At 31.0% G+C, this 52,623-nt stretch carries 43 protein-coding genes and 4 pseudogenes; 13 read left to right on the top strand and 34 right to left on the bottom strand.

All coding sequences use genetic code 11. The features are described from left to right. The 18 genes from ACHZDT_RS05455 to ACHZDT_RS05370 form a co-directional block, all read right to left on the bottom strand. Positions 1 to 1,091 (bottom strand): type VI secretion system contractile sheath protein TssC (locus tag ACHZDT_RS05455; protein ID WP_394773629.1); only part of this gene is annotated, 1,091 nt, incomplete at its 3' end. 19 nt (positions 1,092 to 1,110) lie between these two features. Beyond that, positions 1,111 to 1,560, bottom strand: a complete 450-nt coding sequence (locus ACHZDT_RS05450; protein WP_394773628.1) for a hypothetical protein — start codon at positions 1,558 to 1,560, stop codon at positions 1,111 to 1,113. Between the two features lie 51 nt (positions 1,561 to 1,611). Further along, positions 1,612 to 2,124, bottom strand: a complete 513-nt coding sequence (tssO, locus tag ACHZDT_RS05445; protein WP_394773627.1) for a type VI secretion system TssO — start codon at positions 2,122 to 2,124, stop codon at positions 1,612 to 1,614. A gap of 20 nt (positions 2,125 to 2,144) precedes the next feature. Beyond that, a complete protein-coding gene (locus ACHZDT_RS05440) occupies positions 2,145 to 3,314 on the bottom strand; it encodes a hypothetical protein (RefSeq protein WP_394773626.1) in 1,170 nt (389 codons plus the stop codon). Between the two features lie 39 nt (positions 3,315 to 3,353). Then, a complete protein-coding gene (locus ACHZDT_RS05435) occupies positions 3,354 to 4,514 on the bottom strand; it encodes a tetratricopeptide repeat protein (protein WP_394773625.1) in 1,161 nt (386 codons plus the stop codon). A 412-nt stretch (positions 4,515 to 4,926) separates the two neighbouring features. Then, on the bottom strand, positions 4,927 to 6,249 hold the full coding sequence (locus tag ACHZDT_RS05430; protein WP_394773624.1) for an SH3 domain-containing protein: 1,323 nt from the start codon (positions 6,247 to 6,249) through the stop codon (positions 4,927 to 4,929). A gap of 460 nt (positions 6,250 to 6,709) precedes the next feature. After that, the gene (locus ACHZDT_RS05425; protein WP_394773623.1) at positions 6,710 to 7,339 is read right to left on the bottom strand and encodes a hypothetical protein; all 630 of its coding nucleotides are present in this window, start codon (positions 7,337 to 7,339) and stop codon (positions 6,710 to 6,712) included. A 371-nt stretch (positions 7,340 to 7,710) separates the two neighbouring features. After that, positions 7,711 to 8,028: a hypothetical protein gene (locus ACHZDT_RS05420; protein WP_394773622.1), complete on the bottom strand. Its 318-nt coding sequence runs from the start codon at positions 8,026 to 8,028 to the stop codon at positions 7,711 to 7,713. Positions 8,029 to 8,315: 287 nt separating this feature from the next. Beyond that, on the bottom strand, positions 8,316 to 9,062 hold the full coding sequence (locus ACHZDT_RS05415; RefSeq protein ID WP_394773621.1) for a hypothetical protein: 747 nt from the start codon (positions 9,060 to 9,062) through the stop codon (positions 8,316 to 8,318). A gap of 344 nt (positions 9,063 to 9,406) precedes the next feature. Further along, positions 9,407 to 10,315, bottom strand: coding sequence for a hypothetical protein (locus ACHZDT_RS05410; protein WP_394773620.1), 909 nt, complete (start codon positions 10,313 to 10,315; stop codon positions 9,407 to 9,409). A gap of 106 nt (positions 10,316 to 10,421) precedes the next feature. Then, positions 10,422 to 11,450: an SH3 domain-containing protein gene (locus tag ACHZDT_RS05405; protein WP_394773619.1), complete on the bottom strand. Its 1,029-nt coding sequence runs from the start codon at positions 11,448 to 11,450 to the stop codon at positions 10,422 to 10,424. A gap of 122 nt (positions 11,451 to 11,572) precedes the next feature. Beyond that, the gene (locus ACHZDT_RS05400) at positions 11,573 to 12,595 is read right to left on the bottom strand and encodes an XAC2610-related protein (protein WP_394773618.1); all 1,023 of its coding nucleotides are present in this window, start codon (positions 12,593 to 12,595) and stop codon (positions 11,573 to 11,575) included. A 4-nt stretch (positions 12,596 to 12,599) separates the two neighbouring features. Further along, positions 12,600 to 14,732: a glycoside hydrolase family 104 protein gene (locus tag ACHZDT_RS05395; RefSeq protein WP_394773617.1), complete on the bottom strand. Its 2,133-nt coding sequence runs from the start codon at positions 14,730 to 14,732 to the stop codon at positions 12,600 to 12,602. Positions 14,733 to 14,747: 15 nt separating this feature from the next. Then, a complete protein-coding gene (locus tag ACHZDT_RS05390; RefSeq protein WP_394773616.1) occupies positions 14,748 to 15,236 on the bottom strand; it encodes a DUF4280 domain-containing protein in 489 nt (162 codons plus the stop codon). 11 nt (positions 15,237 to 15,247) lie between these two features. Further along, a complete protein-coding gene (locus ACHZDT_RS05385) occupies positions 15,248 to 16,408 on the bottom strand; it encodes a LysM peptidoglycan-binding domain-containing protein (protein ID WP_394773615.1) in 1,161 nt (386 codons plus the stop codon). A gap of 12 nt (positions 16,409 to 16,420) precedes the next feature. Next, positions 16,421 to 17,410, bottom strand: coding sequence for a TssN family type VI secretion system protein (locus ACHZDT_RS05380; RefSeq protein ID WP_394773614.1), 990 nt, complete (start codon positions 17,408 to 17,410; stop codon positions 16,421 to 16,423). A 2-nt stretch (positions 17,411 to 17,412) separates the two neighbouring features. Further along, the gene (locus ACHZDT_RS05375) at positions 17,413 to 18,357 is read right to left on the bottom strand and encodes a type VI secretion system baseplate subunit TssG (protein ID WP_394773613.1); all 945 of its coding nucleotides are present in this window, start codon (positions 18,355 to 18,357) and stop codon (positions 17,413 to 17,415) included. Beyond that, positions 18,341 to 18,982, bottom strand: a complete 642-nt coding sequence (locus ACHZDT_RS05370) for a C40 family peptidase (protein ID WP_394773612.1) — start codon at positions 18,980 to 18,982, stop codon at positions 18,341 to 18,343. The genes ACHZDT_RS05375 and ACHZDT_RS05370 overlap by 17 nt, the downstream gene beginning before the upstream one ends. 348 nt (positions 18,983 to 19,330) lie before the next feature. Between ACHZDT_RS05370 and ACHZDT_RS05365 the strand changes: the two genes are divergently transcribed. Beyond that, positions 19,331 to 20,383, top strand: coding sequence for a PKD domain-containing protein (locus ACHZDT_RS05365; protein ID WP_394773611.1), 1,053 nt, complete (start codon positions 19,331 to 19,333; stop codon positions 20,381 to 20,383). Positions 20,384 to 20,388: 5 nt separating this feature from the next. Further along, positions 20,389 to 22,854, top strand: coding sequence for an AAA family ATPase (locus tag ACHZDT_RS05360; RefSeq protein ID WP_394773610.1), 2,466 nt, complete (start codon positions 20,389 to 20,391; stop codon positions 22,852 to 22,854). A gap of 109 nt (positions 22,855 to 22,963) precedes the next feature. Here the strand turns inward: ACHZDT_RS05360 and ACHZDT_RS05355 are convergent, their stop codons facing one another. From ACHZDT_RS05355 to ychF, 13 genes and pseudogenes are all read right to left on the bottom strand, one after another. Next, a complete protein-coding gene (locus ACHZDT_RS05355; RefSeq protein ID WP_394773609.1) occupies positions 22,964 to 23,293 on the bottom strand; it encodes a hypothetical protein in 330 nt (109 codons plus the stop codon). A 230-nt stretch (positions 23,294 to 23,523) separates the two neighbouring features. Further along, entirely contained in the window at positions 23,524 to 26,235 is a 2,712-nt protein-coding gene (locus ACHZDT_RS05350) for a DNA gyrase/topoisomerase IV subunit A (protein ID WP_394773608.1), read from the bottom strand. Between the two features lie 18 nt (positions 26,236 to 26,253). Beyond that, complete coding sequence (locus ACHZDT_RS05345) at positions 26,254 to 27,876, bottom strand: DUF262 domain-containing protein (RefSeq protein ID WP_394773607.1); 1,623 nt, start codon at positions 27,874 to 27,876, stop codon at positions 26,254 to 26,256. Beyond that, the gene (locus ACHZDT_RS05340; RefSeq protein ID WP_394773606.1) at positions 27,873 to 28,979 is read right to left on the bottom strand and encodes a hypothetical protein; all 1,107 of its coding nucleotides are present in this window, start codon (positions 28,977 to 28,979) and stop codon (positions 27,873 to 27,875) included. Before ACHZDT_RS05340 ends, ACHZDT_RS05345 begins: the two co-directional genes overlap by 4 nt. Then, positions 28,969 to 30,189, bottom strand: a complete 1,221-nt coding sequence (locus ACHZDT_RS05335) for a DUF3696 domain-containing protein (protein ID WP_394773605.1) — start codon at positions 30,187 to 30,189, stop codon at positions 28,969 to 28,971. The genes ACHZDT_RS05340 and ACHZDT_RS05335 overlap by 11 nt, the downstream gene beginning before the upstream one ends. Positions 30,190 to 30,346: 157 nt before the next feature. Continuing rightward, positions 30,347 to 32,218 carry a DNA topoisomerase IV subunit B gene (locus ACHZDT_RS05330; RefSeq protein ID WP_394773604.1) on the bottom strand — a complete coding sequence of 624 codons (1,872 nt, stop codon included), beginning with the start codon at positions 32,216 to 32,218 and terminating at the stop codon, positions 30,347 to 30,349. 162 nt (positions 32,219 to 32,380) lie between these two features. Next, entirely contained in the window at positions 32,381 to 33,556 is a 1,176-nt protein-coding gene (pncB, locus tag ACHZDT_RS05325; RefSeq protein WP_394773603.1) for a nicotinate phosphoribosyltransferase, read from the bottom strand. Positions 33,557 to 33,659: 103 nt separating this feature from the next. Continuing rightward, positions 33,660 to 34,640: a transglutaminase domain-containing protein gene (locus ACHZDT_RS05320; protein WP_394773602.1), complete on the bottom strand. Its 981-nt coding sequence runs from the start codon at positions 34,638 to 34,640 to the stop codon at positions 33,660 to 33,662. 3 nt (positions 34,641 to 34,643) lie between these two features. Continuing rightward, positions 34,644 to 35,167 (bottom strand): annotated as a pseudogene (locus ACHZDT_RS05315) (NADPH-dependent FMN reductase). Positions 35,168 to 35,315: 148 nt separating this feature from the next. Continuing rightward, entirely contained in the window at positions 35,316 to 36,233 is a 918-nt protein-coding gene (locus ACHZDT_RS05310) for a YihY/virulence factor BrkB family protein (protein WP_394773601.1), read from the bottom strand. 556 nt (positions 36,234 to 36,789) lie between these two features. Further along, positions 36,790 to 37,464 (bottom strand): hypothetical protein, encoded by a 675-nt coding sequence (locus tag ACHZDT_RS05305; protein WP_394773600.1) that lies wholly within the window; start codon positions 37,462 to 37,464, stop codon positions 36,790 to 36,792. A gap of 6 nt (positions 37,465 to 37,470) precedes the next feature. Next, complete coding sequence (locus tag ACHZDT_RS05300; protein WP_394773599.1) at positions 37,471 to 38,148, bottom strand: TIGR02117 family protein; 678 nt, start codon at positions 38,146 to 38,148, stop codon at positions 37,471 to 37,473. Positions 38,149 to 38,786: 638 nt separating this feature from the next. Further along, a complete protein-coding gene (ychF, locus tag ACHZDT_RS05295) occupies positions 38,787 to 39,881 on the bottom strand; it encodes a redox-regulated ATPase YchF (RefSeq protein WP_394773598.1) in 1,095 nt (364 codons plus the stop codon). A gap of 319 nt (positions 39,882 to 40,200) precedes the next feature. Between ychF and ACHZDT_RS05290 the strand changes: the two genes are divergently transcribed. Continuing rightward, positions 40,201 to 42,912 carry a TonB-dependent receptor domain-containing protein gene (locus tag ACHZDT_RS05290; protein WP_394773597.1) on the top strand — a complete coding sequence of 904 codons (2,712 nt, stop codon included), beginning with the start codon at positions 40,201 to 40,203 and terminating at the stop codon, positions 42,910 to 42,912. Between the two features lie 81 nt (positions 42,913 to 42,993). Further along, the gene (locus ACHZDT_RS05285) at positions 42,994 to 43,746 is read left to right on the top strand and encodes a class I SAM-dependent DNA methyltransferase (RefSeq protein WP_394773596.1); all 753 of its coding nucleotides are present in this window, start codon (positions 42,994 to 42,996) and stop codon (positions 43,744 to 43,746) included. Here ACHZDT_RS05285 and ACHZDT_RS05280 read toward each other — a convergent pair. Then, positions 43,736 to 44,899, bottom strand: a complete 1,164-nt coding sequence (locus ACHZDT_RS05280) for a hypothetical protein (RefSeq protein WP_394773595.1) — start codon at positions 44,897 to 44,899, stop codon at positions 43,736 to 43,738. The genes ACHZDT_RS05285 and ACHZDT_RS05280 overlap by 11 nt on opposite strands. 168 nt (positions 44,900 to 45,067) lie before the next feature. Further along, on the bottom strand, positions 45,068 to 45,418 hold the full coding sequence (locus ACHZDT_RS05275) for a 4Fe-4S dicluster domain-containing protein (RefSeq protein ID WP_394773594.1): 351 nt from the start codon (positions 45,416 to 45,418) through the stop codon (positions 45,068 to 45,070). 150 nt (positions 45,419 to 45,568) lie between these two features. Between ACHZDT_RS05275 and ACHZDT_RS05270 the strand changes: the two genes are divergently transcribed. The 6 genes from ACHZDT_RS05270 to ACHZDT_RS05245 all read left to right on the top strand — a co-directional run bounded on the left by ACHZDT_RS05270 (position 45,569) and on the right by ACHZDT_RS05245 (position 50,696). Then, positions 45,569 to 46,642: an acyl-CoA reductase gene (locus tag ACHZDT_RS05270; RefSeq protein ID WP_394773593.1), complete on the top strand. Its 1,074-nt coding sequence runs from the start codon at positions 45,569 to 45,571 to the stop codon at positions 46,640 to 46,642. Between the two features lie 93 nt (positions 46,643 to 46,735). Then, the gene (gene serC, locus ACHZDT_RS05265; protein ID WP_394773592.1) at positions 46,736 to 47,806 is read left to right on the top strand and encodes a 3-phosphoserine/phosphohydroxythreonine transaminase; all 1,071 of its coding nucleotides are present in this window, start codon (positions 46,736 to 46,738) and stop codon (positions 47,804 to 47,806) included. Between the two features lie 259 nt (positions 47,807 to 48,065). Further along, positions 48,066 to 49,016: a D-2-hydroxyacid dehydrogenase gene (locus tag ACHZDT_RS05260; protein ID WP_394773591.1), complete on the top strand. Its 951-nt coding sequence runs from the start codon at positions 48,066 to 48,068 to the stop codon at positions 49,014 to 49,016. Between the two features lie 101 nt (positions 49,017 to 49,117). Beyond that, positions 49,118 to 49,681: a hypothetical protein gene (locus tag ACHZDT_RS05255; protein WP_394773590.1), complete on the top strand. Its 564-nt coding sequence runs from the start codon at positions 49,118 to 49,120 to the stop codon at positions 49,679 to 49,681. Between the two features lie 239 nt (positions 49,682 to 49,920). Continuing rightward, positions 49,921 to 50,361, top strand: coding sequence for a DUF6146 family protein (locus tag ACHZDT_RS05250; RefSeq protein WP_394773589.1), 441 nt, complete (start codon positions 49,921 to 49,923; stop codon positions 50,359 to 50,361). A 32-nt stretch (positions 50,362 to 50,393) separates the two neighbouring features. Then, positions 50,394 to 50,696 (top strand): DUF6787 family protein, encoded by a 303-nt coding sequence (locus ACHZDT_RS05245; protein WP_394773588.1) that lies wholly within the window; start codon positions 50,394 to 50,396, stop codon positions 50,694 to 50,696. On the opposite strand, the gene ACHZDT_RS05240 is transcribed toward ACHZDT_RS05245, so the two are convergent. Then, positions 50,693 to 50,989 (bottom strand): hypothetical protein, encoded by a 297-nt coding sequence (locus ACHZDT_RS05240; protein ID WP_394773587.1) that lies wholly within the window; start codon positions 50,987 to 50,989, stop codon positions 50,693 to 50,695. The two genes, ACHZDT_RS05245 and ACHZDT_RS05240, sit on opposite strands and share 4 nt — an antisense overlap. 409 nt (positions 50,990 to 51,398) lie before the next feature. Here ACHZDT_RS05240 and ACHZDT_RS05235 point away from each other — a divergent pair. The 3 pseudogenes from ACHZDT_RS05235 to ACHZDT_RS05225 all read left to right on the top strand — a co-directional run. Beyond that, positions 51,399 to 51,620, top strand: a pseudogene (locus ACHZDT_RS05235) (ATP-binding cassette domain-containing protein); the annotation flags it as partial. 207 nt (positions 51,621 to 51,827) lie between these two features. Continuing rightward, positions 51,828 to 52,277 (top strand): annotated as a pseudogene (locus ACHZDT_RS05230) (ABC transporter ATP-binding protein); the annotation flags it as partial. 117 nt (positions 52,278 to 52,394) lie between these two features. Continuing rightward, positions 52,395 to 52,526, top strand: a pseudogene (locus tag ACHZDT_RS05225) (TIGR02757 family protein); the annotation flags it as partial. Between the last annotated feature and the right edge of the window lie 97 nt (positions 52,527 to 52,623).

The raw sequence follows: 52,623 nt of genomic DNA, 5'->3' as shown, positions 1-52,623 counted from the left end.
ATTAATACTTTAGTCACATAATCAAAAACACGCACTACAGAATAAGTTTGTAATCCTAAGTTATCTCCGCTAAACAATGTTTTTGCAGAAAAAGCCATTACTTTTCCGTACTCGTTTACCATAGGAACTAATCCTAAGTTTTCAAGATTTGCAATTTCACTTTTCTTAAGATCAAATTTTACGCCGTCAACTTCATTGATTCCACCAAACTTTTTACCTGCAGTAACCTGAGACATTAATGTTTTGTAAATTTTTCCTGCAAGTGCTGCAGACGGAGCTATGTGTAAATCTTCACTTTCACCAATTTGGTCAAATCTACCGCGGCCTACCAACCAGTTACAAGTCATGATTACGTTTGAACGATATACTTCACCACCAGTTAAAGCAGCAGCATCAAACATTTCCATTACATCATCCGGTTCATCAAGATGTTCGAAATCTGTAACTAACATTACTTTATTTTCATGTGCAATTTTGGCCCATTTTTCAATTACTTTATTTGAACCTAAATAACCAGGAATTACTAAAATACCGTAGTTGTTTTTAAGGTCTAAACGATCGTAATTATCAACTAATTCAGAGTGAATTGCATCGATAAAACGAGTATTATCAAGATCTTTTAATTGCTCTAAATCAGCATTTACGATCGTAACGTTTTTAACTTTATCCGTTTCAGTGTTTTTGAAAAACAAAGCGATTGTTCTGTAAGCAGCTTCGATTTCTCTTGTATCTTCAACAGCCTTAATCAAATTCTTTTTTAATAATGCTTCAGATTCTTTGCTTTTGTCTTCACTTTGCGCAACCATATCCGTCAAAGCCTCATTGCTGCTTAAAACCGAAGTCCAAAGTTCTAATGTCTTTAAAAGTGTTTCTCTTTCTTTAGCTTTGTTGATTTCTCCAAGGAAAATTTTTCTTCTTGCTTTTCTCTCCGGATTTAGGTTTTGAATTCCTTCAATTGACATTTCCAATAAATCAAAACCACCGTATTTAGCCAGTTTCTCAACATTTTTTTCAATTGAACCTCCACTTACTTTACGTTCTAATACTGCTGTATCGACGTCACTGCTTTTATATGCTTCTTTATTTGACATATCTTATATTTTAAAATTCTTATTTGTTTTCTTTTAACTCTTTGATCAATGTTCCCAGGCTTTCTAACAAAGCTTGTTTTGCTTCACCATCTTCTAATGCAGCTTTCAAAATTTTATTCGATTTTAGCTGACGAATAATTTTTTGATATTGATCTTTTTCTGTCTCAAGATCAGATAAAAAACTACTCTGTGATGTAATTCCTTTGATACCAAAATCGCCCAGGTTTTTAAAGTTCAAAGCTTCAACTTTTGTAGCTCCGTCAACAGTTTCAAAATTTACTTTAACCTCTGGTTTAAAATGCTCAAATGCTTTTTCAACACTTGTAATTCCTTCAACCAATTCTGGTTTTACGGGTGCGTCAACAGTTAATTTTTGAGCAACAAGTGTTCTGTTTTGAGGGATTGCAGTGATTGCTTCATCTGCATCTAATTTTACTTCATTACCTCCAATTCCATAATTTGATAACATAATTTTAATTTTTTAATGATTATTTTATTGATTTTGTACTATTATTTATATCTATTGATTTTGATAAATCTGACGGCAGACATCTAAATCCCTGCTTACTTTTTCAAGTTCTTCTTTATACGTTTTAGCCGACTGGTTTAAACTGTCTATTAAATGAGAATTATGAGTAAGGCTTCTGATTTGCTTTTTATAATCAATAATATTCTTGTATGCCAGAATAACATTGTTGTATAATTTTTTATTCTCAGTAGTATCTTTTGGTACTTTTTGATACATATTAGCAATCATAACATTTGCCAGACGCTGCTGAAAATCATTATCTACTTTTGGCGAATTAATCGAGTCAATTGTCATTCTAATACTATCAATTTTTACCGAAAAACTGGTTTGATAATCGTATTCTCTTTTCATCATTTCATTCTCTGCTTTCAGCATTTTATTTTCTGCTTTTGGCATATAAAAATTGAATGATATTGCAGTTATCATCACCACAAAAGTGAGGGAAAATGCAACCAGAAAAGCAAAAAATGCTTTCTGACGTTCTTGTTTGTTTAAAACTTCCATAACTTATTACTATTATATTTTTAATCTTTTATAAAAAAACCATGTCGTTTTGGGTTTTGTACAATATCTTTCTTGTCCGTTTCTGCAACGAATAGTTCGATATTTTCTCTTTTCTTCCCAATATAATCCAGCTTGTTTAGTGTTTCAAATAAGGTTTCAATTTTTGCCAGCGCATTCATCGTCAGTGTAGCAGTTTTATCAATATGTACATGGTCGTAACCGGCATTAATAAGTGAGGTAAATAATATTTCAAGATCTCCTTGTGAAAGATCACACCATTCAGCAAAATAATTCAGTAACTCTTCTTTTCCGGCACCGGATTTTGAATCGATAAAATTTTTCATCACTCTGGCAAAAGAAACCACTGTGCTTAACATCGCGGCAGGATGCTGATGCAGGGAAAACCAACGAAACTGCGTAAGATGTGTTCCTAAAAAATATCCGGTATTGTCTGCCAATTGCATTACCGTTTGTGGTAAAACCCCATTTTGATGTACCCGGTTAATTTTTTGAGAAATCTGTACTGAATAAATTTCAATCTGACCAAACGAACGTGCAATTTGCGCCTGCATGTCTACCAATTTTGGATGACAAGCCACTGTAACAGATGGCGGAATATAATTTTCGTCAAGAACCGTAGTATCGCCAATTAAAACTTTACCAATTGCCAGGTAAAAACCTCCGTATCCTATCCCTGTACGAAATTCTTCGGCTTTGATTAAGTGAAGTTTATATTCCGGTTGCGTGTAGGGATATCTTGGCGGAACTTCGTCCGGATCCGGCTCACCAAACGGAATCCTCTTTTTAGAATTAACAGATATACAGGCCAGTAAAACTAATTGTTCTCCTGCTTTGATCTCATAAGTATCTTCCGGATATGGAACCTGAAGATCTAAAGTATCTGTATTGCTTTTACTAATTTCAATTCTAGAACCGTTTGGAGTAATCGCATGACATTCTTCAACGCGTACACGAAGTAATTTATGATTATCGATTCCTAAAGTAATTTTTGTTGATTCCTTGTTTTGATTACCTGAATCCAGTAATCCATAACTCATAGGTGTTGTATGTATACCTATTGCATCGTTTACCAACTCAGACACATTATCCTGAATCGATAAAAAATGGCTCTTATTGATCTTCATCCCATCGATCCAGTTTACGGGAAAATGATTTAATTTTTCTATCATAATTCTAAATTTTTATTTTGAAATAAGATGTATTATTTCTTATCCTCTTATTTTATTTTCTACTCTAATTATCGCATTGTCATAAACTGTATTTTCCTTAAACTCTTTTGCAAGTTTGTAATAGTTTAATGCTTCCTCAAAATCATTGTCGTTCTCAAAAATCTTGGCAATATTGTAATATGCACTTGCTTTGGTCGTGTTAATTGAGTTACCGGCAGCGTACGTTATTGCTTTTCTGTTTGAATAAATGGCTTCTGCCTTGTAACCTTTTTTAATATACATCAACCCTAAATTTCCATACGCCTGACCAAATACAGGATTGTATTCAATAGCTTGTTTATAAAAATTTAAAGCTGCATCAACATCTTTGTCCTGATAGGCTAAATCTCCTTTTTTATTTAATAAAAGCGCTGTTTTCTTATCGTCATTAGATACATAAACCTCCTCCTGATTATCATCGTTTGATGATCCGCCAATACCAACTTCGTCTACTGTTTTTGAAATTATAGTGTTGATATCTATGATTTCTCCGTTTTCATTTATTTTAAATAAATTCCAGACATTTCCTTTCTTATTTTTTGGGATGTAATATGTTTTAACCAATGACTGGCCTACGTAAACAAATACTTTTGCCGCACTGGCAGATAATTTTGAAGAATTTAAATCCTCTTTATTCGAATAATCATGCACAAAATAATGATAGGTTTGTCCGAATTTTTTATTGTTAATCGTTATCGTTTCAGGACCATAACTATTTGTATCATCAACATCAAGATTAGAAGAACTTCCTTTTTTGTGATCAAAATAAATATGATTCCCCGGAAAACTCAAATGCGAATCCAGATCTTCTGGATATTTTCCCCAGTTTAAAACGATTCTCATTCCGTCCAGATTTTTCATTACTGGACTTAATGCGTATGTTAAATCGTTACAAGGACATTTTACAACCAAACTTGAATAATTTTCTTTTTTAATAATCAGTAAAGTATTCGAATCATCCTGAAAGCCGCCATTAATTGTTGCTCTACCGCTAGAATTGGTTACTCTTTTTGCTGATGATTCTCCATTTCTCTGAATCATCACTTCGGCATTAGCTAATACTTTATCTTTTTCTACAGCTGATAAAACTTGTATGGAAATATCCTGAGCCCTTACACTAAAGCCAAAAACAAGAAAGAGTACTAAAAAATTTATTTTCATTTTATTTATGTGTTTACAATATATTGATTTTTAACATTTACATTACTTTATAACAAGCTTTTTCGGGTTAAAACATAACAATAGCGTGCAATGAGACCATTTTAACTCTCAGGTTTCTTTCAAAATTAATTAACATTCTACAGCTATCTGAAACTATTTTTAGATTTAGATTTTATTAAAACAAACCCCCAATCTCCCGAATTATCAATTAAAAAGAGGTTACTATGTTAAATAATATGAAAATTAAGAATGTATTAATTGCTATTTTTTTTATCTTCATTATCTCTTTAATTATTTTAATCATTTTTCTTCATTTTAATTAGCCTAAAATTCCTCCAGCTAACAAGAGCATCCCGCTCTTGCCAGCTGAGGTTTTTCTTTCAATATGTCAAGGAGCTTTATTGTTTATTTACTACTCAGATTTAATTTTAGTTTTATATATATATCCTTTTTTTCCGGTTTTAGATTGTACTAATAACCAATCGTCTGAGTTATCTAATACTTCTACACTTTCTTCAGTTTTAATTTTTTCAAGTATAGTTGATGAGCTGCTCTTTTTCTCTCGTAAATTCGTATATCCATCTGAGTCATTTATTTTTGTATAATATTTTAAATATCTACCATAAAGATTATAATTGAAATCTTTTAAAGAAATTTTATCATGTACAATTATTTTTACTTTATATTCTAAATCCTCTGTTAAATTCGAATTTGTGATGAAAACATTATTTAATTTAAAATCACTACGATCATTTAAAAACTCGTATTTTATTTCAACAATTTTTGAATCAAGTATCTTCATTTGTTTAAAACTTAACGTATTCTCCTTATAAGATAAGTCACTATAAGAATCTTCTCCTCCTGTTCCTCCTGTACACTTTATGCAAGGAATAATATTAGGGTTTTTCAAATTCAAGACATATCCATTTTTACTATCATTTAACAAAATCATAAATAATCTTGATTCATTATTTTTGAATTCTTGTATATCTGCTAATACAATTATCTTATCTAATAATTTGTCTGTATTTATATAACCTGACAAACTATCTAACATAATATATCCTTTTGGTATAAAATCGTTTATTAATTTTAGTTTATTCGCTTTGTTTTCAGTAGTAATTTCAGAAACTAGATTTTGCTTTTGAATTAATTTGATTTGTCTTTCTAATGAAAAATACACTTTATCACAATCAATTTTTATTTTTTTTAAATAATCAGGGACTGAAGTTAAAGGCTGAGGAGAGTCCAAATAAAATAACCAAAAACTATCTATATCTTCAAGTTTTCTGTTTTTTAAAAGCTCACAACTTAAATTAGAATTTTTAATAAATAATTTTTCAATATTCATCTTGAAATAGCTAACACCATCTGCTTGATATTTTCCTCCTAAACCAATATCAACAATAAGAGTTAATGATTTTTTTGTTTTGTCTTTCGAAATTATTTCGAAAAATTTATCTATATATTTCGTACTATCTTTATACAAAGGATAAGCTTTATCTAAACTATCATTCCATCCAAAAACGGATTTAAAATTTTCAAAATTTTTAGGGAAATTTTGAATGAATTCCTTATCGTTTTTTTCTAAATATGCTTTTTTAAGTTTTGATAAATCAAAATTATCCTTTGCATTCATATTACAAGAAATCAATAATATGAAAATTAAGAATGTATTAATTGCTATTTTTTTTATCTTCATTATCTCTAAAAACATTTTAATTATTTTAATCATTTTCTTCATTTTAATTAGCCTAAAATTCCTCCAGCTAACAAGGGCATCCCGCTCTTGCCAGCTGGGGCTTTTCTTTTCAATATGTCAAGGAGCTTATAAAGTTTAATATTTACTTTACAAGAGAAAAAATTATTTAATCTTTTCTATTAAATAACCGTATTCTCAGGCTTAGTTATTATATCACTATCTATCCATTTTGACCGAATAAAATATTTGTTGTCAAATTCAACTAATATAAATTCAGGAATCATCTTTGATCCAAGATTATATCCACTTAAATTTTCTACATGATTAAGTAATAGCTTCCTATCACTCTCTTTAGCTGTTAACAAATCTTTAAATCCTATTTGATAACCTTCACCATTTGCCGTTATGCTTTCTTTTGTTATATCAATATCGAGTGCCCAACCCGCATTTTGATCACCAATTTTTCCATAGTTTAAATAAATAGAATATTTTCCTAACCACTTGTCAGAAATTTATTTACATCATTTTTACTGTTTGATTCAATAATAATTTTATCAATATAATTTCTTCTCCATTCATTTTCTTTTATATCATCTTTTTCATCTGAGACCTTAAAACTTTGAAGTTTGTCCCATTTATTTTTAGAGTTTAAATAAAACAAATCTGTTATTCGTGGAATTTTTAAATTATAAGATGAATCTAATCCAACATATTTGGTATATTTTTTATCTGTGAAAAACACCCAAATATTGAAATCTTTACTTGTAATTTTACTTTTTTTAACTTTCTCGATTAAAGCGTTATTAACTTCATAAATTTCTCCTTTTAGATTTTTACTTTGATAATCATACCATTTTTTTGCCCCTATCTTAGGTATAATAATAAAAAACAATGAAGATCCTTCTTTTGTGAATAGTTCGTCACAATTTTTAAAAACTCCATCATCTTCAACGCAGATATCTTGCAAATTTTTTAAAAAATCAATATTTTGATTTTCTTTTTCATTGTTAATAACAACACTATTTTCAGAGATATTTTTCTTATCCTCAAGCTTTCTAGAATTTTCTTGACAGCTAGATATTGCATAAATAACTAACGCAATTAGTAATATTCCTTTTTTCATTTTATAATTTTTTTATATAATTTTTTGGTCTATAATAACCGAATCATCCGTCATGTCCTTACAATGCCCACGCTCTTCGAAGTCTCCTGACTTCGTAATCGCTCCAACATAGTTTCAAATATTTTAAACGTATTTTTCCATCACTCTGCTAAAAAATGAAAGCATAAATTATTTTAAGAATTACAAAAAATAAAAAATAACCGATTACAATTATTAAAAATTCCTCCAGCTAACAAGAGCATCACGCTCTTGTTAGCTCAGGCTTTTCTTTCAATATATCAAGGAGCTTTATTGTTTATTTACTATTCAGATTTATCGCTCTTGCCAGCTGAGGCTTTCTTTTCAATATTTCAAGGAGCTTATTTCTTTAATTAATAATAAAGTTTGTTTTTTTCCATTTCAACATCTAAGGATTCATCAAGATAAAAAAGTGAATCTGTTTCAATCTTTCCGTTTTCCATTATTTTCTTTTTTTCATATATAATATAGCCTACAGATTTATCTACTGGAGAAGAAAAATACTTTAATTGCCAAATATTTTTTACTTTTAAATCTAAATAAGACAAACAGGTATAATTACTAGGCTCATATTTTAAGTCATCAACATTTCTATAAAATTCGATCGAATCTTTCTTTTCATTTTCAATTAATGTGTACAATACAATTCTATATTTTTTCTCTTTACTCAAAAATTGCTTTTCAAATTTAAATTTGATATTACTCCCATCAGGTTTAGAAATATCATAGTTTTTAAAATTTGAATATTTTTTTTGATATAAATCATTCTCTTTTTTTAATATGAAATATGCTTTTTTATTAGTTAAATTTTTAAACCAGTTTTTCGCAGCTAGAGTGGAATCCCCTAAAAAGTGTGTTGTATTTTAATCCTTAAATTTAACTGAATTGTCTTGTTTCCCGGTACAAAGCAATAAAACATGTTAATACGATAATTAATTTATTTTTCAACATAGAACAATTAGTAACAAAAGTTAAATTTAATCAACATACACGAACCCTTTTTCCATTTTATCCACGTTGTGAAATCTTTGTAATTCTCTACATATTCACAACTTGTTTTAATCGATTTTATTTTCATAGAATCTCCTTTAATTTGTAATGCTTGATACCAATAATTTTTCTCCTCAATACTTATGTTTTCTACATTTGGAGTCAATTCTATAAATGAAGATTTAATATATTTTTCCCACAACATAAATGTATATTTGATGTTTTTCTTATTTATAAGCTTTTTTTCTCGGTTCACATATACAATCACAAAATCTTTATCTGTTTCTGGAAATTCTGCATCAAAACTAAAAACTTGAATTTCTATATCAGGTATTATTTGTCTTACTATTGTTTTTTTTGGTAGATCAATTTTATATAAAGTTTCATCATCATTTTCTATTAAAGAAATATTACCAAATACCGTTTTATCTAGATTTAGAATCTCAACTTTTTGATTTATGGAAATAGAAAGAACTCCTTCACCTCTCAACTTATTTTCAGTATAAAACTTAATTCCATCATATTCACTAGTCTGCGACTCTAATGAGTCAATTGTACAATCATCCTGCAAATCTGCTGAATTATTAGTCTTTATTTGTGCTGTATGATTTTTTATATTTCTCACAACAACTTTAGATGAATCTTTAATATCATTTCGTTTTAAGCAAGAACTAAATAGAATAGTAAGTAATAATGTTATATAAAGTCTTTTCATAGTTTATTTTTTATAAAGTTCCTCCAGCTAACAAGAGCATCCCGCTTTTGCTAGCTGGGGCTTTTCTTTTCAATATGTCAAGGAGCTTTATTGTTATTTTTTATTTTATTATTTCTAGTCCTCTTTAGTGGTATTAGAACATTAAATATTTTATTCAGATTTAATTTTACTTTTAGAGACAAATCCTTTATTTCTAAATTTTATTAAAACAAACTGCCAATCTCCGGAATCATCAATTTCGTAAATTATTAAAAAGCTTTGTTTCCAGTATTTTAGTAATTGTCTTATTGATTTTAAGTTTTCCTTTCCTTAAATTAATTTAGAATAAATAATTGACTTTAAATCTAATTTGTTTTCTTTTTCAATAATTGCCAGTCAGGATTTATAAATCTTTTACTTTTTATATAAAATTGATTATTTTCCTTTTTAACAAGAAAAGTACTTTCGTCTTCATCTGAAGTACAAGTACCCTCACCTATATATTGCAATTTTAAAAATTCATTATTTTTCGTAATACTATAAGTTCCCTCACAATATGCTTCAAGTGAGTTTTTTGTCCCTATAGTTAAAATAGCTTGTTGAATTTCGAATTCAAAATAAAAATTAACCTCAATTGGGTCTCCTGTTTCAACACTTGATACTTTAGTTTTAATAAAATAATCACCTTTTAATTCTACTATTTTCTCCTCTCGTGATAACTGTTTACTAACTAAAAATTGAGCTTTCCAGTTATTATATTGTGAATCATTTTCTTTATTTATAGTTAGAGCAGTTATATTTTCCCATGCACCATCTTTCCATTTAAAAATCACTTGCTTGAAAGGATACTTTGGATAATATGGAACATCCATTTTATCATTATGAATTAAATATTTTTTATCTATAATCATTATATAGATATCAAAGTTTTCTTTTAAATTATTAATAGCCATTTTACCCACTTTGTCCTCTTCTCCTTCAACATCTATTCCTTCAACTAATCGTTCTCTAGGAACTAAATATATTTCTGCGTTTCCTAATGTATTTATTGCACTGGACTGATATATACACCCATAATCAGGCACAGTAAAATAACCATCCATATATGAATAATCACCACATTTTAAAAGATTATCTAGTAATTTTTCAGAATAGTCATTATTACTTAAAATCAAATTAGTACTTAATGTCTTTGGTTCCATAATCAAAGATTTTTCATTATTATTCTTACATGAAATAAGAATAATAATTAAAAGGCATATATATTTTTTCATTTCTATTTTTTTTATAAAATTCCTCCAACTAACAAGAGCATCCCGCTCTTGTCAGCTGAGGCTTTTCTTTTCAATATGTCAAGGAGCCTTATTGTTTTATTATTGACTATTCGGATTTAATTTTAGTTTTATATATATATCCTTTATTTTCAGACTTTGTTATTACAAACCACCACTCTCCAGAACCGTCAAGCACTTCAATTTTTTCTCCAGATTTAACTTTTTCAATTATTGTAGACGCACTATTCTTTTCCTTTCTTAAATTAGTATAACCATCTGAATCATGAATACTATAAATATGTATTATATAATTTTCAAATAATGAGCTGAATTCATCATCATAATATTTTTTCTCAATTTCATCTAGATTAGTTTTTATATTCCTCTCTAACGATGGTAAAATATTATATTCAATAATTGTTTTACTTTTCCATCCAGAAGCGATGGATGGTGAAAAATAAGCATTTACAAAAGGCTCTTTTTTTATCTGTTCTTTTAACTCTTTTATAGATAGTTTATCAACTGTTTCTTCATCAATCAAAAGACTGGTATTTTCTACATCACATTCTACTAAATTATCAACAAAATATTTTCGATTCGTTAGTAATGCTTCTGGTAATGATTTATTTATATAATTAACTAAGTCGTTCTTCTTATATAAACTAGCACCTTTAATGAAGAAATTTGGTTTATAAAGAAATAATTCAAATAGAGACAGCTCATAATCCTGTAAATGATAACTTAGCGAATTATCTTTAAATAATTCATTTAAAATATAATATAATTCTATATCGTTGGTTTGTTGTATTCTTACTAATAAGATTTTGATGAAAAATACTTGCTCATACTCACCGTTATCAAATTTTTTTTTATTTAAAAAATTAAAAAATTTCATACGGTACAAATTATCTTGTAATGAACTTATTTTAATATTTTCTATAAAATCATTTTCATATTTAAATTTGTGAAATTCAATATCCTTAATGAATGACTTAGACAGAGTTATACCATCCAAAAGTTTAGCATCATTTTTTACTTTATTAATACTGTTTTCATTATTTAAATTTTTACTTATATTTTCTTTACAATTTGTAAATACTAAAACTAAAAGTGTTATGCTTAAAAATCTTTTCATAGTTTATTTTTTATAAAATTCCTCCAACTAACAAGAGCATCCCGCTCTTGCTAGCTGAGGCTTTTCTTTTCAATATGTCAAGGAGCTTTATATCAATTATTATATTATTATTACTATTTATGCTATTTAATATCTTCTTGCTTTGATTTAATTAATTCCCACTTATTATTCTTTAACTGGTAAGTCATTTTATTTATTTTACAACACCCAATAGGATTTACAGTAGTTAGTGTTTTTTTTTCTATATTAATTTCAGAAGGAAAAACTCCATTTTGAAGAGGAAAACTCTTATCTTCAAAAAACTCTCCATTTTTGTTTTGAAAAAAATATGAAAATAAAGCCCCTCCATTACCGCCTATATCCCATATATAAGCAAAATCTTCCAATCCATCGAAGTTATAATCTGCTATTATAAAGTCATGATGATTTTCCAAACTTTCATTTATGCTTTTTTCTTTTTTAAAATACGAAATTGCATTACACGGTACATTATCAAAAGATATCCATGAACTAGGTTCAAAACGAATATCTTGAGTTAAAGAAGGATCACTTTTTTGAACAATTATTATTTTTGCAATTAAAGGGTTTAAATTCTTTTCCTTATTTTCAAAATCAGTTCCTATTACCTTAAAATTAAATTTGGATGAAAGGTTGCTAACCTCACATACAACACCTTTAATAGTTTCTTCCTGTTCACATTTGCTTTTTTTAACTTTATTTAACTTTAATTGATTTACATATATATCTCCTTGATAATTATCTAAAGTCCATTCAGAAATTCCTTTTTCTCTGTCTATCCATTTAAACCTGTAAGAAGAAAGCTCTTTTTTATCTAAATATAAATAAGTAATTCCATCTTTTTCTTTTACATGATCAATTGTAAAATCTGAATCCTCCATTGGAGTTTTTTCATGTATTACAGAATTATTAACTATAATTGATTTTGAAATATCGGTGCAATAAGTAAACTCGTTATTTTGTCTTTTTTCTACAAACAACCAAGTTCCAGTATATTGCTTAACATCTTCTGTTTTAATATTACTACTACTTTTTTCAACTATTGCATTATGCTTTTTATCTTGAGAATTACATGAACTTAAACTAAGTACAGATATTACAAAGAATAAAATTATTGAGCTTTTCATATTTTTAATTTTTTCTAATTTGTGTTACAGTATAAAAATTTCCATTATAAACAGTTTTCCCTTTAAGCGAATTGTCAGAAATGTCTAAATAAAGACGGTTACTGTCGCTAGCGCCTTTTTTTTCAAAACTAGTACCAACATCATAAAAAGAATAATAGATTTTCCCCTCATCACATCCCCTACCAATTATTACAATAAAGTGATCGGTTGAATGATCCGCATTATTATTAATTTTATAATTTAAATCATGATCTACACCTACTTGAACAGGATTTCCTTTCTCCAATTCACTATCTAAATACTCCACACCTTTTTTAGAAACCCCTGTATCTACAATTAATTTTGTATGTGCATCATTTTCAATTGCAGTTTGAAATAATCTTGAAAGTGAGGTAGCTTTTAGTCCATTTTTTATTAATATATCATCACAAGTTTTTTTACAAGCTTTATCTTGCGCCAATTTATTTCCCCACTTTGAATCATACTGACTTTGCCATTTAACTTTATCCGTAAGGTCGATATGTATCTTTTTACAAGATTTACAATTTGCGGAATCATCTGATTTGCTATCGCTACAACAATTATAACCGAACTCTTTAAGAAAACCTTTCTGTAGATATAAATTTGTCTTTCCAGCGAGTTCTTCTTTTAAGCATCTATCATATTCTTTTAATGCTCCATCCATTGTTTGAGTTGGTTGCCCATATCTTCCAGGAGGCAAACTTGCCCATTCATAACTTCCATATTTCTCAAGAGCTTCCTTGATTTCATTTTTAATTATTAGATCTATACTTCCTTTTCTTTTATGCTTTAAGATTATTAGACATAATTTATCTTGAGATTCATTTTTGAAATCTTTTATATTATATCTTTTTATATAATCATGATCTTTTTCATATACTCCAGCTTTTTTATTCTTACTGTTAAGCTTTTCACCATTTAACCAATAATAGGTATAGCCCATAATTTGATAAGCTCCTGCTGCAGATGAATAATAATTACCTGAATGTATTATTTCTTGTGGATGATTACTCATATCTGAGAAACTTCCACCTCCAAATTGTTTTGTATATCCGCTTTCTCCTTGAGTTCCCTCCCCTTTTCTTAACATTCTCATAAATGCTCTTACTCTAGCTTCACACTCACAAACAGAATTTTTCTCCCCTTTCTTCTCCTCCTTTTTATCAGGTGTAAAAAGTTTTGCAAGACTATTAACAATCTCTATAGGATCCGGTAAAATTGTGGGCATTGCTTTTAGCATTGATTCAGCCCAATCATAGATGGTTCCGCTATCAGTTTTTGGCACTCCCTTTTCCTCTTTTTTTGATTGTCCTTTTTTCGCGGCTGGTGGTGTTGGTTTTGCTGCAACAGGTTTTGTTACTGGTTTTTGAGGGGTTGCTTTTGCTTTTGTATCAGCAGTTTTATTATTAGGGTTGGTTACATTAATATTATTGCTGCTTTTTGTTTCTTGCCTGAATATTTCTGCTGTTACATAATATTCATGCGTTTTGCCTTCGCTTTTATCGCCTTTTGCCAATTGAGCATCTGCCATTTTTGCAAAATCAGGTGCGAGTTTAAATTTAACGTCTGCAATACCGTTTGATACCAGTTCTGACTTTGTTATCGCTTTATTATTTTTATTTATTTCATTATGTCCTGCGCCCGGAGCATCGTCTTCCCATAAGGTAACATGAACTGCACAATTATCAAGATTTAAGCAATGTACTCTTGCTAAAACAGTCTGACTGTATGCAAAAGGTTTGGTCTGCAAGTTTCCTAAGGCATCGCATAATTCTACTTTTACTATTTTGCGTTCGATAGTATCAAGAGGCTTAATATCTAATGTTGCTTTTTCATTACCCAAAAGGGCAACTATTCGTATACCTTTCCTTTTTAAACTTACTGCTGTAAAAGTATAGTTGGCAGTGGGTCCTGTTTTATTATTTTTTTCTTTTAAGATCCACTTTCCGTACTCTAATATATAGATAGACCACTTTACCTGTTCAGTAAACGGGTTAGTAGCGACAGGATTTATTTGTCCCGGCAAGCTTGCAGGAAAATTTGAAATACTTGTTTTGTAAATTATTTCTTTTCCTATTTCAGGATTTTCTGGACCTATTATTTTAAAATTTGACATACGCTATATTTATTTTCAAATAACTTCATTATCATCCATACCCGCCTGAAACATTGCCATATCTACCATTGGGTTAATTTGGCTATGTACTTCAGGATCTGCTTCTTTAAAATTTTGTTTTCCTGCTTCGGCTTTTTGTCCGTGTTTGTCTACTTCTATACAGTCAGGGCCTCCTATTGGGCATGTTCCTTTACTGTCTTCAACCAGTATTTTTCCTTTATTGCTTAACGTTATTTTTTCATAGAAACCTGTCCACTTTGTAATAGTGGCCTGACATGGCAAATAATCACCACTTCCGTTTGGCTGCATTTTGCATTTTCCAAAAGTGTTTTTTTCTAATGTCTGTCCAATTTCCTTATCAGTGGCAATGAGTTTTTTTTCAGCATCTTTATCATTAGAATAATGCTTCTTTTGCGATTTTACCTTTAATGTATCCGTTTTAGGCTCTACGCTAAACTTACATTTTAAGGTTGCTCCCTGTACAACCAGATGCTTTTCACTCATAACTTTATTTTTTAATAACGTTTAAAAAGTCCTTTAAAAAAACCGTCCTTTTTTTTCTCTTCAGCAATAAAAATAGATTGCCGGCTTGCTATTGCAACTTCTTTTTTCTCATTAAGATTTCTAATTTCTATAGTAACCTTTCTTGGAGAAGCAATATTTAGCGTACATTCTAATGCTATTTTTTCAATCGAATAATGATTTGGATTTAGTGAATATACTGCACTATAATAACCTGCAATTTCATCATCAATTAAATATTTTTCTTTCAAATCCTCATCTGTAAATTCTCCATTTTGCTTAATTACAATTAAATTGGATGCATCCAGATATTCTTCTATTTTTTGTTCAGCATCTGTATTTACAATTGCTTTTTTAGGCATGATTGAAAAACGGGTATCTTTTTCTATTACTAAATTTGATCCGTAACAAGTGTGAACTCCATTAAAAAACACTTTTAAAAACCAATCATCAGAAAGTGATTTCAGCAAACTTTCCTCATTTCTTAATGTATATTCTATAGCATCAATATATCTAAGAACCTGTTTTCCGTCATAATAATCAAGAACCTTGATTTTTTCATCTTCCCAACGTTCCTTGATTGTTTGGTAATTAAAAATATCGATCCAGTTTCCGTTTTGATCCACCACAACCTGCATTGGATATAAAATACTAGACGCCATTTCTGCCAATACATCTACTTTGGTATCAGCCTCACTTCCGTCAATTAACACTTTTGATAATCTGTCAATTTCAAAAAAGCAAATACCATTTTTGTCTGCACGCAGCCATTTTACACTTACGTCAAACTCTATTTTCTTTACTTTATCTCCTTTTTCAATAGCATATTTTACTTTATAACTATTATTAATATTTATAGGATAAAAAGGAATAGTAAAAGCTTTGCTGCCAAACACTACTCTTTTACGAACAGTTTCAACTGATGATGTTGTAACTTCGATATCTTCCGGAGCCAGAATCAATAATTCTAAATAACTTTTAAAATCAGCCTCAATCAAATCCGGAATATTGCAACGCATATTGTGATATCGCCTTAATTCCTGAGCCTCTACTCCAAGCTCACTGGCTACACTTTGCAATGTATCTCCCTTTCTTATCTTATAGGTGCGGTAATTGTCGTATGACGGCACCTCAGATTCATTTATATAATACATGCTTTCTAAATATTAAACTTGTTCTACTGCTACTTTTTCATCCTGCTTTACATCGGTGGGAGCCTTATGTTCGTAAACAAAGTCAGGATCTTTCAACTTATCTTTCTCCTTGACAGTAGCCTCTTTTTCCTTTTGTCTTTTACATATAATTACGGAGTTCTCTGTAATACCATTCATTCCTAAAGTATAGTTAGCATCAACATACTTGGCTGATTCATACCATTTAGGCTGAAGGAAAAACACCCAATTGCAATTTTCACCGTTATGGGTCAAATCTATCGTACTATCTGCATTGTGATCATTATATCCTGAAACAGTGTGATAAAATAAGTTTCCAAAATCAATTCGAACAGGACCTTTGGATCGTAAAGAAGTAAACTCCTCGCTATTTTCTTTTTTCTGAATCAGTAAAGAAATAAGCAATAAATCTTTCATTTCTATGCCTTCAACTACGGGAAAAGGATTATCTCCAGGTGGGATTTTCCAGGTAACAAATTCTTTTGGCGGGATTTGCATCATAAAATTAAATACGGCGTAAACTCCTGTTGGTACTATGAAAACCATAAAATGCGAACACATCAGGAAAGTCAAAGTAATTCCGTTTAGTGCTGTATAAATAATTATAAACAAAACACTTGAATACAATGTAATCACAAAAGAAAGCAGCAATTCAATACCAACATCTCCTCTTTTATAAAATTCCTCAAGATAAAATCGATACAGGTAAACATTTAGAATACCGAACAATAAAGAGGTTATTTGATAAAAAAGAAATTCATCAGACAGTTCTGTAAATAATTTGTTATATCCTAAAAAGGCTACCAAGGCATAAATAAGCACAAACGAAAAAACATAGATATAAAATTTTCTTTTATACTTGCTCACAAAATCCTTTACTTTATCGTTAAATACCATTGTAAGTATAAAACTTACTGCTATAATTATTACTAAAAATACAATAAGCCTAACGTCAATAAGTGCTCCTAAATGCTTTTTTATCATTACTAAATTCTTGTTGTATACCCTAAAACAGGTTGTTTACTAAAATTAAATTCTTCAGTTTCCTGATTCATCACCAAGACTATTTTTACCTCTACTTCCATCGGGAAGAAATGTTCGCAAAAACAATCTATAAATATTTTTATTTCTCCATCGTTGACATAATCCCCAAATGGTTTATTCTGTATGGGTCCAATTTCGATGGTAAGATTCATAGAATAATCCATATAATTATTTCCACTTATAAAATCTACGCCCAATCTATTTTCTCCTAACCTGATCTCCTCGCCCTCATCGCTAAATTCCTTAGAACTCGTTGATGTAAAACTAACTTTCTCTTCTATAATACTTGATAAACAGCGACAAGCCATATCAATATCTCCAACAATTTTATAAGCATATGGCAAAAGCTGAATGAACTTAGATACCAAAACTGCTGGATAAATATGCGGTAAACCCCAAAAATCATAGAAAAAATCCAGCGGCTTACTTCCGTTTAACTTGTATAAAAAATCTCTTTCAACGCTTTCTATTTTTGTTTTGTAATGAAAAATTTCATTTTCAAAAGGCATGAAAAAATTACGTGCTTCGGCTTCCTGTTTTTTCTGATGTTTATGTTCCCTGATCATCTGTTTTACAGACTTATCAGCATTATTTTCGGTTAAACTATGTACAAATCCCTCCGGAAGCGCATCATACATACTATCTCTGGACAATTGTATGTTAAGATATTCCTGCTTATCATAATTATCATCCTGAATTGTCGCTCCTAAAACATCGCTCCTGTACGCTCTTGAAAATTGTCCCTGATTTGAAATCGTAATTTCATCAGGCACTACCTCATTGCTCTCCAGAAGTTCATTTGCTATAACTTCGGCCCTGATATCATATGAAATACTTTCTATTTCATGCACCAGATCCTCAAGACTTTTTTTACTTTTTCTTTGCATCTTCGTTGATTCGTCCTGCGCCTATGTAACGTAATTGAAAATATTCGTCGTTGAAATTATATATAGCAAGCCCTTTATCAGTACAAGCCAAAATTCTGTCATTGTGCAGGTATAAACCAACATCAGAAATAGGATGATCTTTGTCGTATCTAAAAAATACAAGGTCACCTTCGGTCAAAAAACTTCTTCCCGTAAATATCTGAATGGATTTTGATTTCCACATTCCTGCCGGATCTTTCGGCAATGTGGTTTTGTAAACATCACTATACAAAGACTGTAAAAAATAGGAACAGTCAATTCCTTTTTTAGAAAAACTTTTCTCTTTATACGGCGTATTCAGCCACGGATCTATGTATGCGTATAATTTGTAGTTGGTAATTTTGTTAGGCATCACTGCCAGTACTATGGAGTATTTTTCCTTAAGTGCTAAAACATCATCACTTAAATTTTCTGAATTGTCATTTACAACTGATTTATTCTTTAATCCAACTTCTTTCATTTGGGATTGCTTTTTTAGCAGATCTAATGAATAATCGTATTTGAACGGAATCTGTGATATATATTTTTGAGCATGACATTCAATGCACAAATGCATCATCAGAAATAACAAAACTGCCTGCTTCATAAAATATATTATTTATTATTTTACCGCCATTTCAAATTTTGGTAACAATTAAATTCTAATTTTTAACCTTTGCAACTCCAGAAAATAAATTTATTTTATATTTTCGATTAGTTTAAAAAACTAAGAATTTTCCTTTTTATATGCTAACTTGCTTACAATTAAAATTTTACGAAAATATTTACTTTTTCGGATCATCAAAAACAAACGTACCAAATTATTTTGTAAGAATACAATTTTTTTTTGTAGAATTTATAGTAATAATATAAAGTTTTTTAAATATTTAAAAGCTACTTTTGTTTTCCTTTTGTTAAAAATAATCTGACGTTGTAAAAAAAATAAAATTTTAAAATGTTTAAAAAAAATATTGATATTAGAGTTGTGTTTTTCTTTGCCATCTTGCTGTTAATTGGAATTATTGTTTTTATTGTCCAGTTTTTCAATCATGTAGATTGTGAAAATGCTAAGTTTTATGTCTTCTCAGACAACTCGCAAACCGAGGAATCTATTGAGTTTTTTGACAAAACGCCTAATGCAAAATCATGGCAATGGAATTTTGGCGACGGCTCTGAAACTGATGTAAGAAAACATACTTTTCATATCTATAAAAAACCGGGAAAATACTTTGTAAGCCTAACGATAAATGGGGATTGCATGCACACAAAAGAAATTGATATTAAAGACAAATATGCTGTCGATAAATTAGGAACTCCTCAGATTATTATCCCCAAAATTATTACGGCGGGTCAACCCACATATTTCAAATCTGTATCTGCAGAAGCTAAAACCTGGGAATGGGCATTTGGTGAAAACAGAGGTATTGATGAAACTTCGCCGGACCCTGTTTATACTTTTGCAACTCCGGGTGAAAAAACAATTACTCTTGTTATAAACGGAAACTTTAGCACAGTTGCAAAAAGGGTTATTTATGTTCATCCGAGGGTGATAAAAAAGACAAATCCGCTAGATGTGACCTCTTATGTTTATGAAAAAAGTGCCGAAGCTTTTGCATTACCAAGAGGAACAGCAAAAAAAGATCCACTAGACGAAATGCTGCAATATGTTCCGGTTGCGCCAAAAAATAAAACAAAAAAAGATAGTGTTGAGGTCGTTAAAAAAGCGCCTAAAATATCTGAAGATCAGTTTGAAATTTTACTGAATAAAGTCGCTGAAGGAAGTAAAGTAAAAGATGATTTTGCCGAATATTTGTGTGATGATCTTGATATTCCAATTGTGAAAAATGATGCCGATCTGATTACTTTTTCTCAATTATGTGCAGCAATCAAAGGAAAAAAAATCAGGATAGAATCAATTCGCCTTAATAAAGACAAACAAAACAATTGTATTAAAGGATTAAATATCAGCTACAAGGTCAAAAAATACCTGATCTGGTCTAAAGATTAAATTTTATGGAAGAAGAAAAAAATGTTTTCAGCATAGAATTATTAAGCGCACTGGAAATTGCTAAAAAAATTGCTAAAGCCAATTTAAATAAGTATTACTCAGCATCTCATTTATTAAAAGCTGTTTTAAACCGGGATTTATCTCTTTTAAAACGTCTTGAAGCTATGGGCAAGGATGTTTATTATCTTGATGAATGGGCAGAAGTACGCATGGAAGAGGAACCGAAGACAACTAATGTTCTCGATGCCGAACCAAGTGATTTGATTGATGATATCATAAAAGAAGCAGAACAAGTGCGAATTGCATTAAATGAGGATGAAATTAGCCTTTATGCCATTATTGCAGCGATCAGTTCGCCTGGCGTAGGTTTTAATTTTGACCAAATGAAAACGTATCCTATTTCGAGAAATGAACTGCTCGAAGATCAGGTAATTATTCCACAAAATGAAAATAATACCAAACAGGAAGTAAAAAAAGGATTTTTAGGTAAATATGCTATCCATAAAAATATTGAGAAAAAAAAGAACCGAATACTTGCCATTGGTCGTGAAACGGAATTAAATACGATAAAAGAAATTCTTTGCCGATTCTCTAAACCCAATGTGCTTTTAATTGGTGACCGAGGAATTGGGAAATCGATATTGATTGATACTCTGGTTCAAAATGTAATCTCGAATCAGGTTCCGGATGCATTGAACAAAGTGCAGCTTTTTGAATTGGATTTATCGTCGTTAATTGCCGGAGCTTCCTATAAAGGCGAAATCGAAGATCGCTTAAAAAACTGTATTCAGGAATTGAAACAGTATCCAAAAGCAATTCTTATAATTGAAGAAATTCATACGCTACTAGATAAAAATGGAGGGGATTCCGGAGTTTCGAATGTATTAAAAGGTGAATTAGCAAAAGGTTTGAATATAATTGCTACTTCTACAATTGATGAATATTCAAAAAGAATTGAAAAAGAACAAGGTCTTTCGGGAATGTTTGAAATTGTAAAACTCGAAGAATCAGATGATGATACTTTATTCCGAATGATTCGTGAATCGATTAAAACCTATCAGGAACATCATAAAATACAAATTGATGATGAAACTATATCAGAATCAATACGGTTATCACGCCGATATTTAAAAGAGAAAAGCTTACCAGAATCTGCCATAAATCTTATCGATCACACGATGTCAGTTTTGAAAACTTCAGGTGAAACTTTTTTAAAGGAAAAACAATCTATTCTTGATAAACTTTCCAATTTAAAGCAAAATGATGCTGCTTTATCAGAAGATCAATTAGTTAAGGAAGCTAATTGGTTTTTGACAGATTTAATTCATAAAACAGCATTTTTAATGGATGTAGATGAGCAAAATGACGATAAAAATTTTGACAATTCTACATCGATAATCAATTATATTGAGAGTCTTATTAAAACTCTTGAAGAAAAAGCATTAGATAAACGTGTTCATATTGAAGCATTTGACTTATCGCTAATCATTGCTAAAAAAACCGGAATTCCTGCGGGGAAACTTAAAGAAGAAGAAAAACAGAAACTTAATAATATTGAAGAAGTTTTAAATAAAAGAGTTATTGGTCAGGATCATTGTATTGAAACAGTTGCAGGGTCAATTTTAGAATCAAGATCCGGATTGAGTAAAGCCGGACAACCTATTGCGTCGTTCTTTTTTTTAGGACCAACCGGAACGGGAAAAACAGAATTAGCAAAAAGTTTAGCCGAATTTCTTTTTCAGGATGAAAACGCCATAATCCGATTTGATATGTCGGAATTTAAAGAGGAACATTCAGCAGCGTTGCTTTATGGAGCGCCTCCCGGATATGTAGGTTATGAAGAAGGCGGATTATTAGTAAACAAGATCAGACAAAAACCATACTCCATTGTTTTATTTGATGAAATTGAAAAAGCGCATGCTTCTGTTTACGATGTCTTTCTTCAAATTATGGATGAAGGAAAATTACACGATCGATTAGGAAAAGAAGGTGATTTTTCAAATGCTATTATTCTTTTTACCTCAAATATTGGAGCTGATCATATTGTTGATACATTCAATAGTGGTAAAATTCCAACTTCAACTTCATTGATGGAGATTATGGGAAATTATTTCAGACCTGAATTTTTAGGACGATTGACTGAAATTGTACCTTTTGCGCCTATCAGTAAGGAAAATGCTTTGAAAATATTCGAAATCCATCTTAAAAAAGAATTCATGGATTTATTAAAGAATATCAATATCAAAGTCGAAATCCCGATGGAAGCTAAACTTTATCTTGCCGAAAATGGATACAATGCAAAATACGGAGCAAGACCTATTAAAAGTATTATAAGAAGTCATTTGCGACGACCATTGGCTAAAAAAATAATCTCCGGAGAAGTAAAAGATGGTGATACAATGACGGTTATTATTGAAAATAACGAAGTAAAATGGATTAAGCAAGAATTGATAAATATTTTAGAAAACTAATTCCAAGAAAAACAATTATATAAAAAACGCTAAGATAATCTTAGCGTTTTTTTTATTCTATTCACCAAATCTATTGCCAATCCTAACTTAAATTTTGTTTCAAATTGAATTATTTTTTAGAAAAGTCACTTTCCTTATTAAATAAATAAATTTTATTGTTGCTTAAATTTCTTTTAGAAAACTCGCCTTGAGAATCTGGCGTTCGATAAAGCTTTTTAGTTGAATATCCGTTCTTCTTTAAAGTCACTTTAAGTCTGGAATTTGATCTTACTTTTAAATAAAAATATCCTGAACTATCTGTTTGCAATTTAATACCATTGATATCGATATGAACATTTTCGATAGGTCTATTAGTGTCATAATCATAAACATGTCCATAAAATTTATTATTTGTACAACTACAAAATAATAGCACTATAAAAATGAGTTTACTCTTCATTTCTGCCTTTTAATTCAAAAATAGAATTCCATTTTCAATACTATATCCCTTATAAATTATAATAAATAATTATAGGGTTAACTATTAAAAATGTCAAATTAAAAATACAATCCTTTCAAAAATAATGCTGCTTTTATAGCCGAGAATAATAAATTAAAGAAAAATAATCTGAAAAATTAAAAATCAAATTATAAAAAAACGCTAAGATAACTTAGCGTTTTCGTTTTATATTAATCTAAAACTAAACCTATCTGACCGTCGTCATCAAGTTCTGTTTCTACAGTTTCATCTATTTCTGGTTTTTCAGGAACTTCTTCAATTGGTTCTTCATAAGGCAATGGATCGAGTAAATTAACTTGTTTTAATTTATCTGTTGTCAGTTGATTTCCTAATGCTTTGAAACCTTTTACAGCTATAAAATCTTCAACATCTATGTGCAAATCTTCTTTTTGAACTCCTTTTACTTTTGCAAAAATTAATTGCGCTACCGGACGATAATCTGTAGATACAATTTCTAATTGCGAGTTTGGATGTTCCGTAATAAAGCTTTCCTCTTTATCCGTTTCAACGAGAAAACGTTTTAAATAATAACGTTCTTTTTCTCCGTCAAAATAAATAGCAGAGATTGGTTTTTTAGGATTAAATTTCTCCAAAACAATCATGTCTTCATCAAAATGAGTAGATAATTCAGGAATAATAACCTTTAATTTACCACTTTGATTAATGATTAGTATTTTATCACTAGGTTTAAATTCACCCAATAATTCACCTCGCGCATCAACATTTAAACGTTTTACAGTATCGTCAAACCAAACTTTTCTTGGTAATAAAGTCGAAATTCCTTTCTCTTTTAATTCAATTTTTTTGATTGGATATTTAGTTACCAGGTTTCCTTTTGAAGCTCGGCCTTTAATTGCTAATTTGGCAAAATCAATATCAAATTTCAATTTTTTAATCGTTCCTACCTGACGCAATAAAATAGTAATTACCTCAGCTTCTCCGTTAGGATTGTGTGAAAAATAAACGACTTGAGAACCAGCTGTTTCATTTGTTAAATCATAAGGTTTATCACGTGTCACGCCGGACACATTGAAACGCTTAATATAAGACGGACCTGATTTTCCGTCACGATACATCATATTGTAAATCGTACGTTTATCACTCTTATCAAAAATCGCAATATGAATAATATCTTTACCAACAAATGTTTTGGCATCGACTTTTGTTACCAGCATTTTTCCGTCACGCAAAAACACAATTACATCATCAATATCAGAACAATCTGTAAGATATTCGTCTTTTTTCAAACTGGTTCCTACGAAACCCTCTTCGCGGTTTACATACAATTTTGTGTTACGTAAAACTACTTTTGTAGCCTCAACATTATCAAAAACACGAAGCTCAGTCTGGCGTTCACGGCCTTTTCCATATTTTTCTTTTAACTTCGCGAAATAAGCAATTGCAAAATCTATCAAATTAGCTAAATGATGTTGTACTTCTTTCATTTCATCTTCTAACTTAGAGATGAAATCATCGGCTTTATCAGAGTCAAAACGAGTAATACGAATCATTGGAATTTGAGTCAGTTTTTGCAAATCATCATCAGTGATTTCTCTAACAAATGATTTTTTGAAAGGCTCAAATCTATCATATAAATATTTATACAGCGATTCCCTATCAGAATATAATTTGAATTCAATGTACATTTCTTCACGAATGAAGATTTTTTCTAAAGTAGAAAAATGCCATTTATTTTTTAATTCTTCTAATTGAATTTCTAATTCCTGCTTAAGTAAATCAACCGTTCTGTGTGTTGAAATTTTCAACATTTCAGAAACTCCAATAAACAACGGTTTGTTATCTTCAATAACGCAACCTAAAGGCGCTACAGAAGTTTCGCAAGCTGTAAAAGCAAACAAAGCATCGATCGTTTTATCCGGAGAAACTCCAGGGAAAAGATGAATTAAAATCTCAACATCTGCCGCCGTATTGTCTTCGATTTTCTTGATTTTGATTTTACCTTTATCATTGGCTTTCAAAATACTATCAATCAAAGTTGTGGTATTGGTCGAAAACGGGATTTGCGTAATCACCAATGTATTTTTGTCTAACTGAGCAATTTTAGCACGAACACGAACACGTCCACCACGAAGTCCATCATGATAATTTGACACATCGGCAATACCTTGTGTCATGAAATCCGGATATAATGTAAACGGCTTTCCTTTTAAAATCTTGATTGAAGCATCAATCAATTCATTAAAATTGTGGGGTAAAACTTTAGTCGAAAGTCCAACCGCAATTCCCTCTGCTCCTTGCGCCAAAAGTAACGGAAACTTTACCGGAAGATTGTTTGGTTCTGCACGACGGCCATCGTATGAAACACCCCAATCCGTAATTTTTGGGCTGTAAATAACTTCTAAGGCAAATTTAGATAAACGTGCTTCAATATAACGAGAAGCCGCTGCACCATCGCCCGTTAAGATATTTCCCCAGTTTCCCTGACAGTCAATTAATAATTCTTTCTGACCTATTTGCACCATTGCATCACCAATACTTGCATCTCCGTGTGGGTGATACTGCATGGTGTGACCAACAACATTGGCAACTTTATTATAACGACCATCATCCAACTCTTTCAACGAGTGCATAATACGACGCTGAACAGGTTTAAAACCATCTTCAATTGCCGGAACTGCACGCTCCAGAATTACATATGAAGCATAATCCAGAAACCAGTCTTTGTACATTCCCGTTACTTTTGTAATAATGTCGTCTCCTTCTTCTTCCTGATTTTCGTAAAAATGCTGTCCTTCAAAATTTTTAGCATCTACGTTGATAATTTCATCGTTATCTCCTTCCTGATTTTCATCAATCTGGTTCTCTTCAGAATTATTTTCGTCGTCGTTTGGAATTATGTTATCGTCTTCTTCGTCTTTCATGTATGTGAAATCTATTTTTTATTTAAGATAATCAATTTTCAAATCTTCCCTTACAAATTCCTCTTCCTTTTCCATAATTAATTTAAGTCTTAATTTTAGAACTTCATTATCATCCAAATCAGCGTAAGCATCCCGAATATCATCAGTAATAAATAATTCTGAGAATTTACCTTTATATTCCTGACTTAAAAGAAAAGATAAATCTTTATGTTTTTTATTATTTAAAATAGAAATCGTGTCTTTAATTAATATTGGTAAATAAACTAAATTTTCTAAAGACTCCGATTCTTTATTAATTAATTTAATTGTTTCAAAACCTAAACAATTTTCACTCGAAATTTCATAATCTTTTAATTGAAACAATACATTTGCACAAAATCGAACAGAACCAAAAGTAGAAAATTTATATTTTGGAGAGGAAATTGGTTCATTTGGCTCATCATTAAAAATTAATTCGGTTTCTTCTATACCTTTAAAATAATTTTTAAATTGTAAAAACGCTCTACCTCTTTTACTTGGATTTGATGCAATTAATGTAAAATAATTAGAATACACGGTTACCCAAAACCACTTTTTTAATTCATTTAACTGTGTTATTGTAGGCTCCTCTACTATATTAAAAAACTCTACAATAAAAATTAATTGCCAATTTGATGGTAATAATTTATGAGATAATACATTAATATTTTCAAATAAAAACTGTACTGCCTTTTCTATAGAAATAATAGTTTTCTGCGTAGTAGTAATAAATGCACTTCTATCTTTTTTTATTAAACTTACTACATCTACATCAAATGAAAGTTTACCAAATGAGCTTTGAATACAATTAAATAAAATATCTCTTTTTATTCCATTAAAATTATAAATTTTAAGTCTCTCAATCAATAAATCCATTTCATCTTTTAATTTAAAAGTAGAATCATTGGTTAAAGCATTTACAATCCAATCTTTAGAAATCTCTAAACCTTCTTTGTTAACTCTCCAAAATATCTCAACAGCTTCTTCTACCGATGCATTAAGTATGTCAACAGAAGCTATTTCATAGTCATTTAAAATATTTCCCAAAACATCTGCCCTACTTAGATATAAATCAATCTTAGACTCATCCTCAATTTTTTCTATTGTTTGTCTAGAATATTTTCTAAAATCAGTAGTGTTTATTAAAGCATAAAGCGGAACTTGAAATTGTTTTGGCTTTACATTCCTTCTCAAATAACAAAAATTTTGATCTTCCAAATCATAATAAATTCTAAACTTTTCATCATATACTTCTTGATTTAAGTCTAATCTATCCTTATTGTATTTTTCGGGATTAATTAAACAACCAAAAAGAGAAGATAATCTTTGTAATCCGTCTAATATAAATATTGGTTTCGGTTCTGTTGAATTTTTCGTTACTCGATACGGACCTATTTTAACATCTTTATCCAACCAGACTTCACCTTCTTCTGCTGGTTGCCAAAATTGAATAGATCCAATAGGATATTTATTTTTAATTGAATCAAATAGCTGTAAAATAGCAGGTATTTCCCATAAAAAATCTCTTTGAAATGATGGAATCTGAAATGCACCTTTTTCGAATTCTCCAAGAAAATATTTTAAAGATCTAACTCTAGTATCAATTTTTAATGATGACTTCATAATAAATTTGAAATTTTATTAGCAATATTTTGTAGTTCGCCTATTCCATCTCGTACTTGTAAATTTTGTCGATTTACAGTCGATTTTTTGAAAAGATTTGGAAATTCTTCCTTAAAACTACCACTTGATTTTAAGTTTCCAACCTTATCAAAACCTTGAAATTTAAACCCTTTATCTAACTTTTGAAAATTTACATCAGTAATTGATAATGAAAAAAAGTTTAATATTTCTTGTTTAACATTCCTCCTTGCTCCTACAATATCAAATTTATCTTTTTTAGGAGGAAATCCATCAGATATATTTAGATAGTCCATTTGTCCTTTATTGGTTAAATTCAAATATACATCTAACCAATCTTTTAGATCTCCATTTTTAATAATCGAACTTTGACCTTTTAATTCTTCAAAGATATCTTTTGGGAGATAATTCTCCATCATTCTTTTTTCTAAAATATGTACATTGCTCTCTACCCCTAATATTGTAAGTTTTTTAATTAACTCTAAATGCTTACAATCCTGTATCTCAAACTCTTTATCACTATCAATAATGATAATTCCCCTAAAATAATCCGAAACACTCTTATTATTTTTATCTGCAATTACTTTAAATTTTTTTAAAAATCCTTCTATAAAATTAGAAATATTTGAACATCCACCTGCATTTTCGAATTGTATCCATCCATTATCCAAATGTTCTTCAGCTTTATTTATCCCTTCTATATCCCCAAAATGTTTTATAATAGCTATAATAAATTGGCTGTCATTTTTATTGTTTTCTAGAACAATGGAAACAGGTTGATTAAAAAATAAAATTGATTCCTCAATATTAAAATTCCCGCTTTTTACTTTATAAGATATTCTATAAGAGATGGTTGAATGAGAATTAGCAAAATCAGAAAATTCTATATCTAAAAATTCTTTTAGATTTTTTTCGATAGATGAAAGTTTAATAAAATTCGTAGTATGTTTTACAGCTTCTGTATCAACAATAATATTATATCTTGGATTACTATTAGATGGATACCAAGAAAGAATCTGATATAAGAAATTTAAACTCTTAAATTCAGCCTTCTCGAAAATTTCCTTGGTTAAATTAATCCACATTTCTTAAATCATTAATATTTGCATTCATTATAGCTCTTGCTTCTAATACTGTTTCACCAAATACGCCAACTGGCCATCTTTCAACCCCGCCACCATTATCTACTTTTATTTCTGTCAATTCACTTTCATTTTTCATTGTATTAAAATCTACATAATAAATAGCTAAATCCTCTGATTTTAATTTCCCTTCTGCCACTAATCTTCTCATTCGTAAAACAAAATTTTGTGAATGAGTTTCAATTAGATACTTTTTATTTTGATCAATTGCTAAAGATTCAAAAAATAACTGTGCTACTTGCGCATGTGCGTAAGGATGTAAATGACTCTCAGGTTCTTCAACAATTATCAAAGTTTCTTCTTTACAAGGTTTAAACGCTCTAATGATTAGAGGTAAAACTTGGCAAATACCCATTCCTGTTTGCGAAATATTTATTTTTAAACCTTTATTCTCTAATTCTATTATTGCTGGTATTTCTTTTTTATAACCATCAACGTCTATTTTTAGTTCCCATCCTTCAAATTTTTCACTTAGCCAATTAGATACTTGAGTAAAATATTTCTTATCAGTTGATAAATAATCTTCTATCAAAAATTGATACAAATTACTCCCATCACTTGCTGATTTTTCAGGAATGATTGCTGAATATGGGTAATTTAACTTGGATTCTTGTCTAATAGCGCCAATAAAATCTGTAATAATTTTAAAACTTGGTAAATCTGAAGATGACGGTTGGGGCAAATCGTCAACAACTTCAATTGAATTTAAATTAATTCCCTGAAAATGTGTTTCATGAATTTTATTTGTAATCTCATTTTGATAATTATCTTCATCTTGCTTAAAAAGATTAAAAAGATTATTACAATTCCAACTTTCAATTATTGGCTCATTATCATTAATATAAATTTTAGTCTTCAAAAAATCTATTTCATCAGATAAATGTTTTTTTTGAAAAAGTTCTAACTCTAACTCTTTAAAAGTTCTTCCATACACAATATCTCTATATTCATTGGCAATCTTAACCCCTTCATTTTCTAATTCAAATGGTTGAGAAAACTTACCACTTAAACTTCCAGAAATTAATGTTGGTAATTTTAAAACAGCGCTTTTTCCACTGTTATTTTTACCTATCAATATTGTAATTGGCTTTAAATCGAGTGTTTGCTTTTCCTTAAACACTTTATAATTTTTAAACGATATTTTATTTATCATTTTATTTTATTTTTATAGTAATCTATAATAACTACATTTTGAATTACGAAATCAGTGATTTCGTAATTCAAATTATTAATTCCGCAACACTGTCGCGGATTTTTATATCTCAAAAACCGCAGTCAGTGGCTGCGGTTTTCATATTTTCATTTTCCTTTTAAACATCAGCTTCAACAGCATCCAACTCAACCTTCAAATTCTTGATGATAAACTCTTGTCTGTCCGGAGTATTTTTTCCCATATAAAATGACAATAATTGCTCTATCGAGGTGTTTTTATCCATCATAATTGGGTCAAGGCGAATCGTTTCTCCAATGAAATTTTTAAACTCATCAGGTGAAATTTCTCCCAAACCTTTAAATCGAGTGATTTCCGGTTTTGGTTTTAGTTTTTCAATCGCATCTCTTCTTTCTTCATCTGAATAACAATATATCGTTTCCTTTTTATTTCGAACCCTGAAAAGCGGTGTTTGTAAAATATACAAATGTCCTTCTTTGATCAATTCGGGGAAAAATTGAAGAAAGAAAGTAATCAATAACAAACGAATGTGCATTCCATCGACATCGGCATCGGTTGCGATTACGATATTGTTGTAACGCAATTTTTCCAGTCCGTCTTCGATATCCAGCGCCGCTTGAAGTAAATTAAATTCTTCATTTTCATACACAATTTTCTTCGTCATTCCGTAGGAGTTCAAAGGCTTACCACGCAAACTAAATACGGCTTGAGTATTTACGTCACGCGACTTTGTAATCGATCCGGAAGCCGAATCTCCCTCGGTAATAAAAAGTGTACTTTCTAAGTTTCTTGGGTTTTTTGTGTCTGGAAGATGCGCTCGGCAATCCCTTAATTTTTTATTATGCAGATTCGCTTTTTTAGCACGATCTGTTGCCAGTTTTCTAATTCCGGATAACTCTTTACGTTCGCGTTCTGCCTGTAGAATTTTACGTAATAAAGCTTCTGCCGTTGGTGGATTTTTATGTAAATAATTATCTAGTTTATTCTTTACAAAATCATTTACAAAAGTACGGACAGAAACAGCAGGCGTTCCATCATCAGAACCCATATCTGTAGAACCTAATTTGGTTTTGGTCTGAGACTCAAAAACCGGTTCCATAACTTTAATACTAATCGCACTCACGATCGATTTACGAACATCCGAAGCTTCGAAATTTTTGTTGTAAAACTCACGAATGGTTTTTACAAGTGCTTCTCGGTAAGCTACTAAATGCGTTCCTCCCTGCGTGGTATTCTGACCGTTTACAAAAGAGTGATATTCCTCGCTGTATTGCGTTTTGCTGTGCGTTAATGCAATCTCAATATCATGATCTTTTAAGTGAATGATTGGATATTCAAGATCTTCGGCACTAATTGTTTCTTCTAATAAATCTCTAAGACCATTTTCAGAAATGTATTTTTCGCCATTAAAAATAATTGTCAAACCATTGTTTAAGTAACAATAGTTCTTCACCATTTTAATGACATATTCCATACGGAATTTGTAATTTTTAAAGATCGATTCATCTGGCGTAAAGGTTACTTTTGTTCCTTTTCGCTTTGTTGTTTCAATTATATCTTCTTCTAAAACTAAATTTCCCGCAGAAAATTCAGCTCCTTTTTGTTTGTCATCACGAACTGATTCTACACGAAAATAATTCGATAAAGCATTTACGGCTTTTGTTCCAACGCCATTTAAACCTACTGATTTCTGGAATGCTTTAGAATCGTACTTTCCTCCGGTGTTCATTTTTGAAACTACATCGACTACTTTTCCTAACGGAATTCCACGTCCGTAATCACGAACCGAAACCGTTTTATCCTTGATAGTCACCTCGATAGTTTTTCCTGAGCCCATTACGAACTCATCGATACAGTTGTCTAAAACCTCTTTTAAAAGAATATAAATACCATCATCCGGCGAAGATCCGTCTCCCAATTTCCCGATATACATTCCGGGACGCATACGGATATGTTCCTTCCAATCGAGTGATCGAATATTATCTTCGGTATATTGATTTTGCTCTAGCATAAAGTAAATTGGATTTTTGGCTAATGTACCATTTCTATGTAAAAAATAAAAGCGTATTTTTTTTTTGTTATGATTAATAACAGCTTTGAATTCTATTTAAATTGATTTTAAAATAATACTCACTTTAAAAGTAGAAAAAATCAGTTCTGAGACAAAAATTTATTATTTGATTCCCAGTACTTCTTTTGCCAAATCAATCATTTCAGGTGTTCCTGTATTTTTATTTTTTTCGTCAGAAAGTTTAACAACGCCTTGCCAATGTGTGTTATCAAGTTTAACTTCGGTTAATTTTATAACCATATTCATTGGCGGCAAACCTACATCATTTGTAAAATTTGTTCCAATACCAAATGACATTTTGATTTTATCTTTACAGAAATCGGTTATGAGTTTTACTTTATCATAGTTTAATGAATCCGAAAAAACAATCACTTTCGATTTTGGATCAATTCCCATTTTTTCATAATGCGAAATCACTTTTTGCGCAAACTCAATTGGATCTCCGCTATCATGTCGAACTCCATCAAAAAGTTTAGAATATTTTTTATCAAATTGTTCAAAGAAAACATCGGTTGTATAAGTATCTGTTAAGGCAATTCCGAGATCACCGCCGTAAACCTGAGTCCAATGTTCCAAACTAATTGAATTGGCCATTTTAAAACCATATTGAGCCGCATGAAACATAAACCATTCGTGCGCATGTGTTCCTAAAGGACGAATATTATTGACCATTGCAAAATGTACATTACTTGTCCCAATGAAACTTTGTGAGCCAAAACTTTGTAAAGTTTCATTAATCAAAACATGAACATCATAGGAATGACGGCGCCTTGTACCAAATTCTAAAATTGAAAATCCTAATGTATTATAATTATCAATTTTGTCTTTGGTTACACTTTTTATTGCTTCATCGTTTAACCGAATTAAAAGATTTGCTTTATAAAAAAGTTCCGAGATTAACGCCATTAAAGGAACTTCCCATAAAATAGTACGATACCAGAAACCTTCAATCGTAACTTTTATTTCTGAACCTTCCTGAGTTATCTGAACTTCGGAAGGATCAAAATTATATCCTTGCAAAAAATCTAAGTAAGTAGGATCGAGATAAGGGCAAAATTTAGCTAAATAGCGCTTTTCATTTTTTGTGAGTTTCAAATCTGCCATTGCATCAACAGATCGTCGAAGTAAGTCAGCAAAACCGGGAGGAAAAATATGTTTTCCTCTATTTATAAAACCGTAACGCACTTTTGCTTTTGGAAAAAGTTTTATTACAGCATGTTGCATTGTAAATTTATAGAAATCATTATCTAAAATTGATTTCAGAAAAGTTGTTTCCATAATTCTGCTTTTATATTATTTTTTAAAAAATCCTTAATTGATAAAGATACGGCAATTCAATAAAAGAAGAAAATGATATAAATCAACTTGTGCTACTAAATAATTATTTTGAGATTATTTTAAAAGAAACAATACTATAAGAATCTACAAAAATGGTGAGATATTCTCCAATAGTTTTATCATAAGTGATTTGGAATTCTAAACCACCTCGTTTTTCTTTGGCGTTTTGAATTTTGACCGCCTGATTTTTTTTATTCAAATAGAAAACAAGATCTGATTTTGAAATGTTTTTGATTTCGACAGTTATTTTATCGCCGGATTTTGCTTCGATTATCCCATAATCTGGCGATTTAATTTTATAGTCGTTCTGAATTGTCTTATTATAAATTAAAGGTCCGTTAAGAAAGTCATCTTTGCTTAATTTATTTCCTAAATAAGAACCGGAATCGGGAAAATGTTTAGCGAAAAAATAATCAGGATCTGTATCAAAATAAACCGCATCAAAATCATTTACCATTTTTCCTTTACTGCCGTCATAATATCCCTGACCCCAGGTAACATCAATTAATCGCCACTTTTTATCAATCAAAACAATATTCCATGCGTGATTTGAAGAGGTATTTTTTCGACCAATATCGGCTAATCTTGTTTTAGAATCTCCTCTGATTATCTCGGATTTTAATCCTGTTAATTCGGCTAAATTTTGATATAAAGCCGTAAATCCTTCGCAAACTGCTTTTTGGGAATTAAATGTTTTCTGAATCAGTTTATCATTGATTTGCTGAATTTTTCTTTGTTTTTCAGCCTCGGTAGAATAACTAAAACCCTGCGTTCGCTGTGGATTTAAAAACGAAGCATAATCGTATTTTACATTAAAGGCAATCCAGCTGTAAATTGCTCTCGCCCTATCATGTTCTGAAGTGAAATCCTTCTGAATTCTTTCTGCCAAATCTTCTGTTGAATCAAATTGTTTTGGATATTTTAAAACTATTTTATCAACTTCACTATACTTTTGAGAGTATGATGAATGCAGAAAAATTAAATTCAGAAATAGAAATATAACGGTAATCTTTTTTATTGTCATCGATTAAAAACAAGCTTTAATAATATCTTTTAATTCTTTATCTAACTCTTTATTCGAAATTTTATTTTCTTCCAAATTAAAATTAGCGCTAAAGGTTGGTATGAAAAAGTAGCCTTGATTTGTGCGCCATATCTTGGTAATGCATTATTTGAAATTTCTAAAACTGATGCTCCACCTCGGGCTCCCGGTGAAGTCGCCAATAATAACATTGGTTTAAGCTGAAAAACATCTTTCATTATTCGTGAACTCCAGTCAAAAAGGTTTTTGAAAGCAGCGGAATAGTTACCGTTGTTTTCTGCCAAAGAAACTACTAAAACATCAGCACTTTCAATTTTAGCAAGAAATGCTTTTGCGAGTTCGTGCTGACCAATTTCTTTTTCGAGATCTACACTAAATAAAGGCATCGCATAATTGTTTAAATCTAAAACTTCAACATCTGCATTTTCAAATAAACTTGCTGCATAAGTTGCAAAATGTTTGTTGATAGAATGCTGACTGTTACTTCCTCCAAAGGCGATAATTTTCATATTTAATTTTTAATATTTAAACCATTTAAGTCAAATAAGTTCATTTAATAACAGTACTTAAATTTGCTTAGTTAATAACAAAGAACATTTATGTAAATTCATTATGGTAAAACTTTCATTACCTTAAATTACTTATATGGTCCAAAATTTATTTGGGTTCGATTTCTAAAATCTCTTTTTTTATTTCTACTGAGTATTCATTTGGTGAAATTTGACCTCCGTAAGATTTTGCATATACTTTAGTAAATTCGGCTCCAAAATACAGAATAATTGCCGAATAATAGACCCAAACCAAAATAATAATTACAGATCCTGCTGCTCCGTAAACTGAGGCAACTGTAGAACTTCCTAAATAAAAACCAATTGCAAATTTACCTATCATAAAAAGTACAGCGGTAACTCCTGATCCTATAAAAGCATCTTTCCATCTGATTTTTCCGTCCGGTAAAGTTCTAAAAATAATTGTAAAAAGTAGCGTTATACTCGCCAGCACAATTAAGGTATTGACTACATAAAACAAGTAAACGGTACTTTCCGGAAAATACATTTTTAAACGAGTACTCATCACATCTAATGTCGTATTTACAAAAAGACTGACTAACATTAAAAAACCAACAGAAGCAATCATAGAAAATGACATTAACCGATTTTGTATGAATTTTTTAACTCCTTTATCCGGCTTTGCACGCAATCCCCATATAAAATTTATTGAACTCTGAATTTCAGCAAAAACTCCTGAAGCACCAATGAGCAACATCACAACTCCGAAAACAGTTGCAAAAACATTACTTCCTGAAAGCTGAACATTTTTTATTGCTTCCTGAATTTGAATTGCTGCGCCATTACCCACCAAACCATTGATCTGACCGTAAAGCTGTCCTGTAACGGCGTCTTCCCCAAAGAAAAATCCGCAAATGGTGATTATAATAATTAATAAAGGTGGCAATGCAAATATGGTATAATAGGATAATGCAGCACTAAGTTTAATGGCATTATCATCATTAAATTCTAAAAAGGCGTTCTTGAGCAGAAACCAAGACTTTGAGAATATATTTTTGATTTTCACGATATGTGTTTTTTTGGATATTCTCTCAAATTTAGTCAATAATTTGAAAAAATGAATTCTTGGTTTTTGGAGAAATTTTACATTTTTTCCATGTTGTTTATTATTTTCGATGATTGGATGATTGGATAGTCCCTACGCGCAATGTCATTTAAGTTAAGCTTTTAAAAAATAAAATTATTGCAAATCAAATCCGTTTTTATCCGCGTTTTTACGAAGTAAATCTGTTTATCCGCTTCAAAATTAGACGCTGATTTTACTGATTCGCTAAAGCGAAAACGCTGATAAAAACGGATTTTTCTAATTACTTTTCTTAATTAAACTGTTAAGTAATTTTATAGATTTCCCCTTAACTTAATGACATTGCCCTACGGGACAATTGGATGGGGTAAATTATTTCTATCGCGACATTTTCTGTAATATTTTCCTATCAACATTTAACTCCTAAAGGAGTATTTTGTATATAATTATTTAAAAATATCTCGTAGAGATTAAATATTGCATAGAAAAAACATTATTTATTTTGTCCCGAGGGACTACACAAATCAAATTATAGATCCTATTTTGAAACTTTTTTATATTTTTTATCCGTTCCAAAATTTTTGATTTTTAAAATATTTTTAAATTCACGACGTGTTGGCTTAATTAAATACGAAAGTGAATCTAACATTTTGCCTTTTATCAACGTGACCGAATCAAATTTCCTTAAATCTTCTGGTAAATTAATTTCTTTTATTTTAAGAATATTATTTTCTAATGATATTGTTTTCATTTTCCAAAGAACAGAATCTTTAGTATTTAAAATCAATTGTCCGTTAATACGTTTTGCTTTTTGATTATATGAAAGCCTGAATAATGTATCTATGAATTTTTGTGCCAACTCAATTGAATCTCCTTTTCGATATATCTTATATTTTTCTTTTGTATCCTTAGTAATCAATTTTGCATCAACAAGATTATATTCAGATTTTAGGGAATCCATTTTTTGCTTATGAACTTTAAATTTTATAAAATATTCCTGCAAAATCCTGTCTTCTTCAATTCTTAGATAAATTGAATCCTTATCCATGTACAAACCCTTAAACTTTGAAGGAAATCCATTTAACTCGGAATCATTTTCAGGTTGCGGACTTTCAAAATAAAAATCTAAACAATTTTCACATTCCGGACGATCTGCCTTTTTACAAGAAGCAAAAACTGTAATTAAAATGAATACTATAATTATCTTTTTCATACACTTCTATTGATAATGACAAAAAATCCCTTTATCATAAACCGTCCATAAACTTGCTTTTTGGTTGGCGGCTTTTAGAGCGCAATTTGCCCAGGTATTACACGTAAAAAATAAACTATAACTTCCTTTTGCTTCATAAAATGCATCTTTCTTTCCGTAGCTATAACCTTGAATCCATTGTGGATGATTGGGATCAAGAAAACTTTCTGAAATATAAGTCACTAACTTTTGATAGTTTTCTTTTGAAACTAAAATGCGTTTGCAATCTTCGCCTTCTTTTAATTGTTTGAAAAATGTTGTGTGCATTGCCGATGAACTTACTCCAAATGCAGCTTTTAAAGCCGTACTTGCTTTTAGATCTGACCATTCTGGCGTATGCAAATAAAATCCTTTATCGCCCCAGCCAAAACCTATATATTGCATTGTACTATCTTTTGATTGTGTCTGACTGAATTGAATTTCATTACGCCAGTCTTTAATGTCATTTACAACTGGAACTACAATATCTGTATGAACTCCGTTTGAAAGGATGTAAATAGGAATTGCGTCTTTTTCTTCGATTTTAGCAATATCTGAATTAACGGTTATTTTAGAAATCAGATAAACGGAGATCAGATATAAAACAAGAAAAGTAATGATTCCGAGGATGGTCCAGCCAAGAAATCTGAAGGTTTTTTTTAGCATTTTGATTGTTTGTTTTTGGTTTGTTAAATGTACATTTTCAACTAACCAATTTTTGAGCCAAAAAATTTAAAACTTCAATTTTACTTTTCTAAATTTCTTTTAAAATACTAAACATCTTAATTCCGTTTCTACCCCAGATTGAAACGGAAAGCATTTTTTATGAATTTATATTTTTTGTGGCGATAAAAAAGCGACTGGAAGAAGCTCTTTTTATGCCGAACAAAAAAATAAATTTGTGAAAAATCTTGAAGTGTAAAGCTGGAAATAGGTACTTAAAAATGGCACACGGATTATACAGATTCGCTAACGCGAAAGCGCGGATTAAAACGGATTTTTTTCTATGCTTTGTGTTTTTTATTTCTCACAGATTTTGCAGATTGAACAGATTTTTCTTTTGAAAAAACTGTCGTCCTGAGCGAAGTCGAAGGATCACGTTAATCTTTGCGGAGTTTCTTGTGTGATTTCTCTCTTTGATCAAAAATTGACAAAACTGTGCGGGGACTTCGACTTCGCTCAGCCTGGCAATTGTGATTGATAATGTTTGCGTATAAAAAAACTGCTGAATCTCTTCAGCAGTTTTTTCTATCTTCTTTATTCTATCTTCTTTATTTTATCTTCTTTATTCTATTATCTAAGACCTAAACGTTAAAACGGAAATGCATTACATCACCATCTTTTACGATGTATTCTTTTCCTTCGACTTTGAATTTTCCTGCTTCTTTTGCTTTTGCTTCAGATCCGTAGTGAACGTAATCTTCGTATGAGATAACTTCGGCACGAATGAATCCTTTTTCGAAATCTGTGTGGATAACTCCGGCTGCTTGTGGCGCAGTAGAACCAATGTTGATTGTCCAGGCACGAACTTCTTTTACACCTGCGGTAAAATAGGTTTGTTGTTTTAATAATTTGTAAGCTGCACGAATTAAAACTGATGCTCCAGGCTCTGTTAATCCCATATCTTCAAGGAAAATCTGACGCTCTTCGTAGCTTTCTAATTCGGTAATATCAGCTTCTGCTCCTACTGAAAGTATAATAACTTCGGCACCTTCATCTTTTACTAATTCACGAATCTGATCTACATATTTATTTCCGTTTACTGCTGAACTTTCGTCAACATTACAAACGTATAAAACGGGTTTTGAAGTAATTAACTGGAAAGCTTCCATTAAAATTTCTTCGTCATTATTTTGAGGAATAATTGTTCTTGCAGATTTTGCCTGTAATAATGCTTCTCTGATTCGGTTTAACAAAGCTTCTTCAGTCTGAGCTTCTTTGTTTCCGGTTTTTGCAGCACGTTTTACTTTTTCTAAACGTTTGTCTACCGTTTCTAGGTCTTTTAACTGTAATTCGATATCAATTGTTTCTTTATCACGTATTGGATTTACGTTTCCGTCAACGTGAACAATATTATCATTATCAAAACAACGTACAACGTGAATAATAGCATTACACTCTCTGATGTTTCCTAAAAACTGATTTCCAAGTCCTTCACCTTTGCTTGCTCCTTTTACCAAACCTGCAATGTCAACAATATCAACTGTTGCCATTTGTACGCGCTCTGGTTTTACCAATTCTTCTAACTTATTGATTCTTGGATCCGGAACGTTTACAACTCCAATATTAGGTTCGATTGTACAAAACGGAAAGTTGGCACTTTGTGCTTTTGCATTGGACAAACAATTAAATAGTGTCGATTTTCCAACATTTGGTAATCCTACAATTCCTGCTTTCATATGTAGATAATATTTGTTTTTTTATTTAATTTATCGCTGTCAGGCGCTGTTATGATTGATTCTATTTCAATTATTTAGCCTCTGATTTGAACGTTATTTCTGCTTTTATTTTTTTTGCCAAAATGATAGCTTTTCGCCTTAAAATTTTGCAAATATAAGATTTAATAGCTCGTAACTAAACAAAAAATGACGATATATGTTTTTTTACGACTTTTCTTAAAAAAAATTCAACTTTTTCGTAATGTTTTGTTAAATAATGTTATTTTTATCACAATATTTAATAAACCAATAAAATATTTTAACCAAAATTAGATTACACATGAAAAAAATTGCAGTATTATTATTTTTATTTAGCACAGTCGCGATTTTTGCTCAACAGCAAGTCTCGGGTGTTGTAAAAGACAATTCCGGTAACCCCCTGCCTGGAGTAAATATTGTCGAAAAAGGTACAACTAACGGAGTATCTACTGATATTGACGGATCTTACAAAATTACAGTAAAAGAAGGTGGATCATTAGTGTTCACTTATATGGGGTTTAATAGTGTTACCAAGCTTGCAAATGCTTCAAAAATTGATGTTTCATTAGCCGAAGAATCAGGACAAAATCTTGATGAAGTTGTTGTTACAGGTTCCAGAACTGCAGCCAGAAGTAATACTACGAGCGCATTACCTATTGATGTTTTATCTGCTAAAGATTTAACTTCTACAGGACAAGCGACATTTGATAAGGCGCTGCAATACAAGATTCCGTCTTTTAATACGGTGCAAACTCCTGTAAATGATGCAACATCATTACTAGATCCGTACGAAATTAGAAATATGGGACCAAGCAGAACTTTGATCCTTATTAATGGTAAGCGTAAAAACTTAAGTTCATTGCTTTACGTGCAAACTTCTCCGGGACGTGGTGAAACTGGTGCTGATATCTCTGCTATTCCAACTGACGCTATTGAGCGTGTTGAAATTTTGCGTGATGGTGCATCTGCTCAATACGGATCTGATGCGATTGCAGGAGTTATGAATATCATTTTGAAGAAAAACACTACTGACGGATCTTTAACTGTAAGAAGCGGAATTACTTCTGAAGGTGACGGAGAAATGTTAGGAGTAAGTTTAAACAATGGTACAAGTGTTGGCGAAAAAGGTTTTTTAAATTATACAATAGATTTTTCTAAGGTAAATTTAGCAAACAGACCTGGAAAAGTTGATGCTCAAGGCGATGCAAATGACTTTTTAGGCGGAACACCAGCTGATGTTGCTACTGTTCAATCTTTTCTTGACAAATATCCTGATGCAAGAAACGTAAATGGTTCTCCAGAAACTGCTGCTGCAAAATTCTTAATTAATGGTGGAAACGATATTAGCGATAATACAAAATTGTATTATAATGCTGCATATGTTTACAAAAAAGTAAAATCGTTTGCCAATTTCAGAACGCCATATTGGAGACCTTTATCTGGTGATCCTTATTTGAATGATTTTTTCGGAAATGGTAATGACGCAAATCCTTCTTATGAAGGATACGGACCTACTTTTGAAGGAGATCTAACAGATTATAACGGAACTTTAGGTTTTAAAAACGTGAAAAACGGATGGAATACCGATGCGAGTTTAACTGTGGGTGGTAACAAACAAGTTTATGCTGTAAATAATTCTGTAAACAGATCTGATATTGTTGATGCAGATGGTAATAACGTTTACAGAGAAAATAGCCCTATTTCGTTTAAACCGGGTGGAACATCTTTTAATCACGTAGTGGGAAATATTGATGTTTCTAAAATTGTATCCGAAAAAATCAGTATTGGTTTTGGTACTGAGTTTAGATCTGAGTATTTTACTGTTATAGAAGGTGACAAAGCATCTTGGGACGGAACCGGAGCTGACTCTTTTGCAGGAAACAGACCTGAAAACTCAGGAAAATGGAACAGATATAATGTGGGTGTTTATCTTGATGTAGCTTTTGATATCACAAAAGATTTCTTAGTAAACGGAACTGTTCGTCATGAAGAATACAGTGATTTTGGTGGAGCAACTGTTTGGAAAGCAAGTACAAGATATAAATTCCTTGATGATAAGATAACTTTAAGAGGATCTGTTTCAACAGGTTTCAGAGCGCCTACTTTACACCAAATTTATACTCAAAAATCACAATATTCTTTCGTAGCTGGTGAAGGAATTCAAATTAGCGGAATCATTAATAACGTTTCTCCTCAGGCACGTCAATTAGGAATCCCATCTTTAGATCCTGAAAAATCAACAAACATTACGGTTGGTATTGGAGCAAAACCTTTTAGAAACTTTAATTTTACTGTAGATTACTATAATATTAAAGTAGAAGACAGAATTGTTTTAGGAGACAGACAAGATACTCAATTTGGAAATGTGGCTTGGTTTTCTAACTCATTCGATTCAAGAACTGCTGGTTTAGATGTTGTAGCTAACTACAATAACATTGGTATTGGTGAAGGTAAATTAGGATTTAATGTATCTGGAAATATTACTTTAGAAAATAAAAGAATTTCTCCTGTAACGAACAATTCATTTGGAGAAATCCTGAATTCATTGACTTTTACTTCAAGACCTGATACTAAATGGATTCTTGGAATAAATTATGAAATTGGTAAATTCGGATTCTCTTTGAATAATACTTATTTTGGAAAAACTACCTTTAATCAGGATGGTTTAGCTACAAATGATCCTAATGCTCCTGTTACTTCTCCAGAGTATTTAGCAGCTAATTTAAAAACAGAGTTTATTCCTAAAATTGTTACTGATTTAGGTGTTAACTTTAGTGCTACAGAAAAATTAACTATTGCATTAAATGTAAACAACTTGTTTAATATTTTGCCTGAATGGAAATTCGTAGCAGAAAATGAAGCTGGAGCTGCATTACTTGCTGATCCTGCACAAACTAAACAACAATCTAACTTACTTACATTTAATCAGCGTTATTCAAGAATGACTTATGATGGATTCCATTTTAGTCAATTAGGAACTATGTTTAACTTATCTGTAAATTATAAATTCTAAGTACAACACTTTGTTTAAATAACTGAAAGGGTTGTCTTTAATGACAGCCCTTTTTTTACTTTTATATAAAAAATTAAAATTATGGCAAGTTTATATGACGGGAAAATGGCGGCAATTTATGATGCGATGTATCAAACTTTTGTCAATTATGACGAAGAATACGCTTTTTACAACAACCTAATTCAGGAAAATAAAGCCTCAAGTATTCTTGAAATAGGAAGCGGAACAGGAAACCTGGCGAAACGATTTCAAACAAATAAGCAAAATTACCAAGGTCTTGATTATAGCGAAAGCATGATTGCAATTGCAAAAGAACGAAACAAGAATTGCTCTTTTCTTCAAGGAGATATGCGGGAATTTAGACTGGATAATCCTGTAGATGCTATTTTAATTACCGGAAGATCTACAAGTTATTTGATTACAAACGATGATATCAACCGAACTTTTGATTCAATTTATAAAAATCTGAAGGAAAACGGCGTAATTATTTTTGACTTTATTGATGCGAATCGGTTTATTCCTTTTACAAAAGAAAATCCTCTTATAATTCATGAAGCCAAATATGAAAATGAAAATTATACGAGAGAAAGTCATTGGGATACGAACAATTCACTAGAGAATTTCATGCTCGAATGGACAGCGAAATATTATAAAGTGGTAAATAGTGAAAAAGAAATTATTGAGAATGATTTTTCAACCGTTCGCGTTTTTACACGTAATGAAATGGAGCTTTTTTTATACCTGAATAATTTCGAAATCATAAAAACAATCGACAGAAAAACGTATGCTTATGACACTTATGTTATTGTAGCCAGAAAAAAAATTACATCTTAAACTCTAATCCGTCTATAAGCCTTTTTTCTTCGTCAGTAGCTGTAAATCCAGAGATGTCCCAATATTTTGTCATCACTTTATTTTTTTTATTAAAAAGTGTTTTCTCCTTAAAAACATCACTATCACTATAGGTGAAATTTTGTCTGGTAAAATGGGTTGTAATAAAATTATTTCTCACCTGAATATTCTTGACTTTATCTTTTAAAATCAAATCATAAGCAATTTCTTCATTTGAACTTAGTAAATAATAATCTTCACCATCAATTCTGTAACTTACCTTAATTTGCGATCTGGTAATATTTTTAGAACCTACTTTTGTTTGTTCTTCAATTTGAACGAGGTTAGCTTGCTTTATAATAATACTAAATTCTACAATTAACTTTTTTATAGGATCGTAAATAATTTCAAAAGTATCAAACTCTTTTTTAGATTTATCTAACGGAGTTACAGACATTATATAATAATTCTTATTATTGGGATGCCCCGTTGTTGTAAACTCATATTCTTTTTTTGTTTTTGAATCTAAAAGAGGATCAAAATATTTAAAATTGGAATAATTCTCCATAATGTTATTCAAATTATATCCCATTAGATCATTACTAACTTCATCTTCCAGCAATCCATAAGATCTATTTTGTTCTACTAATAATGTCGTAGTTGATTTATTTTGATTTTCTTCAAATTGAAAATTTACCAATCCGTCATTATAGTACGAATATTTATTATCAAGCATAAAAAACTCTCTTACATATACTTTTAACCGGTATGAATTGGCAAGTTTTTGTCTTGAATTAGAAATAATTTTTTGAAGATTTTTTTCTGGTTTTTCTTTTGAAACAACAATTTCATCCAATTTATTGCTGTTATTTTTGAGATAAATTACAAATAGATCCGGCTTTAAAGCATCCCAGCGAATTGTCACTTTTTCGTAGTTGGTTTCAGAAACCTGAATACTAGACGCACCATCCAATGCAAAAATTACTTTTCCGTCCTTATTGCTTATTAATGTTTGTTTTGTTTTCATGATAAACACGATCGCATTTTCTATAGGCAATTGTGTTTCTATGTCTTTAACAACAATAGAATTTTCTTCGTGTTGCGAAAAAACATTCATACTGAATAATACTACAAATAAAAATATCAATTTCTTCATAGGCATTGCCAAATTTTCAACTAAAGTATTAATTTTTTATTAATAAATCAACAAGATAAAAACAAAACATTAAAAATCAACCAACTAGCTTTTTATCAAAAGTTCAAATCAGAGCAAAAAAAATCCTGAGCGTTGACTCAGGATTTATATTTTTATCAAATAAAAAGTTTATTCATTGTGTAAAAACGCTTGTCTGTTCAACAAGGTTTCTTCATCTTCAACGTGATTATCATCAGGCACACAACAATCAACTGGACATACAGCTGCACATTGAGGTTCATCGTGAAAACCTTTACACTCCGTACATTTTCCCGGAACAATATAATATACCTCGTCAGAAATTGGAGTTTGAGCATCATCTGCATCAACCTCAGTTCCGTCCGGTAAAATTACTTTTCCTGAAAGTCTTGTTCCGTCTTTATATCTCCAATCGTCAGCTCCTTCATAAATTGCTGTATTTGGGCATTCTGGTTCACAAGCCCCACAGTTTATGCATTCGTCAGTTATAATTATTGCCATTTGTTTTTAGTCTTAAAGTTAAAAGTACTAAAGTTAAAAAGTCTGAAAATTTAAAAAAACTCATTTCGATCTTTTGACTTGATGACTTTCGACTTATTTATCCTTATTTTTGTGCAAAATTACAATCAAAACAATTCATAAGCAAACAATATGACATTAGAAACAAAAAAAAGTGTTTTTGTTGAATTAAGCAAATTCTTAAATCAGTTCTCTGAAACAAATAATACACCAAACCCGTCAGTTTTAGGCAATGATTTGTTTTTTGATGATTTTATAAAATTGATACAACTTTCCCAATCACACAACGGATGGTATACGCCTGAACAAGTTTATTTTGCAATAAAATCATGGGCAGATGCATTGACTCAGGAAAATATTGACAAATGGTTATCTCAATATTCAACTGAATTTGCTCAAACTGACAAAACAGAAAAAAATGTTGCTTTAATTTTAGCCGGAAATATTCCGTTAGTTGGTTTTCACGATTTTTTATCCGTTTTAATCACAGGAAATAAAGCATTAATAAAAACATCATCAAACGATCACCATTTATTGCCTTTTTTAGCTAAATATTTAATTTATGTTGATGAAAGCTTAAAAAACAAAATCACTTTCGTGGAAGGTAAACTGGAAAACTTTGATACCGTAATTGCCACCGGAAGCAATAATACTGCCAGATATTTTGAATATTACTTTAAAGATAAACCTTCGATTATTCGTAAAAACAGAAACTCGGTTGCTGTTTTAAACGGTAAAGAAACCAAGGAAGAATTAGAAGCTTTAGGCGAAGATATTTTCAGATATTTTGGATTAGGATGCCGTAATGTTTCGAAACTTTTTGTCCCGAAAGATTATTCATTTGTTGCCTTTTTTGAGGCAATTTTCAAATATCAGGATGTGATTCATTACGAGAAATACGCGAATAATTATGATTACAATAAAGCGGTTTTTTTAATGAGTAATTTCAAATTATTAGATAACGGATTTCTGACTTTAAAAGAAGATCCGAGTTACGCCTCTCCTATTTCGAGCGTTTTTTATGAATTTTATGAAAATATAGATGATTTACAAACACGTCTTGGAGCTGATGCTGAACAAATTCAGTGCATCGTAAGCAATGATTTGATCAAAAACAGTATTCCGTTTGGACAAACCCAAAATCCTCAATTGTGGGATTATGCAGATAACGTAGATACTATAACGTTTTTGTTAACAACAAAGTAAAAATATGTTTAATTATTTCGAATAATTTATCGCTTTTTCAGCTCCTATTGCCGAAATTTGCGTCTTTAAAATTTTCGTCTATTAACAACAACCATGAAAAAACACAACTACAGCGCAGGACCAAGTATCTTACCTCAAGAGGTTTTTGAAAAAGCATCAAAAGCTATACTAAATTTTAATGATTCAGGACTTTCTATTCTTGAAATTTCGCACCGAAGCAAAGATTTCGTTGCCGTTATGGATGAAGCCCGTTCGCTTGCTTTAGAGTTATTAGGACTTACCGGAAAAGGATATCAAGCCTTGTTTTTACAAGGTGGTGCAAGTACCGCATTCTTAATGGCTCCTTACAACCTAATGAAGGAAAACGGAAAAGCTGCTTATTTAGATTCAGGAACCTGGGCAACTGCCGCTATAAAAGAAGCAAAATATTTTGGAGAAACTGTTGTCGTAGCTTCTTCAAAAGAAGAAAATTACAATCATATTCCAAAAGGATACGAAATACCAAGTGATGCTGATTATTTTCACTGCACTAGTAACAATACCATTTTTGGAACTCAAATGAAAGATTTCCCTGCAACGAATGTTCCTGTTGTTTGCGATATGAGTTCTGATATTTTTTCACGCAATTTAGATTTCTCTAAATTTGATTTAATCTATGCCGGTGCTCAAAAAAATATGGGTCCTGCAGGAGCTACTTTGGTAGTTGTAAAAGAAGATATCTTAGAGAAAAGCGGAAGAACTATTCCTAGTATGTTAGATTATGCTAAACATATCAAAGCAGAAAGTATGTACAATACTCCTCCTGTTTTTGCAGTTTACGTTTCACTTTTAACTTTACAATGGATCAAAGAAAAAGGCGGAGTTGCTGCTGTTGAAAAATTAAACGACGCAAAAGCTGATTTAATTTATAATGAAATCGACAGAAACCCATTATTTAAAGGTGCTGCTGCGGTTGAAGATCGTTCTAAAATGAATGTTACTTTCTTACTAAACAACGCTGATCATACAGAAACTTTTGATGCTTTATGGAAAGCTGCAGGAATTTCAGGATTGCCGGGACACCGTTCTGTGGGTGGTTACAGAGCATCTATTTACAACGCTATGCCTATCGAAAGTGTTCAGGTATTGGTAGATGTAATGAAAGCTTTGGAAGATAAAGTTTAATCGTTTTTTCGGTTAATCGTTAATTTGATTAATGTTTAATCGAATTTTCTGTTTACACGAAAACATCAATTGAATACCAAAATCCTAGCCCCGATAGAAGTGGAAATCCTTTTATTTTTTTCTTTAAAAAAATAAAAGATTGGAACGTCCCGAGGCTTCGGGAGCGGGATTAGCTCCTAAATCAAAAAAGAAAAATAATATATGTTTATCAACTAATCTATACGATTAACCGATAAAACAAATAAACACATAACCAAAAATGAAAGTATTAGCAAATGACGGAATTTCAAAAAGTGGAATTCTAGCTTTAGAAAAAGGCGGATTTGAAGTTATAACTACAAAAGTAGCTCAGGAACAAGTAGCTAATTTTGTGAACGAAAATAATGTAGATGTAGTTTTAGTGCGTAGCGCAACTAAAGTTCGTCAGGATATTATTGATGCCTGCCCGGGATTAAAAATTATTGGTCGTGGTGGTGTTGGTATGGATAATATCGATGTCGATTATGCAAAAAGCAAAGGGATTCACGTAATTAATACGCCGGCTTCATCATCAGAATCTGTTGCTGAATTGGTATTTGGACACTTATTTTCTGGTGTTCGTTTCTTGCATGATTCTAACAGAAATATGCCTCTTGAAGGAGATTCAAACTTTGATGGTTTGAAAAAAGCGTATGCAAACGGTGTTGAATTAAGAGGAAAAACTCTTGGAATTGTTGGTATTGGACGTATTGGACAAGCTACTGCAAAAATGGCGCTTGGTTTAGGTATGAAAGTAATTGCTGCAGATAGTTTTATTCCGCAAGTAGATATTAAAGTGGAGTTTTTTGACGGTCAGTCAATCACTACAACAGTTGTTTCTCAATCATTAGAATCATTATTTAAAGAAGCTGATTTCATTACATTACACGTTCCTGCTCAAAACGGCTATATTGTAAGTGAGAAAGAATTTGAAATCATGAAAGACGGTGTTGGAATCATAAACTGTGCTCGTGGTGGTGTTATTGATGAAGTTGCTTTGATAAAAGCGCTTGATTCAGGTAAAGTTGCTTTTGCAGGATTAGACGTTTTTGAAAGCGAACCAAAACCTGAAATGACAATTTTAATGCACCCAAAAATCTCTTTGACTCCGCACATTGGAGCTGCAACCGGAGAGGCACAAGACAGAATTGGAACTGAACTAGCTTCACAAATTATTACTTTGTTGAGCTAATAATAAAAAATAGATTAACTTTAAAGGGATTTACTACAAAATTGTAGTAAATCCCTTTCTTTTTTTCATTAAATTTGTCGTCTAATCTAAATGTAAACATCATGTTTGAACAATTGACCCAATTAGTGCAACAATACGGAAACAATGCTGTCGTGAACAACGATGCCGTACCAAATGAGCATAACGAAGCTGTATTAAGCGAAACTAGCAATTCTATATTTGCAGGATTGCAAAAAATTGCTTCAGAAGGTGGCGGCGAACAACTTGCCAGCCTGTTTAGTGGTAAATCACCTATTGATAGTTCTAATCCTGTTGTACAACAAATTACACAACAGTTATCTGGTACGCTTGGTCAAAAATTCGGATTGAGCAATGATGCTTCCTCTGGTGTTGCTTCAGGAATGATTCCGCAAATATTAAGTTCATTAGTAAATAAAGCAAAAGATCCAAACGATAGCAGTTTTCAAATTTCGGATATTATCGGTTCTCTTACAGGAAACGGTGGACAAGCTTCGGGAATTATGGAAACCATCAACAAATACGGAATGCAATTTGGTTTAGATCAAAATGCCGACGGAAAAGTCGACGTAGCTGATGTTTTGGTAGTTACTAAAACCAAAGGTGGAATTGCCGGATTTATTGGGAAATTGTTTGGGAGTAAGTAGTTTTAAAAAAAAAGGCTCAAAGCTTCAAAGGCGCAGAGGTTCAAAGATGTAGAGCCTAATTACTAAATATAAATTTTTAAGCTGTTTTTGCATTCAATGCAAAACAGCTTTTTTTATTCTAAAACCTTAAGTTCACTTTGAACCTCTGCGCCTTTGAACCTTTGAACCTCTTACAGAACTGTTAAATACCAAAAAACTTCTCTGATTTATTCGTAAATTTAGGCTTGAAACTAAAAGTTATGAAAAACTGTATTTACATATTAGTTCTCTTGTTTACGATAATTGCGTGTTCTACAGCTTCAAAAAATACTGTTGCTGCAACTTCTCCAGTTAAGCCAAATTTAGCTGTAAATGACACTGTGCGAATTGCGAATGATTCATTAGAATACGAAGTTATAATTATAGATAACGGTTTTAGTACGTGGTTGGCATCAATGGCGCTTCCTCGAAATTATTATTCATTGTCATATCTTGAAAATAAGAATTACTTATATGTCACTGAATGGAATAATCGCGTTTTGCAGCCACAAAGATATAGTCCGAATTTATATGAAATGACGATTGATTACCAACCAAATATTCATTACGGATACGAAGTAAATTATTTGATCTACAATTATATGATTTATTTTCAAAATACATACAAACAAAAGCTCGGCGGGTACGTTCCTATAAGATAATGTTCTTATATTTGTAATCATTGCAAGTAAAAATGAATAAATTAAAGAAACGCTGGGGAATTACCTCAAATCTACAAGCCATAATTATCATTGTTGTTTTTGCCATCACCGGATCGGCATCGGCATGGTTGTCTAAACCTTTTTGCGTTTGGCTTGGCATCACCAAAGAAGATTTTGGCGGTTGGTTTACTTTAATACGTTTGCCTATTATTTTCCCAATATATCAGGTTTTACTGGTTGCCATAGGAACCGTTTTTGGACAATTCCGCTTCTTTTGGAATTTCGAAAAGAAAATGCTTAAAAATATGGGATTAGGATTTTTATTTAAAGACTAAACGTCATTATTGCTTTTTTGAAAATAATAAGTATAAATCCATGTAATTGTAAATGATGGGATTATATCCGTGAAAGGCAATGCTTCTTCTATAAAAGTCAAAACGCTCGCCACCCTTCCCACTCTTCCTTTGTACATTCTGGTCATGATAAAAGCCGCAACCGGGGCCCAGATCACATCTGAGAATTCTCCCAATACCGGAATCGTAAACGAAATCATTCCAACTCCATCCAAAAGAACTCCAAGCAAAAGCTTTCTCATTCTGTCGTCACTTGTTACATTTACTTCCTGCATTTGTATAATATTTTAGATTAGTCTAATTTATAAAGAATTAGTCAAACAAACTTATTTCAAAATTTGATTTTCTTTCTTAATTCCCATCTAATCAATTTTCCTGCCATTTATATATTGCCCACAGATTAGGACGGGTTTAACAGGTTTCCACAGATTTTCTTTCAAGTTGTATTATTTTAATCTGCGACAACCTGTTTAATTTATCTTATCCGTGAGTAAAAAATACGGATTTAGACGGATTAAACAAAACGGATTATCACAGGTTTCCCGAAAGCTGTATAATTTTAATCTGTGACAAACTGTTTTATCCGTTTTATCCGTGGGCAAAAGTTCATTTATACTTAAAATTCTGTTACAACACATTTTTATATCGGCAGAATCTTTGTTTCTTTGTAGAAACAGTTTCAAAATGATCCACGCAAAAAATATACATAAGTTCTACGATAAATTAGAGGTTTTAAAGGGAGTTGATCTGCATATCAAAAAAGGCGAAATCGTTTCTATTGTTGGTGCTTCAGGCGCGGGGAAAACAACACTTTTACAAATTTTAGGAACATTAGATAAACCGGAAATAAATAGTGAATCCTCTTTAACCATCAATGGCGAAAATGTTTTGAAACTACAGGATGTTGAAACTAACAATTCAAAACAAGAAAAAACATTTAAAGTCCTTTCCTGGATTGGCGGTATCTATGCCCTTATTTTATTAATATTTTTATTATTTTTCAAAAATAAAATTGAAAATGACATAATCGGAATTAGTACAATTGTAATTCTGTTTTTACCTATTTTACTATTCGTATTTTATCTGAACCGTTATTTTAAAAAGAAAAGCAACCAGGATAAGGTATTATCCACATTCCGAAATTTAAATCTGGGTTTCATATTTCAATTTCATCAATTATTACCGGAATTTACAGCATTGGAAAACGTTTGTATTCCTGCTTTCATGGCAAATAAACCAAAAGCCGAAACTGAAAAAGAAGCAAAAAGAATCTTGGAATATCTGGGATTATCACATAGAATTCATCATAAACCAAACGAACTTTCAGGAGGAGAACAACAACGTGTTGCGGTTGCACGAGCATTAATCAATAAACCCGACGTTATTTTTGCCGATGAACCTTCAGGAAACTTAGACACACATTCTGCCGAAAATTTACATCAATTATTCTTCCAGCTTCGTGACGAATTCGGGCAAACTTTTGTCATTGTAACACACAACGAAGAACTTGCTAATATGGCAGATAGGAAATTAGTTATGGTCGACGGACAAATTAGTAATTAGAATCAGGAGCTATTTCCTGCTGTCCGCTATATCTTTTCCTGGCTAAAGAAGCCAGAAAAAGGATGTCGCTTCCATCAGGGCTAGGACACTCGAATAACAAGAACTTTCATTTTAGACATGAATAAAAAAGAACTCAAAGAATTTCTCGACGAAAAAGTCATTCAATACAATAATCAGGATTTCATCGAAAGTGATCCTGTTCAAATTCCGCATTTATTTTCTCAAAAAGAAGACATTGAAATCGCAGGTTGCAAATTCTGGTAAAAGTGAGCACCCCATTCCGGTAAAAGAGAGCAATTGATTCCGGTTCAAAGTGAGCACCCTATTCTTGTGAAAGAGATCAATT

It is taken from the genome of Flavobacterium sp. (assembly GCF_043722275.1).
Lineage (GTDB): Bacteria > Bacteroidota > Bacteroidia > Flavobacteriales > Flavobacteriaceae > Flavobacterium.
Note: the sequence above shows the minus strand (reverse complement) of the source record. Positions and strands in the feature narration are given on the sequence as shown.

Bases quoted from the DNA above. Each gene is read 5' to 3' on its own strand.
- ACHZDT_RS05300 (WP_394773599.1), bottom strand. From the start codon at position 38,148: ATGCTAAAAAAAACCTTCAGATTTCTTGGCTGGACCATCCTCGGAATC.
- ACHZDT_RS05450 (WP_394773628.1), bottom strand. From the start codon at position 1,560: ATGTTATCAAATTATGGAATTGGAGGTAATGAAGTAAAATTAGATGCA.
- ACHZDT_RS05270 (WP_394773593.1), top strand. From the start codon at position 45,569: ATGACATTAGAAACAAAAAAAAGTGTTTTTGTTGAATTAAGCAAATTC.
- ACHZDT_RS05415 (WP_394773621.1), bottom strand. From the start codon at position 9,062: ATGAAAAGACTTTATATAACATTATTACTTACTATTCTATTTAGTTCT.
- ACHZDT_RS05395 (WP_394773617.1), bottom strand. From the start codon at position 14,732: ATGTCAAATTTTAAAATAATAGGTCCAGAAAATCCTGAAATAGGAAAA.
- ACHZDT_RS05290 (WP_394773597.1), top strand. From the start codon at position 40,201: ATGAAAAAAATTGCAGTATTATTATTTTTATTTAGCACAGTCGCGATT.
- ACHZDT_RS05275 (WP_394773594.1), bottom strand. From the start codon at position 45,418: ATGGCAATAATTATAACTGACGAATGCATAAACTGTGGGGCTTGTGAA.
- ACHZDT_RS05330 (WP_394773604.1), bottom strand. From the start codon at position 32,218: ATGCTAGAGCAAAATCAATATACCGAAGATAATATTCGATCACTCGAT.
- ACHZDT_RS05260 (WP_394773591.1), top strand. From the start codon at position 48,066: ATGAAAGTATTAGCAAATGACGGAATTTCAAAAAGTGGAATTCTAGCT.
- ACHZDT_RS05400 (WP_394773618.1), bottom strand. From the start codon at position 12,595: ATGAAAAGCTCAATAATTTTATTCTTTGTAATATCTGTACTTAGTTTA.
- ACHZDT_RS05285 (WP_394773596.1), top strand. From the start codon at position 42,994: ATGGCAAGTTTATATGACGGGAAAATGGCGGCAATTTATGATGCGATG.
- ACHZDT_RS05390 (WP_394773616.1), bottom strand. From the start codon at position 15,236: ATGAGTGAAAAGCATCTGGTTGTACAGGGAGCAACCTTAAAATGTAAG.
- ACHZDT_RS05410 (WP_394773620.1), bottom strand. From the start codon at position 10,315: ATGAAAAAATATATATGCCTTTTAATTATTATTCTTATTTCATGTAAG.
- ACHZDT_RS05435 (WP_394773625.1), bottom strand. From the start codon at position 4,514: ATGAAAATAAATTTTTTAGTACTCTTTCTTGTTTTTGGCTTTAGTGTA.
- ACHZDT_RS05320 (WP_394773602.1), bottom strand. From the start codon at position 34,640: ATGACAATAAAAAAGATTACCGTTATATTTCTATTTCTGAATTTAATT.
- ACHZDT_RS05355 (WP_394773609.1), bottom strand. From the start codon at position 23,293: ATGAAGAGTAAACTCATTTTTATAGTGCTATTATTTTGTAGTTGTACA.
- ACHZDT_RS05370 (WP_394773612.1), bottom strand. From the start codon at position 18,982: ATGAAGCAGGCAGTTTTGTTATTTCTGATGATGCATTTGTGCATTGAA.
- ACHZDT_RS05280 (WP_394773595.1), bottom strand. From the start codon at position 44,899: ATGAAGAAATTGATATTTTTATTTGTAGTATTATTCAGTATGAATGTT.
- ACHZDT_RS05365 (WP_394773611.1), top strand. From the start codon at position 19,331: ATGTTTAAAAAAAATATTGATATTAGAGTTGTGTTTTTCTTTGCCATC.
- tssO (WP_394773627.1), bottom strand. From the start codon at position 2,124: ATGGAAGTTTTAAACAAACAAGAACGTCAGAAAGCATTTTTTGCTTTT.
- ACHZDT_RS05385 (WP_394773615.1), bottom strand. From the start codon at position 16,408: ATGTATTATATAAATGAATCTGAGGTGCCGTCATACGACAATTACCGC.
- ACHZDT_RS05380 (WP_394773614.1), bottom strand. From the start codon at position 17,410: ATGATAAAAAAGCATTTAGGAGCACTTATTGACGTTAGGCTTATTGTA.
- ACHZDT_RS05405 (WP_394773619.1), bottom strand. From the start codon at position 11,450: ATGAAAAGATTTTTAAGCATAACACTTTTAGTTTTAGTATTTACAAAT.
- ACHZDT_RS05440 (WP_394773626.1), bottom strand. From the start codon at position 3,314: ATGATAGAAAAATTAAATCATTTTCCCGTAAACTGGATCGATGGGATG.
- serC (WP_394773592.1), top strand. From the start codon at position 46,736: ATGAAAAAACACAACTACAGCGCAGGACCAAGTATCTTACCTCAAGAG.
- ACHZDT_RS05245 (WP_394773588.1), top strand. From the start codon at position 50,394: ATGAATAAATTAAAGAAACGCTGGGGAATTACCTCAAATCTACAAGCC.
- ACHZDT_RS05430 (WP_394773624.1), bottom strand. From the start codon at position 6,249: ATGATTAAAATAATTAAAATGTTTTTAGAGATAATGAAGATAAAAAAA.
- pncB (WP_394773603.1), bottom strand. From the start codon at position 33,556: ATGGAAACAACTTTTCTGAAATCAATTTTAGATAATGATTTCTATAAA.
- ACHZDT_RS05340 (WP_394773606.1), bottom strand. From the start codon at position 28,979: ATGTGGATTAATTTAACCAAGGAAATTTTCGAGAAGGCTGAATTTAAG.
- ACHZDT_RS05345 (WP_394773607.1), bottom strand. From the start codon at position 27,876: ATGAAGTCATCATTAAAAATTGATACTAGAGTTAGATCTTTAAAATAT.
- ACHZDT_RS05425 (WP_394773623.1), bottom strand. From the start codon at position 7,339: ATGAAAAAAGGAATATTACTAATTGCGTTAGTTATTTATGCAATATCT.
- ACHZDT_RS05350 (WP_394773608.1), bottom strand. From the start codon at position 26,235: ATGAAAGACGAAGAAGACGATAACATAATTCCAAACGACGACGAAAAT.
- ACHZDT_RS05375 (WP_394773613.1), bottom strand. From the start codon at position 18,357: ATGCAAAGAAAAAGTAAAAAAAGTCTTGAGGATCTGGTGCATGAAATA.
- ychF (WP_394773598.1), bottom strand. From the start codon at position 39,881: ATGAAAGCAGGAATTGTAGGATTACCAAATGTTGGAAAATCGACACTA.
- ACHZDT_RS05305 (WP_394773600.1), bottom strand. From the start codon at position 37,464: ATGAAAAAGATAATTATAGTATTCATTTTAATTACAGTTTTTGCTTCT.
- ACHZDT_RS05335 (WP_394773605.1), bottom strand. From the start codon at position 30,189: ATGATAAATAAAATATCGTTTAAAAATTATAAAGTGTTTAAGGAAAAG.
- ACHZDT_RS05250 (WP_394773589.1), top strand. From the start codon at position 49,921: ATGAAAAACTGTATTTACATATTAGTTCTCTTGTTTACGATAATTGCG.
- ACHZDT_RS05240 (WP_394773587.1), bottom strand. From the start codon at position 50,989: ATGCAGGAAGTAAATGTAACAAGTGACGACAGAATGAGAAAGCTTTTG.
- ACHZDT_RS05255 (WP_394773590.1), top strand. From the start codon at position 49,118: ATGTTTGAACAATTGACCCAATTAGTGCAACAATACGGAAACAATGCT.
- ACHZDT_RS05360 (WP_394773610.1), top strand. From the start codon at position 20,389: ATGGAAGAAGAAAAAAATGTTTTCAGCATAGAATTATTAAGCGCACTG.